At 65.7% G+C, this 41,298-nt stretch carries 44 protein-coding genes, 1 pseudogene and 1 riboswitch (1 of these 46 cut by a window edge); of the genes and pseudogenes, 23 read left to right on the top strand and 22 right to left on the bottom strand.

The window, feature by feature from the left end:
- Positions 1-188 (bottom strand): annotated as a pseudogene (locus tag K414_RS29720) (HNH endonuclease signature motif containing protein); the annotation flags it as partial.
- A 384-nt stretch (positions 189-572) separates the two neighbouring features.
- Between K414_RS29720 and K414_RS0125475 the strand changes: the two are divergent.
- From K414_RS0125475 to fgd, 3 genes are all read left to right on the top strand, one after another.
- Complete coding sequence (locus tag K414_RS0125475) at positions 573-911, top strand: hypothetical protein (RefSeq protein ID WP_027498498.1); 339 nt, start codon at positions 573-575, stop codon at positions 909-911.
- Positions 908-1,240, top strand: coding sequence for a DUF202 domain-containing protein (locus K414_RS0125470; RefSeq protein ID WP_027498497.1), 333 nt, complete (start codon positions 908-910; stop codon positions 1,238-1,240). The genes K414_RS0125475 and K414_RS0125470 overlap by 4 nt, the downstream gene beginning before the upstream one ends.
- Before the next feature lie 63 nt (positions 1,241-1,303).
- Entirely contained in the window at positions 1,304-2,317 is a 1,014-nt protein-coding gene (gene fgd / locus K414_RS0125465; RefSeq protein ID WP_027498496.1) for a glucose-6-phosphate dehydrogenase (coenzyme-F420), read from the top strand.
- On the opposite strand, the gene K414_RS0125460 is transcribed toward fgd, so the two are convergent.
- On the bottom strand, positions 2,318-2,842 hold the full coding sequence (locus K414_RS0125460) for a nitroreductase/quinone reductase family protein (protein ID WP_027498495.1): 525 nt from the start codon (positions 2,840-2,842) through the stop codon (positions 2,318-2,320).
- A gap of 60 nt (positions 2,843-2,902) precedes the next feature.
- On the opposite strand from K414_RS0125460, the gene pta reads away from it, so the two are divergent.
- Both pta and K414_RS0125450 read left to right on the top strand, forming a co-directional pair.
- Complete coding sequence (gene pta / locus K414_RS0125455; protein ID WP_202595086.1) at positions 2,903-5,020, top strand: phosphate acetyltransferase; 2,118 nt, start codon at positions 2,903-2,905, stop codon at positions 5,018-5,020.
- A complete protein-coding gene (locus tag K414_RS0125450; protein WP_027498493.1) occupies positions 5,017-6,201 on the top strand; it encodes an acetate kinase in 1,185 nt (394 codons plus the stop codon). Before pta ends, K414_RS0125450 begins: the two co-directional genes overlap by 4 nt.
- A gap of 7 nt (positions 6,202-6,208) precedes the next feature.
- Here K414_RS0125450 and K414_RS0125445 read toward each other — a convergent pair whose 3' ends face one another.
- Genes K414_RS0125445 through K414_RS0125435 form a run of 3 tightly spaced genes read right to left on the bottom strand, consistent with a single transcriptional unit; the run spans position 6,209 to position 10,976 of the window.
- Entirely contained in the window at positions 6,209-8,692 is a 2,484-nt protein-coding gene (locus K414_RS0125445) for a serine/threonine-protein kinase (RefSeq protein ID WP_152530474.1), read from the bottom strand.
- A gap of 11 nt (positions 8,693-8,703) precedes the next feature.
- Positions 8,704-9,675, bottom strand: a complete 972-nt coding sequence (locus K414_RS0125440; RefSeq protein ID WP_027498491.1) for a glutamate ABC transporter substrate-binding protein — start codon at positions 9,673-9,675, stop codon at positions 8,704-8,706.
- The gene (locus tag K414_RS0125435; RefSeq protein ID WP_027498490.1) at positions 9,672-10,976 is read right to left on the bottom strand and encodes a hypothetical protein; all 1,305 of its coding nucleotides are present in this window, start codon (positions 10,974-10,976) and stop codon (positions 9,672-9,674) included. The genes K414_RS0125440 and K414_RS0125435 overlap by 4 nt, the downstream gene beginning before the upstream one ends.
- 85 nt (positions 10,977-11,061) lie before the next feature.
- On the opposite strand from K414_RS0125435, the gene K414_RS0125430 reads away from it, so the two are divergent.
- The gene (locus K414_RS0125430; protein WP_027498489.1) at positions 11,062-11,898 is read left to right on the top strand and encodes an NUDIX hydrolase; all 837 of its coding nucleotides are present in this window, start codon (positions 11,062-11,064) and stop codon (positions 11,896-11,898) included.
- 2 nt (positions 11,899-11,900) lie between these two features.
- On the opposite strand, the gene thiE is transcribed toward K414_RS0125430, so the two are convergent.
- The gene (thiE, locus tag K414_RS0125425) at positions 11,901-12,593 is read right to left on the bottom strand and encodes a thiamine phosphate synthase (protein WP_027498488.1); all 693 of its coding nucleotides are present in this window, start codon (positions 12,591-12,593) and stop codon (positions 11,901-11,903) included.
- 46 nt (positions 12,594-12,639) lie between these two features.
- Positions 12,640-12,751: riboswitch (TPP riboswitch) on the top strand.
- On the opposite strand from thiE, the gene thiO reads away from it, so the two are divergent.
- From thiO to K414_RS0125390, 7 genes are all read left to right on the top strand, one after another.
- Positions 12,752-13,804 carry a glycine oxidase ThiO gene (gene thiO, locus K414_RS0125420; protein WP_081701728.1) on the top strand — a complete coding sequence of 351 codons (1,053 nt, stop codon included), beginning with the start codon at positions 12,752-12,754 and terminating at the stop codon, positions 13,802-13,804.
- Positions 13,801-14,016 carry a sulfur carrier protein ThiS gene (gene thiS, locus K414_RS0125415; protein ID WP_027498486.1) on the top strand — a complete coding sequence of 72 codons (216 nt, stop codon included), beginning with the start codon at positions 13,801-13,803 and terminating at the stop codon, positions 14,014-14,016. Before thiO ends, thiS begins: the two co-directional genes overlap by 4 nt.
- On the top strand, positions 14,009-14,761 hold the full coding sequence (locus K414_RS0125410; RefSeq protein WP_027498485.1) for a thiazole synthase: 753 nt from the start codon (positions 14,009-14,011) through the stop codon (positions 14,759-14,761). Before thiS ends, K414_RS0125410 begins: the two co-directional genes overlap by 8 nt.
- A 266-nt stretch (positions 14,762-15,027) precedes the next feature.
- A complete protein-coding gene (locus tag K414_RS0125405) occupies positions 15,028-15,990 on the top strand; it encodes an ABC transporter ATP-binding protein (RefSeq protein ID WP_027498484.1) in 963 nt (320 codons plus the stop codon).
- Positions 15,990-16,760 carry an ABC transporter permease gene (locus tag K414_RS0125400; RefSeq protein ID WP_027498483.1) on the top strand — a complete coding sequence of 257 codons (771 nt, stop codon included), beginning with the start codon at positions 15,990-15,992 and terminating at the stop codon, positions 16,758-16,760. The genes K414_RS0125405 and K414_RS0125400 overlap by 1 nt, the downstream gene beginning before the upstream one ends.
- A gap of 25 nt (positions 16,761-16,785) precedes the next feature.
- Positions 16,786-18,252 (top strand): M28 family peptidase, encoded by a 1,467-nt coding sequence (locus K414_RS0125395; protein ID WP_027498482.1) that lies wholly within the window; start codon positions 16,786-16,788, stop codon positions 18,250-18,252.
- A 36-nt stretch (positions 18,253-18,288) separates the two neighbouring features.
- Positions 18,289-19,110, top strand: coding sequence for an adenylate/guanylate cyclase domain-containing protein (locus tag K414_RS0125390; RefSeq protein ID WP_027498481.1), 822 nt, complete (start codon positions 18,289-18,291; stop codon positions 19,108-19,110).
- Here K414_RS0125390 and thiD read toward each other — a convergent pair.
- Complete coding sequence (thiD, locus tag K414_RS0125385) at positions 19,072-19,926, bottom strand: bifunctional hydroxymethylpyrimidine kinase/phosphomethylpyrimidine kinase (RefSeq protein ID WP_027498480.1); 855 nt, start codon at positions 19,924-19,926, stop codon at positions 19,072-19,074. The genes K414_RS0125390 and thiD overlap by 39 nt on opposite strands.
- Positions 19,927-20,227: 301 nt before the next feature.
- On the opposite strand from thiD, the gene K414_RS0125380 reads away from it, so the two are divergent.
- Entirely contained in the window at positions 20,228-20,554 is a 327-nt protein-coding gene (locus K414_RS0125380; RefSeq protein WP_027498479.1) for a GNAT family N-acetyltransferase, read from the top strand.
- A 114-nt stretch (positions 20,555-20,668) separates the two neighbouring features.
- Positions 20,669-21,025: a GNAT family N-acetyltransferase gene (locus tag K414_RS0125375; protein ID WP_027498478.1), complete on the top strand. Its 357-nt coding sequence runs from the start codon at positions 20,669-20,671 to the stop codon at positions 21,023-21,025.
- Positions 21,026-21,041: 16 nt separating this feature from the next.
- Here K414_RS0125375 and K414_RS0125370 read toward each other — a convergent pair whose 3' ends face one another.
- Genes K414_RS0125370 through K414_RS0125360 form a run of 3 tightly spaced genes read right to left on the bottom strand, consistent with a single transcriptional unit; the run spans position 21,042 to position 23,436 of the window.
- Positions 21,042-21,842: an exodeoxyribonuclease III gene (locus K414_RS0125370; protein WP_027498477.1), complete on the bottom strand. Its 801-nt coding sequence runs from the start codon at positions 21,840-21,842 to the stop codon at positions 21,042-21,044.
- Positions 21,843-21,853: 11 nt separating this feature from the next.
- Positions 21,854-22,798, bottom strand: coding sequence for a GNAT family N-acetyltransferase (locus K414_RS28000; RefSeq protein WP_051365424.1), 945 nt, complete (start codon positions 22,796-22,798; stop codon positions 21,854-21,856).
- A 35-nt stretch (positions 22,799-22,833) separates the two neighbouring features.
- Positions 22,834-23,436 (bottom strand): peptide deformylase, encoded by a 603-nt coding sequence (locus K414_RS0125360; protein WP_027498476.1) that lies wholly within the window; start codon positions 23,434-23,436, stop codon positions 22,834-22,836.
- A gap of 18 nt (positions 23,437-23,454) precedes the next feature.
- Here K414_RS0125360 and K414_RS29235 point away from each other — a divergent pair, with 18 nt between their 5' ends.
- The 6 genes from K414_RS29235 (at position 23,455) to K414_RS27995 (ending at position 27,983) form a co-directional block, all read left to right on the top strand.
- Entirely contained in the window at positions 23,455-23,595 is a 141-nt protein-coding gene (locus K414_RS29235) for a hypothetical protein (protein WP_161631826.1), read from the top strand.
- Positions 23,596-23,731: 136 nt separating this feature from the next.
- The gene (locus tag K414_RS0125350; protein ID WP_027498475.1) at positions 23,732-24,067 is read left to right on the top strand and encodes a DUF3263 domain-containing protein; all 336 of its coding nucleotides are present in this window, start codon (positions 23,732-23,734) and stop codon (positions 24,065-24,067) included.
- Between the two features lie 103 nt (positions 24,068-24,170).
- Positions 24,171-24,704: a LytR C-terminal domain-containing protein gene (locus K414_RS0125345; protein WP_027498474.1), complete on the top strand. Its 534-nt coding sequence runs from the start codon at positions 24,171-24,173 to the stop codon at positions 24,702-24,704.
- A 96-nt stretch (positions 24,705-24,800) separates the two neighbouring features.
- A complete protein-coding gene (locus tag K414_RS0125340) occupies positions 24,801-25,523 on the top strand; it encodes a superoxide dismutase family protein (protein WP_032365131.1) in 723 nt (240 codons plus the stop codon).
- Position 25,524: 1 nt separating this feature from the next.
- Positions 25,525-26,655, top strand: coding sequence for a glutamate--cysteine ligase (locus tag K414_RS0125335; protein ID WP_027498472.1), 1,131 nt, complete (start codon positions 25,525-25,527; stop codon positions 26,653-26,655).
- A gap of 110 nt (positions 26,656-26,765) precedes the next feature.
- On the top strand, positions 26,766-27,983 hold the full coding sequence (locus K414_RS27995; protein WP_237606605.1) for a phosphatase PAP2 family protein: 1,218 nt from the start codon (positions 26,766-26,768) through the stop codon (positions 27,981-27,983).
- Here K414_RS27995 and mnhG read toward each other — a convergent pair.
- Genes mnhG through K414_RS0125290 form a run of 6 tightly spaced genes read right to left on the bottom strand, consistent with a single transcriptional unit; the run spans position 27,949 to position 34,380 of the window.
- On the bottom strand, positions 27,949-28,287 hold the full coding sequence (gene mnhG, locus K414_RS0125315) for a monovalent cation/H(+) antiporter subunit G (RefSeq protein ID WP_027498469.1): 339 nt from the start codon (positions 28,285-28,287) through the stop codon (positions 27,949-27,951). The two genes, K414_RS27995 and mnhG, sit on opposite strands and share 35 nt — an antisense overlap.
- Positions 28,288-28,309: 22 nt before the next feature.
- Positions 28,310-28,567, bottom strand: coding sequence for a monovalent cation/H+ antiporter complex subunit F (locus K414_RS0125310; protein ID WP_027498468.1), 258 nt, complete (start codon positions 28,565-28,567; stop codon positions 28,310-28,312).
- On the bottom strand, positions 28,564-29,205 hold the full coding sequence (locus tag K414_RS0125305; protein ID WP_228139369.1) for a Na+/H+ antiporter subunit E: 642 nt from the start codon (positions 29,203-29,205) through the stop codon (positions 28,564-28,566). Before K414_RS0125305 ends, K414_RS0125310 begins: the two co-directional genes overlap by 4 nt.
- A gap of 2 nt (positions 29,206-29,207) precedes the next feature.
- On the bottom strand, positions 29,208-30,851 hold the full coding sequence (locus K414_RS0125300; protein ID WP_027498466.1) for a Na+/H+ antiporter subunit D: 1,644 nt from the start codon (positions 30,849-30,851) through the stop codon (positions 29,208-29,210).
- Positions 30,848-31,534 (bottom strand): Na(+)/H(+) antiporter subunit C, encoded by a 687-nt coding sequence (locus tag K414_RS27990; protein WP_080729161.1) that lies wholly within the window; start codon positions 31,532-31,534, stop codon positions 30,848-30,850. The genes K414_RS0125300 and K414_RS27990 overlap by 4 nt, the downstream gene beginning before the upstream one ends.
- Positions 31,531-34,380 (bottom strand): Na+/H+ antiporter subunit A, encoded by a 2,850-nt coding sequence (locus K414_RS0125290; RefSeq protein ID WP_027498465.1) that lies wholly within the window; start codon positions 34,378-34,380, stop codon positions 31,531-31,533. Before K414_RS0125290 ends, K414_RS27990 begins: the two co-directional genes overlap by 4 nt.
- 248 nt (positions 34,381-34,628) lie before the next feature.
- Here K414_RS0125290 and K414_RS0125285 point away from each other — a divergent pair, with 248 nt between their 5' ends.
- The gene (locus K414_RS0125285) at positions 34,629-35,039 is read left to right on the top strand and encodes an NUDIX domain-containing protein (RefSeq protein WP_027498464.1); all 411 of its coding nucleotides are present in this window, start codon (positions 34,629-34,631) and stop codon (positions 35,037-35,039) included.
- 60 nt (positions 35,040-35,099) lie between these two features.
- Positions 35,100-35,852 carry an isocitrate lyase/phosphoenolpyruvate mutase family protein gene (locus K414_RS0125280; RefSeq protein ID WP_027498463.1) on the top strand — a complete coding sequence of 251 codons (753 nt, stop codon included), beginning with the start codon at positions 35,100-35,102 and terminating at the stop codon, positions 35,850-35,852.
- A gap of 53 nt (positions 35,853-35,905) precedes the next feature.
- Here the strand turns inward: K414_RS0125280 and K414_RS0125275 are convergent, their stop codons facing one another.
- From K414_RS0125275 to K414_RS0125250, 6 genes are all read right to left on the bottom strand, one after another.
- Positions 35,906-38,089 (bottom strand): AAA family ATPase, encoded by a 2,184-nt coding sequence (locus K414_RS0125275; protein ID WP_027498462.1) that lies wholly within the window; start codon positions 38,087-38,089, stop codon positions 35,906-35,908.
- A 21-nt stretch (positions 38,090-38,110) separates the two neighbouring features.
- A complete protein-coding gene (locus tag K414_RS0125270; RefSeq protein ID WP_027498461.1) occupies positions 38,111-38,965 on the bottom strand; it encodes a phosphatidylcholine/phosphatidylserine synthase in 855 nt (284 codons plus the stop codon).
- 7 nt (positions 38,966-38,972) lie between these two features.
- The gene (locus tag K414_RS0125265; RefSeq protein ID WP_027498460.1) at positions 38,973-39,689 is read right to left on the bottom strand and encodes a phosphatidylserine decarboxylase; all 717 of its coding nucleotides are present in this window, start codon (positions 39,687-39,689) and stop codon (positions 38,973-38,975) included.
- Positions 39,690-39,828: 139 nt separating this feature from the next.
- Complete coding sequence (locus tag K414_RS0125260; RefSeq protein WP_027498459.1) at positions 39,829-40,098, bottom strand: GlsB/YeaQ/YmgE family stress response membrane protein; 270 nt, start codon at positions 40,096-40,098, stop codon at positions 39,829-39,831.
- Between the two features lie 88 nt (positions 40,099-40,186).
- Positions 40,187-40,651 carry an SRPBCC family protein gene (locus K414_RS0125255; protein ID WP_027498458.1) on the bottom strand — a complete coding sequence of 155 codons (465 nt, stop codon included), beginning with the start codon at positions 40,649-40,651 and terminating at the stop codon, positions 40,187-40,189.
- A gap of 126 nt (positions 40,652-40,777) precedes the next feature.
- Positions 40,778-41,298: the 3' portion of a DUF1206 domain-containing protein gene (locus K414_RS0125250; protein WP_027498457.1), read on the bottom strand. The gene runs 256 nt beyond the window's last position; only the last 521 of its 777 coding nucleotides appear in the window; its start codon lies off the right edge, out of view; the stop codon is at positions 40,778-40,780.

Genomic DNA, 41,298 nt, shown 5'->3' with positions numbered 1-41,298 from the left:
GCGGTCCAGTAGCCTGCGGTTTTGACGCTGTGGTGGTATTCGCAGAGGCATTGGAGGTTGTTGACGGTGGTCCAGCCGCCGCCGAGGGGATTGGCGTGGTCGAACGGGATCGCGTGGTCGAGCTGGCAGCGTGCCGCGGGTCGGTGGCAGCCGGGGAAGCGGCAGTGGCGATCGCGTAGTCGGGCCGCTGCGGAGGCAAGGGAATTCCGACGCCGTTGCCGGGTGTCGGGATCGACAGTCGGGTCGGGTGGGACGTCTGTGGTGGTCGAATGAGGTTGTAGTGCAACCGAACCCGTATCCGAACGCAGCTGCGGGCTCGGACCTGCATCCTCCGCGATGCAGGTGAGGTGGAAGTCGTAGCAGGCAGCGATCTTTCGGGCCGCATGCCGATTCTCTTCCCGCGCGGCAGTGATCAACGCATCCAACGACACCACTGGTGCAGCCATTTTTTTCACCCCCCGGTGACCCCAGTTTAGAACATGCGTTCGAACTGAAGAAAGGGTATCTCGACCCACCGACAGGTTTTGGAGATGATGGTTGCGAGAGCGTGCAGAGCAGGCATACCGTTAACTATGCGAACAACATCCACGGTCCACTACGACGACGGTCTCGTGCGCGTGGACGACAGCGGGGTCACGTTGCGGCACTACTACTTTCCGTTCGCGATCGAGAAGTTCGTCCCCTACTGCGACATTCGCGCCGTCGACACCGCCGTTCTCGGTAACTGGAACGGTCGGTGGCGATTGTGGGGCGCGTCGACAACCGACCAGTGGCTCCCGCTGGACGTCATGCGTCCGAAGAAGGACACTGCAGTGGTGCTCACCATCCGCCGCATCTCGCCGGTCTTCACCCCCGACGATCCTGAACTCGTTTCCCGACTCATTCGCGAACGCATCACCGCTCCAGCGTGACGCGTCCCGACGAGCGGTTCACCCTCGCCAGTGAACGCACCTTTCTTGCCTGGCTGAGAACCTCGCTCGGGTTGCTCGCCGGCGGGATCGCAATCGTTCACCTGGTTCCCGGATTCAGCACCGGCTGGGTTCGGACTGCACTCGGCCTGATTCTCATCGGCCTCGCGGCCGCCGCACCCGTCATCGGACTGCGGCGATGGATGCGTGTACGTGCCGCCCTCGAGAGCGGAGCGCCCATGCCCGAGTCCCGGGACCTGTGGATCTTCGCGGTCGGCATCGGCGCAGTAGCAGTATTGGCTGCGGTGGTCACTGTTCTGGGGATCCAGTAGCACACCGCCAATCGCCACAGGTGCACAATCGAAGTACTAGACGACCAACGACAGGAGTTCGGCGTGGCGCAGGGTCTCAAGCTCGGGTACAAGGCATCGGCGGAGCAGTTCGGGCCGCGGGAGCTCGTCGAACTCGGTGTTCTCGCCGAGCAACACGGTATGGACTCCGCGACTGTCAGTGACCACTTTCAACCGTGGCGTCACGAGGGCGGTCACGCCCCGTTCTCGCTGGCCTGGATGACGGCCGTCGGCGAGCGCACGAAGACGATCCAGCTCGGGACGTCCGTTCTGACGCCGACGTTCCGCTACAACCCGTCGGTCATCGCGCAGGCGTTCGCCACGATGGGCTGCCTGTATCCCGGGCGCATCATGCTCGGAGTGGGAACCGGTGAGGCGCTCAACGAGATCGCCACCGGGTTCACCGGCGAATGGCCGGAGTTCAAGGAACGATTCGCACGACTGCGTGAGTCGGTTCGCTTGATGCGCGAGCTGTGGCTCGGCGATCGCGTCGACTTCGAGGGCGAGTACTACACGACCAAGGGCGCGTCGATCTACGACGTCCCCGAGGGCGGCATCCCCGTCTACATCGCGGCCGGCGGACCCGTCGTCGCGCGATATGCGGGACGCGCGGGCGACGGCTTCATCTGCACGTCGGGCAAGGGCATGGAGCTCTACACCGACAAGCTCCTCCCGGCCGTCGAAGAGGGTGCAGGCAAGGCAGAGCGTGACGCCGGCGAGATCGACAAGATGATCGAGATCAAGATCAGCTACGACACCGATCCCGAACTGGCACTGGAGAATTGCCGTTTCTGGGCTCCGCTGTCTCTGACGCCGGAGCAGAAGCACTCCATCGACGACCCGATGGAAATGGAGAAGGCCGCCGACGAGCTGCCGATCGAGCAGGTCGCCAAGCGTTGGATCGTGGCTTCGGACCCGGACGAGGCCGTCGAGAAGGTCAAGCAGTACACCGACGCCGGCCTGAACCACCTGGTGTTCCACGCGCCCGGACACGACCAGAAGCGCTTCCTCGAGCTGTTCGAGAAGGATCTGGCACCGCGCCTGCGCAAGCTCGGCTAGTTACGTCGAAGTGCGGGGATCGGCCGAGAGTGCGAACAATCGCATGTCTCGGTCGGTCCTTGTTTCGTACTCGCCGTAGACCTCCACCATCGCGTCGAACTGTCGGTAGATACGCGCCTTCTCGTCGCCGGTGATTCGGGTGGCCGTCACCGGTATCTTCCTGCCCCCGATCGTGACGACGGCCTTCGGATCGGCCAGAAGATTCGACGTCCATGCCGGATGGTGTTGTTGGCCGAAATTGGATCCGACGACGAAGATCCGATCACCCTCCCGGTAGTACAACAGCGGACTCGTCCTCGGCTTACCGGATTTGCGTCCGGTGGTGGTCAACAACACCACCGGAGCAGCGATCGGTCCGAGGACGGTGAATCGGCCGTTCGACTTGGTCAACAACCAGCGGTCGACGCCTGCGAGGTTCCTGATCACCCACGAACCGGGCTTGGTCGACGCGAACTTGACGGCGGGCTTGCGGATGAACGATGTCTCGCTGCCCCAACGAACATCCGGAAACGGTGATTCGGCCATGGCTCATGGGACAACCCGACTGTGCTCGGTGTCAACACCCCAACCATTAAGCTGGCGGGCATGGCTGAGTCCACCGGTGCCGAGACGGCTGACATGTATCCCTCGAGTATTTATGTCGCGTCACCGGAAGGCGACTCCGGCAAGTCCACGATTGCATTGGGTGTGCTGCAGATGCTCGCCGCGACGACGGCCCGGGTCGGTGTGTTTCGGCCTATCGCTCGCTCGACGGAGGAGCCGGATTACATTCTCGAACTTCTCGTCGAGCACACGACCGCCGATCTGAGTTACGAGCAGTCTCTCGGGGTCACTTACGAGCAGGTGCATTCCGATCAGGATGCGGCGCTGAGCGAGATCGTCAGTCGGTATCACGAGGTGGCTGCGCAGTGCGACGCCGTGGTGATCGTGGGTAGCGATTACACCGACGTCGGCAGCCCGAGTGAACTCGGCTTCAATGCGCGCATCGCGGTCAATCTTGGTGCCCCCGTGCTCCTCGCGCTGCGTGGCTCCGATCGAACCCCCGACGAGATCGCCCAGTTGGCGGCGCTGTGCCAGGCCGAACTGCGGCAGCACCACGCCCATCTCGCCGCGATCGTGGCGAACCGGTGCGATCCGGATCAGTTGGACGCTGTCACCGACGCATTGGCGTCGGTGGACGTTCCGGCGTGGAGCCTTCCCGAGATCCCGTTGCTCGTCGCTCCGACCATGGCGGAGTTGCTCGACGCGGTGGACGGAACGCTCTACAGCGGCGACTCGTCGTTGCTGCAGCGAGAAGCGATGCGGGTGATGGTCGGCGGTATGACGGCCGAGCACATTCTGGAGCGGCTCACCGAAGGTGTCGTCGTCATCGCGCCGGCAGACCGGTCCGACGTACTTCTCGCACTCGTCAATGCCCATGAGGCGGACGGCTTTCCGTCCCTCGCCGGCATCATCATGAACGGCGGCATCGAACCGCACCCGGCGATAGCACGACTGGTCGCCGGTCTCGGACCGAGACTGCCGATTCTGACCACCGAGCTCGGGACCTTCGACACCGCATCCGCTGCGGCGCAGACCCGCGGCCGTGTTGCCGTCGGTTCTCAGCGCAAGGTCGACACCGCGCTGGGCCTGATGGAGCAGCGGGTGGACGCCAAAACCCTTCTGGGACGGCTCGATATCGCCATCCCGACCATCACGACGCCGCAGATGTTCGAATACCAGCTCATTCATCGAGCGCGTGCCGATCGCAAGCACATCGTGCTCCCCGAGGGCGGCGACGACCGGATCCTGCGGGCCGCCGGAAGGCTGCTGCAACGCCAGGTCGCGGACCTCACGATCCTCGGCGAAGAAGGCCCGATTCGGCGTCGTGCATCGGAACTGGGAGTGGATCTGGACTCGGCGACCATCCTCGACCCTAAGAACTGCGACTACACCGAGGAATTCGCGCAGGAGTACACAGAATTGCGCAAGCACAAGGGGATGACGATCGAGCGTGCCCGCGAGACCATGGCCGACATCTCCTACTTCGGAACCATGATGGTGCACAAGGGCATTGCCGACGGCATGGTGTCGGGAGCGGCGCACACGACTGCGCACACCATCAAGCCGTCGTTCGAGATCATCAAGACCACCGAGGGCGTGTCGACGGTGTCGTCGATCTTCCTGATGTGTCTGTCCGATCGCGTACTGGCCTACGGCGACTGCGCCGTCGTGCCGGACCCGACGGCCGAGCAATTGGCCGACATCGCCATCTCCTCGGCGCAGACCTCGGCCCAGTTCGGTATCGAACCGCGAGTGGCGATGCTGTCGTACTCCACCGGCGAATCCGGCTCGGGAGCCGACGTCGACAAGGTGCGGCAAGCGACGGCCATCGTGCGCGAACGTAACCCGGAACTGTTGGTGGAGGGCCCCATTCAGTACGACGCGGCCATCGAACCGTCGGTCGCGAAATCGAAGCTGCCGGATTCCGACGTGGCAGGCCGCGCAACGGTGTTCATCTTCCCCGACCTCAACACCGGCAACAACACCTACAAGGCCGTTCAGCGCAGCGCCGGTGCCGTCGCTGTCGGGCCGGTACTGCAGGGCCTGCGCAAGCCCGTCAACGACCTCTCGCGTGGGGCGCTGGTCGAGGACATCGTCAACACTGTCGCCATCACCGCCATTCAGGCGCAGGGTATCTCCCAGCAGGAGGCACAGGCGTGAGCATCCTCGTCGTCAACTCGGGTTCCTCCTCGGTCAAATTTCAACTGGTCGATCCCGATTCGGGCGAATCGTTGGCCAGTGGTCTCGTCGAGCGTATCGGCGAATCCGACGGGCGCGTCGAACTGGACTACCGCGGCGAGAGCGTCGAGCGAATCCAGCACATCGAGGACCACGGGGACGGGTTGGCTCTGGCATTCGAGATGCTGTCCGACGCCGGCATCGAACTGGGGTCCGACGTCACCGCTGTCGGGCATCGCGTCGTGCACGGCGGCACGGTCTTCTATCGCCCCACGATCATCGACGACACTGTCGTGCAGCAGATTTCGGACCTGAGCAGTCTTGCTCCGCTGCACAATCCGCCCAACGTCCTCGGTATCGAGGTGGCGCGCAAGCAACTGCCGAACGTGCCGCATGTGGCCGTGTTCGACACGGCGTTCTTCCATTCTCTGCCCGACGCTGCTGCGACGTACGCGATCGACGCCGCCGTCGCAGCCGAACACGACATCAGGCGCTACGGCTTTCACGGCACCTCGCACCGCTACGTGTCCGAGCAGGTTGCCCGGTTCTTGGAACGCGATCTCGAGGACCTGAAGCAGATCGTGCTGCATCTGGGCAACGGTGCGTCGGCATCGGCGGTCGACGGGGGCCGGGCGGTCGATACGTCGATGGGTCTGACCCCACTCGAGGGACTGGTGATGGGCACCCGCAGTGGGGATATCGACCCCGGTGTGATCATGCATCTGCGTCGTAGCGCGGGGATGAGTGTCGACGACATCGACACTCTCCTCAACCGCCGGTCGGGTCTGATCGGACTGTCCGGGGTCAACGACTTCCGGGAACTGCAGCAACGCATCGACGACGGCGACGCGTCGGCCCGGTTGGCCTACGACGTGTACATCCACCGGCTGCGTAGGTACATCGGCGCGTACATGATCGGGCTCGGGCGGCTCGACGTCATCACGTTCACCGCGGGAGTCGGCGAGAACGCTGCTGCCGTGCGCGCCGACGCGCTGGCGAACCTGGAACACTTCGGAATTCGGATCGACTCTGAACGTAATGCCGTGCGCAGCAAGTCGGCTCGCGTGATCTCCGCCGAATCCTCGGCCGTCACGGTGCTGGTGGTGCCGACGAACGAGGAGCTGGCGATCGCCCGGGCGACGGACGATCTGGTTCGCTCCTGACGTACCGCTAGAACAGCGAACGCGGACGGATCGCATTCGCCAGGTCCACCAACGAGAACCGGTGCGCGCGATCGGTCGCGCTGCGGGCCAGTGCCCGCAGACCCTTCTCGGTGCCGCGCCGCAAACCGTCCTCGGTGAACGGCACGCTGAGTATCGGTTCGCGTTCTGCGGTGGACGCGTGACCGGAGACGATCCAGTCCAGGGCCATCGCCAGGACCAACGTGCGCATCTGCAGTGCTCGGCTTTCCGCCTTGGGGAGCAGCGCCACTCGCCGTGCGGCAGAGCGGAAGTCGGCCTCGGACAGCTCGGCGCGCGAGCGATCCATCAGCAAGGTCAGCACACTGGTCATGCGTGCCATCGAGTAGTGCCGCGAGCTGATCGGCACCTGGTCCAGTGCCGCGATGGCACCGGTCTGATCACCGCGGCGCTGCAGCTGCCGGGCCAGACCGAACGCCGAGCTGACGATGCCCCTGTTGGTGCGCCACACGGCGCGGTACAGGCCCTCGGCTCTGGCCCGCCATTTCTCGGCGTCCTCGTCGTTGCCGAGCGCGACGTGCCCCAACAATTCCGACGTGGCACCGAGCGCGAGTTTGGGCGCGAGCTCGCCGGGCATCGCTCCGAGCACGTTGTCGAAACTCGTGAACGCAGAATCGTATTCGTGGTGCAGCAAGGCGATCAATCCGGCGTACCACTGCACCCGCCACGGGTCGGCGGCATGATCCTCGGATTGCACCTTCGACAGGATGTCGGTGGCCTCCACGACGTGCCCCAGATCGAGGTGCGCCTTGACCTCGGCGAGGGTGATCTCCAGGCTCGCTCCCGCGGGCGCGGAACCGGTGGCACCTGTCGTACCGGCCGACACTCGCTCGATGCCGTTCCGCTTGGCGTGCTGCAGTGAGTCCAGAGTCTGCTGAGCTTCGACGTGCACGGCGGCGGCCAGCAGGGGAGCGCTCGGATCGTTGGGATCGACCAGGGGAACCGGCAGTGCGGCAACCACTTCGGCTGCCGTCATGCGCTCGTGGCGTACTTTGCCGTCGACGTAGGTATCGGTACGACCCACCGACTGCTCCGTACCGAACGTCGTACGCGGCGGGCTGAAGACTGCGGACAGGCCGGGCCGCTCGACGCCCGTCCGGATCGCCAGGATCTCGCGCAGTACGCCGGTCGCCTGCCCCGCGAACTCGTCCGCGGACCGGAACCGCCGCGTCGGGTCTGCGTTGGTGGCTCGAAGCAGCAGGCGATGCAGCGACGGGAACTGCTGCAGCACGTCCGATTCTGCGACGGAGGGCAGGCCGTCGAGGTACTTGCCGTTCTTCGACGGCATGTCCAGCGTCAGCACCGCGAGGGTGCGGCCGACGGTGTAGATGTCCGACGCCACCGTCGGCCCGGTCTTCACGATCTCCGGTGCCTGGTACCCCACCGTGCCGTACAGGTAGCCGTAATCCTCGATGCCCGCGACCGCGCCGAGGTCGATCAACTTGATCTGGTCCTCGGAGACCATGATGTTCTCGGGCTTGAGATCGTTGTAGACGAGCCCGATCGAATGCAGATAACCCAGTGCCGGAAGCACTTCGAGAACATAGGCGAGCGCCTGCTCGACCGGCATGCGGGCGTCGTCACCGCATGCGGTCAGGATGTCGCGCAGCGAACGACCACCCACGTACTCCATGACGATGAAGCCGACGGAAGTGCCGTCGCCGCGGGGTTGTTCGACGAAGTTGTAGATCTTGACGACGCCGGGATGCGCTACCTCGGCCAGGAATTGACGCTCCGCAACCGCGACCGCATGGGCTTCCTCGTCGCCGAAATGCAGTAGGCCTTTGAGAACTACCCAGCGGTCGCTGACGTTGCGGTCGATGGCGAGGTAGATCCACCCCAGACCGCCGTGCGCGATGCAGCCCTGAACGTCGTACTGGCCCACCACCCGATCACCCGGCTCGAGCAGTGGCGTGAAATCGAAGGTGGTGCCGCAGTGCGGGCACACGCCCACCGAGATGTCGGGCTCTCCCGGTTCGCTGCGCCCCACTTTGGCGTTGCACTTCCAACAGAACCGTTTGTGCTGCGGCACCGTGGGATCCGACATCACCGCGGTCGCCGGATCGATCGGCTCCACCCGGGGGACCTCCACGAGGCCCCCGCCGAGACGACGCCGAATACCGGTGCTGCGGGAACGACCGGACCGAGATCGACCGGTTCTGGCCCGAGTGGATGCACTCTGCGACATGCTGGATCTGGCGGCTGCGGATTTGGCGACCGCCGACTTCGAGTTGCCGTCACCTACCGGCGAATTCGGCCCCGGAGTCGGTGCGGTCCGGTCGTCGATCGGCGATCGCGAGACCGCTTGCGTGCGTTCGACGCCGTCTGTCGGCGTGGCTTCCGGCCGCGAGACCGCCTGCGTGCGTTCGACGCCGTCCGTCGATGTGAGCTGATCCCGTGACACCGCCTGCGTGCGTTGCGCGGGAGCGGTGGGTTGCTGTTCGTCCTCGTCCATGACGTGCGCCTCTAATCGCTGTACGACGCGGTGGGTGGACCGGGGGAGGGGCCGAGCACCGTCAGCCATTTGTTGTAGATGCGGTTCCAGGTGCCGTCGGACCTGATGCGTGCCAACGTTCCGTTGACGAAGCGCACGAGGTCCTCGTTCTTCTTGTTGATGCCCACGCCGTACGGTTCCGGGCTCAGACTGTCGCCGACGATCTCGAGGTACGGGTCCTGTGCGGCCAGTCCGGCCAGGATGGCGTCGTCGGTGCTGATGGCGTCGACCTGTCGTTGTTGCAGTACCACCAGGCAATCCGACCACATGGGCACCGTCACCACGGTCGCGGCCGGCTGCACCCGCTGCAGGCGACGCAGCGACGTGGTGCCCTCCACCGCGCACACCCGCTTGCCCGCCAGATCCCCGACCCCACGTATACCCGAGCCCTGTACCACCAGAACTCGGTGCTGCGCTTGGAAGTACACGGTGGAGAACTGGACGTCCTTACGCCGGGCGCACGTGATCGTCATCGTTTTCACCACGATGTCGACGGTCGAGTCCTGCAGGGCTTCGAGGCGCTGTGCGGACGTGAGAATTCGGAAGTCCAACCGGTTCGGGTCTCCGAACAGGTCGCGTGAGATCTCCCGAGCGATGTCGACGTCGAAACCGACCAGCTGCCCGGTCATGGGGTCGCGAAAGCTGAAAAGGTTGCTGCCCGTGTCGAGGCCGACGACGAGGCGACCCTTGGCGCGGAGTGCATCGATGGTCGGCTGCGGAGGCAGTGGTGCGTCGGTGCCGGTCGGTAGCGGCCGCAGACTGGCCGTGGGGCGGGCGCACTCGTCGTCCGCCGGTGTTTCGGTGGGCCGAGCCGCGACGGCGGCACCGTCGGGCAGAGGAGGTTCGGTGAACGTCGTATCGGTCTGTGCTGCAATCCTTTCCGGCGGCGAGCACCCGACGAGCAGGGCGGTCGCGACGAGGCCGGCAGCGAGCAGACGTTTCACAGGTACTCACGCAACCTCGGGAACAGGCCGACGCCGAACGTCACCGACGCCACTACTGTCAGCACGTACGCACCGTTCGACAAACCCGACAGGACCCAGACCGATCGGTCGATGTTGGAGCGCAGTTCGCTTCGCGCACTGTCGATCCCGTCGACCAGCACACTGTCGAGTGCATTGAACGCGGCCGCCGAATCCGAATCACCCGATCCGGTCGCTATCGACACCGCGCCGTTGAAGTCGCCGACCTCGAGCGCCGAATCGATCCGCGCATGCGAGGCCGACCAGTTGTTCAGGGCCTCGGTCACCTCGGGGTCGCCCTCGAACATGTCTGCGAGCCGAGAGACGTTGCCGGCGAACGACTGTCCGTAATCCTGGCTGCCACCGCGGCGGGCCAGGTCGAGTGTCTCGTCCGCCCTGGCCTGCTGGGCCAGAATGAAACCCGTCGTGTAGGACTTCAGCGGCGCCACCCCGCGGTCGATAGCGCGGTCGGTGGCGATCGACGAGATCAACCCCACCACCAACATCCACCCGAGCAAGCCGGCCAGCGCGGCCGTGGCACCGAGAAAACCGACATTCAGTGTCCGACGCGTCGTCCGGGACAGATACCACTGGGCGAGACCCGTCATCAGCAACAGGAACACCACCGACCCGATCGCGAAGTACGGGGGACTGGTGAACCTCTCCTGATCCGCCGAGACGCGGGAGGCCTGCTCGGTGTACAACTTCTCGGCCAGCGGCAACAGGCTGGACTGCATCATCGTCGACGCCTCGCCGAGATATGCCGCACCCACCGGGTTGCCGCTGCGATTGTTCGCTCGCGCCGTCTCGACCAGCCCGCTGTACACCGGCAACCCGGTAGCGATCTGCGTCAGCACCGCGCTGGTGGCCTCGTCCTTGTCGGTGACCCCGGCGGACGCGGCGATCAATTCCGACGACGCCTCACCCAATGCCTGCGAGTACCGGTCACGTACTTCGGGTTGCTCGAGCCCACCGGCGATGAATGCCGACGCGGCCGCCGCGTCGGCCACCGACAGGGCACCGTAGAGATTCTGAGCCGAGTTGGCGAACGGCTCGGTGCGCACCAGCAGTGTCCCGAGAGTGTCGACTCGATCGGTCACCGCCGTGGACGCGAGATTTCCGACCGTCAGCGCCAGGACGACCAGCGCGGTACCCATCGCGACCAACCGCGCAGGCGTCGAACGCATCGTGTATCGAACCGGTGGCTTGCCTGCAGCGGCACCGACGTGGGGTGCCGTTGTCGGGGGGACGGCAGCAGAGGGAGTAATGCCGGCCGCGATCACGCATCGAGCATATAAGCAGGCGGACCGCACTGCAGCCACTACAGCACAGACACTGCGGCGAGGCGGTTCACCTAGGGTGGGGAGCATGCGCGGTGACGGGGACGGTTGGGTGATCGGTGAGAACGGTTCTCGGCACTGGGGCAAGCACGGTGCCGCCGGTCTGCTGCTCCGTGCGCCTTCCGATGCGGGCGAACCGATGGTGTTGCTGCAGCACCGCGCCTTGTGGAGTCATCAGGGCGGAACGTGGGCCCTGCCGGGCGGGGCTCGCGATTCGCACGAGAGCACCGAGCACGCCGCGGTCCGCGAGGCGCACGAGGAAGCCGGTATCTCGGCCGAGCAGTTGAGCGTGCGCAGCGAGCGTGTCACCGCCGCAGTCCCGAGCGGTTGGTCGTACACCACGGTCATCGCCGACACCGATCACCCGCTGGCCACCGTCCCGAACGGCGAGAGCACGGAACTGCGGTGGGTGCCGGAGTCCATCGTCGGCGAGCTGCCACTGCACCCGGGTTTCGCGTCGAGCTGGCCGTCGCTGCGTACCGAGCCGCTGCGCGTACTGCTCGACACCGCCAACGTTCTCGGCTCCCGGCCCGACGGCTGGTGGAAGGACCGCGCCGGCTCGACCGGCGCACTGTTGACGTCGCTGGCCGCGACACTGCCGCGCACGGTGGAACTACCCAGCGGCCAGTACGGCTGGCTCACCCGCATCGAGGCCGTGCTCGAGGGGCAAGCGCGCGACGCCGTTGTCGACGATCCGCGCATCCCGGTGATCCTCGCGGACGGCACCGGCGACGACACCCTCACCGATCAGGCCCACCGATCGACAGACCTGACCGCACTGGTCACCGCCGACCGCGGACTCCAGAATCGACTGCCCGGCGCGGTGCACGTGCTCTCGCCGTCTGCCGTGCTCGCCTGGCTGTGACGTCAGTTCTGTAGAGCTTGTACCAGCGCGCGCGCAGCTGCCTGCGGATCACGTGCCTCCGTGATCGCCCGAACGACCACGATGCGCTCGGCTCCCGCCGCTCGAACCTGATCCACATTGGTCGCGTCGACGCCGCCGATGGCGAACCACGGCCGCTCCGGCAACGCATCCGCGGTAGCCCGCAGAGTTTCCAGGCCGGCGGCCGAGCGGTTGGGCTTGGTGGGCGTCGGCCACACCGGACCGACGGCGAAGTAGTCGACGCCGTCCTCGATCGCGGCGAGCGAGGACTGCGCGCGGTTCTGCGTCGAGCGTCCGATCACCACATCCGGGCCGAGGATCTGGCGCGCGTAGTGCACGGGCAGGTCGCCCTGGCCCAGATGCAGGACATCGGCACCGGACGCCAGCGCCAGATCCGCGCGGTCGTTGACGGCCAGCAAGGCGCCGTGGCGCTTGGTGGCCGCGAGCAGAATCGCCAGCGCAGCGAGCTCGTCCTTGGCCTCGAGCGGCCCGAACTGGCGCTCGCCGGCGGAGTTCTTGTCGCGCAGCTGGATGATGTCGACGCCACCGGACAACGCGGCCTCGGCGAACTGCGCGAGATCGCCCTTGTCGCGTCTGGCATCGGTACACAGGTAGAGGCGAGCGGACGCAAGACGCTCGCGAGGAGTCTGGTTGCGGACGGTCTGAGTTGGGTGCACGAAACGAACTGTATTCTCATGGCAGCCGCGACCGACGACGGAGTGGCCGACATATCGCGGGAGTCCCGAGGATCGTGGGGCTGAGAGTGGGTTCGCCGCCCTTACCGTCAATACCTGAACCCGATCATGCGGGCGCAGGGAGTGAGGACGTGAATCGCGTGCATATCGTCGTTATCGGCGGAGGCGTCATCGGGCTGTCGACGGCGCTACGACTGGCGGAGGACGGCCACCGGGTGGTGATGCACGATCCTGCGCTGGGTCGAGGCGCGTCGTGGGTCGCGGGCGGCATGCTGGCCCCACTGTCCGAGGGGTGGCCCGGTGAACACGAACTTCTACGGCTCGGTGCCGCGTCGCTGGCGCGGTGGCCGGACTTCGCCGGACGCCTCCCCGGCCCGTCGGTGTTCTCGGCCACCGGATCCATGACCGTCGCCCTCGACTCCGCCGACGCCACCGACCTGCGCACGATCGCCGAATGGGTGGGCGAGCAGGGACACGAGCTCGAGATTCTCGGCCGCGCGCAGGTGCGTGAACTCGAACCTGCATTGGCGCAGAACATTCGGCTCGGGTTGTTGGCACCGACCGAGCTGTCCGTCGACAATCGGGCCCTGGTTACCGCGCTCGAGCAGGGATGTCTCGACGCCGGAGTGGAGTTCGTGGCAACCTCGGTCGACGCAATTCCCGACGCCGATCAGGTGGTCCTGGCCGCCGGTTCACGCTGCGCCGCACTGTGGCCGACACTGCCGGTCAGGCCGGTGAAAGGCGAAATCCTGCGGCTGCGTCGTCGGCCCAGCGCCGCACCGCCACCGCACCGCACGATCCGCGGAACCGTACACGGCCGACCCGTGTACCTGGTGCCACGCGGCGACGGATTGGTCGTCGGCGCAACACAATACGAATCGGGTGAGGACACCCAGGTCACCGTGGCGGGGGTGCGAGACCTGATCGCCGACGCCGAACGGCTCATGCCGAGCATCGGCGAGTACGAACTGTACGAAACCGCTGCAGGATTACGACCGATGAGCCCCGACGGACTGCCGTTGATCGGCAGACTCGCCGACGACGTGATCGTCGCTACCGGCCACGGCCGCAACGGCATTCTGCTCGCGCCGATCACCGCCGACGCCGTCGCCGCGCTGATATCGGGCGAGACGCTGCCCGAGGCGAAAGCCGCCACACCCGAACGCTTCTCACAGATCGAAAGGACACCATGACCCAGGTTGCCATCGGGATCACCGTCAACGGCGAGGATCACCTGCTCACCGAGGACATGACCATGCGTCGGCTGCTCGAATTCCTCGGCCTGCCCGAAAAAGGGATTGCCGTCGCCGTCGACGGTGCCGTGCTGCCCAAGAGTCGATGGGACACCACCGACGTCCAAAAGGGTTGGACCATCGACGTTCTCACGGCGGTGCAGGGTGGCTAGCGCACTCACCATCGCCGATCGCACCTTCACGTCCCGGCTCATCACCGGCACCGGGGGAGCGGCCAACCTCGCCGTCCTCGAGGAAGCCCTCGTCGCATCGGGAACCGAACTGACCACCGTCGCGATGCGCCGCGTCGACGCCGCGGGTGGAACGGGAGTGCTCGATCTGCTGCGGCGGTTGAACATCGCTCCGCTGCCGAACACCGCAGGCTGCCGCGGCGCGGCCGAGGCCGTGCTCACCGCGCAGCTGGGCCGCGAGGCGCTCGAGACCGACTGGGTGAAGCTCGAAGTGATCGCCGACGAGCGCACGCTGCTGCCCGACGCCATCGAATTGGTGAAGGCCGCAGAACAACTCGTGGACGACGGCTTCCAGGTGCTGCCGTACACCACCGACGACCCGGTGCTGGCCAAGCGTCTCGAAGACATCGGCTGCGTTGCCGTCATGCCGCTCGGCTCACCCATCGGTACCGGCCTCGGCATCGCCAACCCACACAACATCGAGATGATCGTCGAGGCCGCAGGGGTGCCGGTGATCCTCGACGCGGGCATCGGCACCGCCAGCGACGCAACCCTCGCGATGGAACTCGGCTGCGACGCAGTGCTGCTCGCGACCGCAGTGACACGCGCCAAGGATCCGGCGCTGATGGCGTCGGCGATGCGCCATGCGGTGGCCGCGGGTTACCAGGCCCGACATGCAGGCCGCATCCCGAAACGATTCTGGGCGCAAGCCAGCTCGCCGATGTAGCGGCTGCGTCGGCGGCGCAGCGCCTTCTGTGGTGCTGCGTATTTCGCAAACGCGAGCGCGTTTGCGAAACGCGCGCAGAATAGTGGCGAAAACAAGGGCGAATCCCCGCGCATCTGGCAAACGCGCGCGCATTTGCGGCCGCGCTTCTGCGACCGCGTGACCCAGTCAGGCCTCGGCTGTCTCAGGGTCTGTGTCATCCAAAAGGATGATGCAAGTCGCGACTGTGGGGCGATGTGGACACGTCGTCGATCGGGGACAGTTGTCCCATGATCGAAGTGACAGGACTGACCAAGCAGTACGGAGCGGTGACGGCGGTCGACAACCTCACCTTCACCATCAAACCCGGCATCGTGACCGGCTTTCTCGGACCGAACGGTGCGGGCAAGTCCACCACGATGCGGATGATTCTCGGGCTCGACCGCCCCACCTCGGGGACGGCGACCATCGAGGGCAAGAGCTACAGCCACCTGAAGCAGCCACTGCGTACCGTCGGCGCTCTGCTCGACGCCAAATGGGTGCACCCCAACCGGTCTGCGCGTGCGCATCTGGAATGGATGGCTGCGTCCAACGGCATCCCCAAGTCCCGCGTCGACGAGGTGCTGCGGCTGGTGGGCCTGTCCGAGGTCGCGAAGAAGAATGCGGGCGGATTCTCGCTCGGCATGTCGCAGCGGCTCGGTCTCGCCGGCGCTCTTCTCGGTGACCCCAAGGTGTTGCTGTTCGACGAGCCGGTCAACGGACTCGATCCCGAGGGCATCGTCTGGATCCGAAAGTTCATGCAGCGCTTGGCAGCCGAGGGCCGCACGGTCCTGGTGTCGAGCCACCTGCTCTCGGAGATGGCGCAGACGGCCGAACATCTCATCGTCATCGGACGCGGCAAGCTGATCTCGGATTCCTCGGTGCAGGAATTCATCGACCATGCCTCCGAGGCCTCGGTACGCGTCCGCAGCCCACAACTCGACGGCCTGCGTCAGGTGCTGACCACCGCCGGCCTCACGGTGCGTGAGCCGGACAAGTCCGACGAACTGCAGCCCTCGCTCGTCGTGCTGAACTCCACCACCGACGCGATCGGCGACCTCGCCGGCCGGGCCGGAATCACATTGCACGAGTTGGCCTCTCAGCGCGGCTCGCTCGAGGAAGCATTCATGAAACTCACCGGAGACACAGTGCAATATCACGGCTCGGGAGCCGAAGACCAGAACACTCAGCAAGCAATGGGCGGTGCACTCTGATGGGCGTCTTGGCAGCAGAAAGAATCAAGTTCACCTCGACCAAGTCGCCGTGGTGGTGCAGCGCGATCGTGGTGGTCTTCGGCCTCGGGTTCGGAGCCATCCTGGGTTGGGCCGCAAAGACCGCCGTCGGCCCGGATGCGCCGGAAGGTCTGCCACCGACCACCGCATACGACGTCGTCGGCAGCGGCGTCGGCGGACTCGGCATCATGGTGCTGATGATCCTCGGTGCACTCACCGTCACCAGCGAATACCGCTTCGGCCTGATCCGAACCACGTTCCAGGCGATCACCAACCGGGCCTCGGTGCTCGGTGCGAAGGCACTGATCGTCGGCGTGTACGGGGCAGTGCTGTCGTTGGTTCTCGCCTTCGGCGCGTTGTTCCTGGCCAAATCCATCGCCGGTGAGGAAGCCGGCGCATTGCTGAGCTTCGACGTCGACGGCACCTGGCGCGTCGTCTACGGCACCGCAATTCTGGCGTTCGTGCAGATCGTTCTGGCCGTTGCCGTGGGTGCGCTGATTCGCCAGTCCGCCGGTGCCATCGCCGTGTTGTTGTTGTGGCCGTTGCTCATCGAGAACCTCGTCGGGATCATCCCGAAGGTCGGCGAGAAGATTCAGCCGTTCCTGCCGTTCAAGAACGCCGACCATTTCCTCGGCGGATCCGCGGGAACGGACTTCCACTGGGGACCCGTCGGCAGCCTGATCTACTTCGTCGTCTTCACCGCGGTGATCTTTGGAGTGGCAGTGTTCGTCGTCAATCGCCGGGACGCCTGACACCTGCCTGGGTAGGGTGTCCGCTATGCGGATTTCCTTGCTTGCAGGTAGCGCCGTCACTGTCCTGATTCTGGCCGGTTGCTCGTCCTCCTCCGGTACGGGGGACGAGGAACCGGCCAGAGTTTTCGCGACACCCGACGGGGCCGGACTGTCGGAAGCGGTCACCGAGGATGCCCTCGTCGGGCACCTGCAGGAATTAGAGGACATCGCCGCCGCGCACGACGGTAACCGCGCGGCCGGGACTGCCGGATACGACGCGAGTGTCGATTACGTTGTCTCCCAACTGGAATCGGCCGGATTCGACGTCACCACTCCCGAATTCGATTTCGACACCTTCGAGGCGCAGACGCAAACCCTCTCGCTCGCGGGCACCGAGATTCCGGTGTTCGCGCTCAGCTACTCGCCCACCACGTCCGCCGAGGGGATCACCGCACGCGTCGTCGGCGCTCCCGCCGGGGCAGACGGGTGCGAGGCAACCGATTACGCCGGTCTCGACCTGACGGGAGCGGTGGCAGTCGTGCCGCGAGGGGTGTGCCCGTTCGGTGCGAAGCAGACCGTCGCCGCCGAATTGGGTGCGGCAGCAGCGATCATCGTCAACAACGAACCCGGACCACTGGATTCGGGAACGCTCGGTGATTCCGAGACCGCGAAGATTCCGACCGGCGGTGTCAGCCAGGAGGACGGGGCAGCGGTCCTCGCGGCCCCCGATGTCACGTTGACGCTCGTCACGACGACCGAGTCGACCACGAGCCGCAACATCATCGCGCAGACCACCACCGGCTCGACCGAGAACGTGGTGGTCGCGGGCGCCCACCTCGACAGCGTCCCCGAGGGCCCAGGCATCAACGACAACGGCACCGGCACCTCCGCCGTGCTCGAGACTGCTCTGCAGATGGGCAGTGCACCCGAGGTGACCAACGCGGTCCGGTTCGCATTCTGGGGTGCCGAGGAGAACGGGCTCGTCGGTTCGACCAAATACGTCGAGGGCCTGTCCGACGAGGACAAGCGAAACATCGCGCTGTACTTGAACTTCGACATGATCGGCTCGCACAACCCCGGCTACCTCGCCTACGACGGCGACGACTCCGACCAGGTCGGTGAGCCCGCGGGACCGGCCGGATCCGACGCCATCGAGCGCACGTTCGTCGAGCATCTGGCGGCCGACGGTATCGCCGTCGACGGCACGGATTTCGACGGTCGATCCGACTACGGGCCGTTCATCGAGGTCGGCATCCCCGCAGGCGGCGTCTTCAGCGGCGCGGACGAGAACAAGACCGCCGAGCAGGCCGCGAAGTGGGGTGGCACGGCCGATCAGACGTTCGACGAGAATTACCACACCGATCAGGACACCCTGGCGAACGTCGACCGCGCGGCGCTGGCGAAGAACGGTGCCGCCGTGGCGTACGGCATCGGTGTCTACGCGCAGTCGGTGGAAGGCCCCAACGGAGTACCGGTCGGGGCTGCGCGCGAGGCCGCACGCGCCGAAGGGTAAGGGAAGTATGTGTAACCGTGAGTTACGCTCGATGCTGTGAACGCAGTCGTCTCCTCGGTGGTGGAGTGGGTCCGCACCACCAACCGAGCGCCCACCGTCGTCGGGGCGGTTCGGCGTGTGCGTCGCGCATTACCCGGTGACCCCACGTTCGGTGATCCGCTGTCGATCGACGGCCCGGGACGCGCACTGGCCGTCGCGCGGGTGGCGGATCGGTTCCTGGCAGCGAACGGACTCGACGACGAACCGGGTGCCTCCCGCGAACTCGGCCTCGGTGCCCTCCAGGTGTGGCAGGCCATCCTCGAGCGAGCCGGTCGGGGCCGCGGCGACGAGGACGTCACGATCGTCTTCACCGATCTCGTCGGATTCTCGTCGTGGTCACTGCGCGCCGGCGATACCGCCACATTGACGTTGCTCCGTAAAGTCTCCAAAGCCGTCGAACCCGAGGTCGTGTTCCGCGGCGGGCACGTCGTGAAACGGCTGGGCGACGGCATCATGGCCGTGTTCGCCGATGCGGGCAAAGCCGTGGACGCCGTGTTCGCGGCGCGCGAGGCCCTCACCAGCGTGAACGTCGACGGCTACACCCCGACGATGCGTGTCGGGATCCACACCGGAAGCCCGCGTCAGGTCGGTTCCGACTGGCTCGGTGTCGACGTCACCGTCGCAGCGCGGGTCATGCAGACCGGCGGAAACGGCAACATCATGATCTCGGCCGCCGCACTCGATGCCGTGTCACCGGAGGTGCTCGACGCGTTGCACGTGGTCGCCAAGCCTTATCGGCGCAGCTTCTTCGCTCCGAAGATCAAGGGCGCACCCGACGACCTACGCATTCTCCGACTCGTGCAGTCGCCACAGCGGTGACACCGGGCCGTGGCCCGCACCGAGGTCGTAGGACGCGGCCAGGCAACGGGTGACCCATTCCTTGCCGAACGCTACCGCGTCGGGCATCGAGTATCCGTGGGCCAGCGCCGACGCGATCGAGGCCGCGAGGGTGTCGCCGCCGCCGTGATCGTTGCCGGTGTCGATGCGTTCGCTGGTGAATTCGAGGAAGGTGTCGCCGTCGAACAGTAGATCGGTGCTGTGGGTCGAGGTGCGGAGGTGACCGCCCTTGACCAGGGCCCATTGCGCGCCCAATCCGTGCAGCGCCTCGGCGGCGCGACGCGCGCCGGCGTCGTCGACGACATCGATGCCGGTGATCAACCGAACCTCGTCGAGGTTGGGAGTCACCAGCGAGGCGATGGGAAACAGCGTGTGCCGGATGGCGTCGAGCGCCTCGGCGTGCAGTAGGGGGTCACCGTGCATGGACGCGCACACCGGGTCGACGACGAGCGGAACCGGTTGGTCGCGGCCGATACCCACCTCGGTGCACACGGCCGTGACCGCCTCGATGATCGCGGTGGACGCCAGCATCCCGGTCTTCGCTGCGCCGACGCCGATGTCCGATACCACCGAGCGAACCTGAGCCGCGACGATCTCCGGCGGGATCTCGTGGAAGCCCGTCACGCCGACGGTGTTCTGGACCGTCACCGCCGCGACGGCAACACATGCGTGCACGCCCAACATGGCCATCGTGCGACTGTCCGCCTGGATTCCGGCACCGCCGCCGGAGTCGGTTCCGGCGATCGTCAGCGCGCGGACGGGAGTCTCGCCGTTGGGCGTGAGCGGTAGGAACTTCACGAGAGACGACAGTACCGGCGGGCCGCGATCGGCAGGGTCTCGGCAGGCGAGACGCCGGAGGTGAATGTTGGTGAAAACATGGTGACACTTTGAATGTTGTTGTATCACAACGCCGCACGGGGACACTTATGAGCTGTACCAGCATCCGGTTCGGGATCGATGGACAAACCTACGCATCCGAAGGTTTGTTGGTAGAAAAGGTGACAGACCCACCTCGCGCATGTTTAATAGTGGTGCACGTCACATACCGTCTCGGTTCCGAAGTTCCTCCACCACTCCACACCCAGCAAAGGAGGCGTCCATGCTTGCGAGTTCTCCCAGTGCTGATGTCTCGATCAACAAAGACCAGAATCGCTTCGAGCTTCGACTGAACGGCGACCTCGTCGGCATCGTCGGATTCTTCGAAGTCGAAGGAAACGGAGCCCGTGCGACACGCACGCATGTCGTCTCCTTCATGCACACCGTCGTCACCGAGGACTTCGGTCATCAAGGCTTGGCCGGCATTCTGGTTCGCCGCGCCCTCGACAGCGCGCGGTCCTACGGCTGGAAGGTCAAGCCGGTCTGCACCTACGTCCAGCGCTTCGCGGCGGCCAACCCCGAGTACAACGACATGCTCGTCGCTCTCTGAGTGCTTGCGCTGCCCGGCCGGTCACGCCACGGCTGGTTACGTAAAGGACTCGACTCGGCGTCGATCGGTGCACTTTCCCCGCGACACTCGAGCAACTCTGGTCTCATAAGTGACATGAGTCACATCTCTCACCGCCGCTCCGACGCGGCGATTCCGGTCGAGCGCCCCTCGGTCCGCATCGAGGACAACGCCGATCACAACAGATTCGATCTGTTCGTCGACGACGATCTCGTCGGCATCCTCGGCTATCGGTTCGGCGATGGCGACGACGCAGCCGGCGACGAATCGGTCGTCGCGCTGATGCACACGGTCGTCAAAGAGGAATACGGCGACCGCGGCTGGGCAGGAGTGCTCGTGCGCGCATCGCTGAACACCGCGCGCGACCGCGACTGGCGCATCGTGCCGATCTGCACCTACGTCCGTCGCTACCTGGCGCAGCACCCGGAGTTCTTGGACCTGGTCGTCGAATAGCAGAGACGGCCGCGGCTCAGCCGATCTCCACGATCACCGGAGCATGATCGCTGGCACCCTTGCCCTTACGCTCCTCGCGATCGATCGATGCGCCGGTCACGCGAGCCGTCAGGGCAGGTGAGGTCAACGCCATGTCGATACGCAGACCTTGTTTCTTCGGAAATCTGAGCTGGGTGTAGTCCCAGTACGTGAACGTCCTGGGCTCGGGAGTGAACTGCCGCGTCACTTCGGTGAAACCGGCCTCGGAGAATGCCGCGAAGGCATCACGCTCCGGCTGCGAGGTGTGAGTCTTGCCCTCGAACAGGGCGGGATCCCACACGTCGTCGTCGGTGGGAGCGATGTTCCAGTCGCCGACGAGCGCGATCTGCGCCTGTGGGTCCGCCGCCACCCACGCCTGCGCGTCGGCCTTCAGTGCCGCGAGCCACTCGAGCTTGTAGGTGTAGTGCGGATCGGCGAGCTCGCGGCCGTTCGGCACGTACAGGCTCCAGATGCGCACCCCGTTGCAGGTCGCTCCGATGGCTCGGGCCTCGTCTGCGGCCTCGACCTCGGGATCCTTGCTGAACCCGGGCTGGTCCTCGAAGCCGGCCTGCACGTCGTCCAAGCCGACGCGCGACGCGATCGCCACGCCGTTCCACTGACTGAGCCCGACGTGGGCAACCTCGTAGCCGATCTCGGTGAACCGCTCGTACGGAAACTGTGCGTCCTTGCACTTGGTTTCCTGCATCGCCAGCACGTCGACGTCGGATCGCTGCAACCAATCGACGATTCGATCCTGCCGAGAGCGGACGGAGTTCACATTCCAGGTAGCAAAGCGCACGGGAAGGAACCCTATAGAACGCGTCCGACAGGCTCGCGGCCGATCGTGTCGTCCGGGCGCGCGTAGCGATAGCGGTGATGCTCGCCGAATCCCAGATCGCGGTAGAGCGCCTGGGCATCGGTGTTGTCGACGGCCACCTGAAGGTATGCGTGCGTGGTGCCGTTCTCGCATCCCCACCGCACCAGCTCGCCGCACATCAGCGTGCCGAGACCGTTGCGGCGATGCTCGGGGGACACCCAGAGCGCGGTCAAGCCCACCCACGACCGACCGTCCGGGGCCGCGGTGACGGCCGCTCGGCCCACTGCGATCGATCCGACTCCTGCGTTCCCGATCGCGCCGAAACCGAGGGTTCCGTTGCGCACCGCCGAGACCACCTCGGCAGCACCCGTCGTCGCCTCTCGGCCTTGGTAGCGCAGAGAACTCAACCAGTCGGCGGTCGGTTCGGGAGTGACGGTGACAGGCGAGTCGCCCTCGCGTAGAACCAGATTCGAGATATCCGCCGCCATGACGACGGTCTCGTTGAACGTCGACCAACCGGCCGGTGCGGTCGCGAGACGGTCGGGGAGGGCGAGGATCGGCGTCAGTCCTCGTGCGTCGTATCGGGCGGAGATCGCGGCCACCGTCTCGGAATCTGCTGCTGCGCCGGGCTCGAGAGGCACCGCCGAATTGGCGCGCCCGGTGAAGCCGTGCCCGAAACGCAACTGCCAGCCGGTGATCCACTCCTGTTCGACACCCGGCCACCCGTCGGCCGCGGCCGCCTCGAGAGCCCGAATCTCCGAGGTGCGAACAGGTTTGGGGCCCAACGGCTTCAAGGCCACTATGCGATCGGCGGCCACCTGCACCAGAGCGCCGTCCTTGGCGCGGACCGACACCGCGACCGCGTCGGCCGACACCAATTCCCCGATGACGTCCGTCATCGGATGGGTGTGGCCGGGTGGCAGTCGGTACCGCAGCATCACCCGCGTCCCCGGCGGAACGGTCACGGCAGCGATCAGTCCTCGTCCTCGTCGTCGTGGCCGAAGGGGTCGTCGACGGTGCCCGGCACCCAGCTGAGGCCGGGGACGCCCCACCCGGAGCGCTTGATCGCCTTCTTCGCCGCTCGCGCGTGGCGACCGATGAGCACATCGGTGTAGAGGAAGCCGTCGAGGTGACCCACCTCGTGCTGCAACATCCGGGCGAAGAACCCGCGGCCCTCGATGTCCACCGGATCGCCGTTGGCGTCGGTACCGGTCACTCGCGCCCAGTCGGCCCGACCGGTGGGGTACTGCTCACCGGGGACCGAGAGGCACCCCTCGTCGTCATCGTCGGGGTCGGGCATCGTCTCGGGAATTTCGGACGTCTCGAGCACCGGGTTGACGACCTCTCCGCGGCGGCGGAAAACCTTGCCGTCCGCGCCCTGGTCGGGGCAGTCGTAGATGAACAGACGCTTACCGACGCCCACCTGGTTCGCCGCCAGTCCGACGCCGTTGGCAGCCGCCAACGTCTCGTACATGTCGGCGATCAGCTCGGCGAGCTCGGCCGGCGACTCGGTGACGGGATCGGTCGCAGTGTGGAGCACCGGATCGCCGACGATCCGGATGGGAAGAATTGCCATGGTCGACAAGGATAGTGGGTGACGCCCGGCCCACCCACCGGCCCGTCGGGAGCGGAGCCGGTGGACGAGTGTCGCACCGACGGTTCGGTCGTCGACGAACACGCCACGCGCGAGTACCTCGCGGGAGCCGGGTCCGGGCGGTCGAACGTGGTTGAATGATCCCCGAAGTACAACTGTGTAATTCGCTCGAAGTTCGGTCGGTACTCGTACGGGTGCCGGCAGCACTGGGGGAAGCAGATTTCCTCGGGGTCGGTTGTCGCACGGGCCCAGGGGAGTCGAGAAGTCGAGGAGTGGGATGGACGGCGCAGCAGCGCGTGACTCGAACCAGTCTCAGCAACCGGGATCGGACGGCTCTCACGATCCGAACGAAGTCGGTGCGGACGGCTTGAGCCGACGAGAGCACGACATCCTGTCCTTCGAGCGCCAGTGGTGGAAGTACGCCGGGGCCAAGGAAGAGGCGATCAAGGAACTCTTCTCCATGTCGGGAACCCGCTACTACCAGATCCTCAACGCGTTGGTGGATCGTCCCGAAGCCCTTGCCGCAGACCCGATGCTGGTCAAGCGACTGCGCCGTTTGCGTGCGAGCAGGCAGAAGGCCCGCGCCGCACGTCGGCTCGGTTTCGACGTCTGATCCCCCGCGCCGGGTTTCGACTCTGCCGAGAGATGTTGCTCCCTGGGGAAGGTGCAAGCTCCGTTGAAAAGGTCTCGATCGACGGTCGGCTAGGGTCGAGTACGTGAGCAGCCCCAACCCGGAACAGACCGGGCCACCCCTCCGTGCCCTGGCCATGGTGCTGATCTCGCTCGCGATCCTGTTCGCAGCGGTCGGTGCACTGTCTCTGACCGGCTCCGATTCCGAGGATGCCGCCGCAGAGGCGCCCGCTGCCGCGACGACGGCTGCCGCTCCGGTGGCGCAAGCTCCCGGTACCCAAGCTCCCGCCGCGCAGGCTCCTGCCGCGTCGTCGACCACGTCCTCCGCAGCAACCACCTCTCGCGCCGCCGCCGATGTCGAGGTGCGCGTGCTCAACAACTCCAACGTCTCCGGGCTCGCCGCCGGCACTGCGAGCACACTCACCGCCGAGGGCTGGACGGTCGCCGAGACCGGCAACTTCAGCGAAGCCCAGTTCGCCCAGACCGCGGTGTACTACGGCACCGACACCGGTGAGCAGCAGGCAGCGCAGACGATCGCCACCCAACTCGGCATTCCGGCCGAGCCCAAACCAAGTTCACTCGAATCCACCGCGGGTGTCGTCGTCATCGTGACGCAGTAACTCGCCGGCATGACAACCTGTCCGGTTCGGCCGAATCGGTCGGCACGTTATGATTTTGCAAGCCCTTCACCCTGCCCGAAAGAGGAGCACTCTTCGATGGACCTGTTCAAGCGACGCACTGCTGCGACCCGCTCTTTGCGTTACGTGGCCCCGGTCCTCGCGATCGCCGCTCTCGGGCTCTCCGCCTGCAGCAACGGCGAGGTCGCGTCCGACACACCCGGCACGGTGCCGCCGGTGTGGACCGGTGAAGCAGACCCGTCCGCGGCCGCAGTCGCCGGTGACGGTCGGGCAGAGAGTGGCTCGGAAGGCAGCTCCGAGAACATGATCGAGGGCGTGCTCCGCAACGCGTCCGGTGCCGAGGTGGGCACCGTGTCGTTCGCGTCGGAGGGCGAGAAGCTCACCGTCACGGCCGAGGTCGAGAACATGACGCCGGGCTTCCACGGCTTCCACGTCCACACCGTCGGGGCCTGCGAGCCCAACTCGGTGGCACCTACCGGCGGTGAGCCGGGCAACTTCCTCTCTGCGGGTGGTCACCTGCAGGTCGACGGACGCACCGAACACCCCTCCAGCGGCGACCTGTCGTCGATCCAGGTGGGCGAGGACGGCACGGGCCGCCTGGTCACCACCACCGATGCGATCACGCTGGACGACCTGCGCGCCGGTGGTGCCGGAACGTCGGTCATCGTGCACGAGGGCGCAGACAACTTCGCCAACATCCCGCCGCGGTACACGTTGCCCGACGGTGCTGCGGTACCCGACATGGCGACCCTGATGACCGGTGATGCCGGTGCTCGGGCGGCGTGCGCGGTACTGAAGTAGTTTGAACGCTCCCCGGATCGACTTCGCGAGTTCTCCGCGACCCACGCTCGGCGTGGAGTGGGAAATTGCGCTGGTCGACAAGAGCACGCGGGATCTCGTCAACTCCGCCGAGGCAGTCATGGACGGCGTTCGTGACCTCGCCGGAGACACGCCTCGGGTGACGAAGGAACTGCTGCGCAACACCGTCGAACTCGTCACTGGAGTGTGCGAGAACGTCGGGGAGGCCATGGAGGACCTCGGCGGCTCGTTGGACCTGGTGCGCCGAGCCGCGGATCCTCTGGGGATCGATCTGTTCTCGGCCGGGACGCACCCGTTCGCGGAATGGTCGACGCAGCAGCTGACCAGCTCCCCGAGCTACGACGAGCTCATCGCGCGTACCCAGTGGTGGGGCCGACAGATGCTCATCTGGGGCGTGCACGTCCACGTCGGGGTGTCCTCTCCCGACAAGGTCTTTCCCATCCTCAACTCGTTGCTGCTGCAATACCCGCATCTGTTGGCACTGTCGGCGTCGTCGCCGATCTGGGCGGGCAACGACACCGGATACGCCAGCAACCGAGCACTGATGTTTCAACAGTTGCCGACGGCCGGTCTGCCGTTTCAGTTCGACGACTGGTCGCAGTTCGAGGGATTCGTTCGTGATCAGCTCAAGACCGGCGTCATCGAGCAGCTCGGGGGCATGCACTGGGACATCCGCCCGGCTCCGAAGTGGGGAACCATCGAGGTTCGGGTGTGCGACGGCGCATCGACCAAGCGTGAACTCGCGGCCCTCGTCGCGTTGACGCACTGCCTGATCGTGCATCTCGACGAACGACTCGAAGCAGGCGAGACCCTGCCGACGATCCCGCCGTGGCACGTCCAGGAGAACAAGTGGCGAGCTGCCCGGTACGGCCTCGACGCCGAGATCATTCTCGACGCCGACAGCAACGAGCGGCTGGTCACCGATGATCTGCACGACTTACTGGAGAAGTTGACTCCGACGGCGGTCCGGTTGAATTGCGTCGACGAGCTTGCCGCGGTGGCCGACATTCCCCGCCTCGGTGCCTCGTATCAACGCCAGCGTGCAGTGGCCGCGAAATCCGGCGGCGATCTACGTGCCGTCGTGGAGTCGTTGGTCACCGATCTCCAATCGTGACCCTCTGTATTTAATTTTGTGTTCACTCAGCGTTTACGATCAACGGCGTGCTGCAGGGGGACGTCGAGAGCGTCGAGGTCGATGCGACACGTGAGGACTCTGTTCGTCCTCTGATCGTCGGTGCGGTCCTTGTCGCAGCGTTTCTGCTGACGCTGCAGGTCGTCGCGTGGAAATGGAACTTCCCCGGCCCGTTGCCGAGCATGTGGAACGACATGTTCGGAACACCGAAGTCGATGTCGCTGCCGTGGGCGGCGCTCGTCCTGGCCACGGTAGGTCTGAACAGCTCGTCCCGCCTGCGCGTACTGGCCGTCGCTGCCGCGCTCGATGCCGTCGTACTGGGCGGCCGGTATCTGTTCGATGTGCCACCGACCGTCGGGAACGGGCCGTCGCTGGTGCTGGTCGCGCTCGCGTTCCATGTCGTCCGGCGCCATGACGCTCGGGCGATGCGCGGCGTCGCCCTCGGCGCACTGTTGCTGCTCGCGACCAAGGCCGGCGATGCCTGGTTGCACATCACGACCTTGGTCCGGCCCTACGTTCTCGACGAATACGCATACGCCGCCGATCATGCGCTGGGAAATCCGTCCTGGGTGCTCGGCAGCATTCTGGACCGACTCGGCCCGGTCGCCGAGGGAACGCTGCACTGGATCTACATTCAGCTCCCCGTCGCGGCGATCATTGTTGCGCTGTACCAACTGCGTGGGGTCGCCGCGGGCTCAGCGTGGCCGAGACACTTCCTGTTCCGCACGTTCCTGCTCATCGGACTCGTCGGACCGGTGTTCTACCTGCTGTTCCCGGTGGTGGGCCCGATGTTCGCGTTCGAGTCGTGGCCGACGCAGTCGGTTCCGCTCTCGGGCAGCCTCGGCGAGATCCCGTTCGACTCGCAGACGCCGCGCAACTGCATGCCGAGCCTGCACACCGCGTGGGCTCTGAGCATCTTCATCCATTCCCGACGCGGCCCCTGGTGGCTGCGCACCGGCGGCACACTGTGGCTGTTGGGAACACTGGCTGCGACGCTCGGATTCGGTTACCACTACGGCGTCGACCTGGTGGCGGGCGCGGTCCTGTGCCTCACCATCGAATCTTTGCTGCGCGACCCGGAACGGGGATGGGACCGCGACCGGATCACGCTGGTGACCTACGGTTGCGTCGCGATGGCCGCCCTACTGCTGAGCTACCGCTACCTCGCCGAGGAATTCGCCGCGAACCCACTGGTGTTCGGTCCGCTCGTGCTCGGAATTCTGATCGGCATGGCGTTCGGATTCCATACCGCGTTCTTCGCCGATCGCTCGCGCTTCACTGATCGGGTTCGTTCGGTTCCATCTCGTTGACGATGAGCAGGCCGTCGCGCCCGCGCTGTTCCCGGTAGGCGACGCGTCCCACAGTGTGCGCAATCACCGGAGCAGTGACGAGAGTGAAGATGCCGACCAGCACCAGCATCCAGATGTCGACATTGCCGCGCAGGCTGATGATCGCGCCGACCAGCACCATGATCAACCCGACCACCTGCGGCTTGGTGGCCGCGTGCATGCGCGAGAGCGTGTCGGGGAAACGCACGATGCCCACGGCGGCCGTGAAGGCGAACAGCGCTCCCAACAGGATGAAGACAGAAGCTATCCACTGGGCTGCGGTCATCGTTCGCCCCTCACTGTGTCGTTCATTCGTCCCTCACTCTGAACCGTGCGATGCTGACCGACCCGACGAAGCTGACCAGGGACAGCGCAACGATGGCAGGCACCAGCGTGGTGTCGCGGCTGTAGACCGCCCACACGCCGAGCCCACACATCGACACGGCAAGGATGGTGTCCATCGCGACCAAGCGGTCCAACGTGCTCGGGCCGTCGAGCAACCGGAATGCGGTGAGGATCGCGGCGGCGATCAGCAGCGCGCCTGCGATCGCCAGTACTACGGTCACGACCAGTCCCCCTTCCTCTTGTCGTCGGTCATCTTGTCGTCGCGCGGGGTATCGAGATCGCCCGATTCGGGATCGTCGCCCAGAACCCCGTGGTACTGCTCGTACTCCTGGTAGTGCAGGGGGCTCGGCTTCCAGTCGGAGTCGCGCTCGAATCCCGCGATGAACAGTTTCTCGAGGTTCCGAACGTACGTGTAGAACCCGTCGACTGCCTTCTGCGTGCCCATGTCCAGCACATGCACGTACAGCAGGCGTCGGGTGCGATCGATCTCGAGGACCATCGTGCCCGGGACGAGATTCATCGCGTCGACGAAGAGGGTGAGCACCAGATCGGACTTGATGGCGATGCGGCAGCGCAGCACACCGGTGACCGGCGGTGCCTTCGGGCGGATCGCCAACCACGCCACACTGACACTGGATTCGGCTGCGTAATAGAGGAATACGACTGCGAGCTTGACGAGCGAGAACACGTGGATGCGTCCCTCGACCGGCACCCGCGGCAACGGCAACAGCACCATGATGAGCAGGCCGACCGCGAGTCCGCCGAGGATGTTGGCCGCAGAGACGTTGCCCCACAACAGAACCCAGATGGCCGTCAACCATCCCAGTGTCCAGATCCGCAGCAGGAAGGAACGGTTCATCTTCATCGGGTGCCCTCCTCGTCTGCGCGTGCCTGTTCGTAGGCCTGATCGCCGACGAACTCGGCTCCCCGCACGGCGTCGATGTACACCGAGCGATCCCGCAGATCCGCCGCCGCCCGATCGCTGATGTCGATGATGCGCCCGGCGAACACCGTCATCGCCAAACCGACGACGACGAGGCCGATCGTCGGGATCAACATGAAGGCGGGCATCCGGCCCACATCCTCGCGGTCACCGAACTGGATGTCCGAGGAATCGTCGAGCAGAGCAGAGGGGCTGTTGTCCGCGAGGTCACCTTCCGGTGCGTCGGCGCGGGCTCGCCAGAACGCCTTGGTCCAGACACGAGCAACCACGTAGAGGGTCAGCAGGCTGGTTACGGTGCCGCCGGCCACGAGCAACCAGGCCAGTACGCTGCCCTGATCGCTGCCGGCCTGCAGCAGGGCGACCTTGCCGATGAACCCCGAGAACGGCGGAATACCACCGAGATTGAGGGCCGGCACCAGGAAGACGATGGCCAGCACCGGGCTGGCCGCGGCCAATCCTCCGAGCCGTCGCAGTGACGACGAACCGGCCTGACGTTCGATCAGGCCGACGACGAGGAACAGGGTCGTCTGCACCAGAATGTGGTGGGCCACATAGTAGATCGAGCCGGACAGTCCCGATTGAGTCGACAGCGCGACGCCGAAGATCATGTAACCGATGTGGCTCACCAGAGTGAACGAGAGCAGTCGTTTGATGTCGCTCTGTGCGATGGAGCCGAGGATGCCGACGAGCATCGTCAGCAGGCCACAGACCATCAGCACGTTGTCGAGCGAGCCGTCCGGGAACAGCAGCGTGTGCGCGCGAATGATCGCGTAGACACCGACTTTCGTCAGCAAGCCGGCGAACACCGCGGTGACCGGAGCCGGGGCCGTGGGGTACGAGTCGGGCAGCCACGTGGACAGTGGGAACACCGCGGCCTTGATGCCGAACGCAACGAGCAGCACCGCGAAGATGGCCGTACGAGTGCCGGACGGGATGTCGTCCATCCGCACGGCGATGTGGGCCAAGTTCAGTGTTCCGGTGGCGCCGTAGACCAGTGCGATGCCGATCAGGAAGATCAGCGAGGAGACCATCGAGACCATCACGTAGGACACGCCGGCGCGGACCCGGTCGGCACTCGCACCGAGCGTCAGCAACACGAACGAGGCGGCGAGCAGTACCTCGAAGCCGACGAACAGATTGAACAGGTCGCCGGCGAGAAACGCGTTGCAGACGCCTGCGGTCAAGGCCAGATAGGTGGGTAGGAAGATCGAGACCGGCTGATTCTCGCTGCCGTCGCGAATACCCTGGCCGATCGAGTACACCATGACGGCCAGCAACACGATCGACGAGACGACGAGCATCATCGCCGACAGCCGGTCCACCACCAGCGAAATGCCCAGTGGTGAATCCCAGCCGCCGACCTGCAGTGCGCTGGTCCCATCGCGATCGGCGAGGTAGAGCATCATCGACGAAATCGCGACCACCGCGGTCAGTGCGGCGAGAGTGATGAAACGCTGCGCGCGGGGCCGACGTCCCAGCACCAGCGTCAAGGCCGCGGCGAGCATCGGGATGAGCACGGGCAGCGGGGTCAGGGCATCGATCACGCCCGGGGAGATCGTCACTTGTCGTCTCCCTTCGTGTCGTCGGAGCTGGTGTCGTCGGCGCTGGAGTCGTCGGTGCTGGTGTCGTCAGCGCTGGGGTGCTCCGGTCGGCTGTCGTCTTTCTCGGCCGTGTCGAGTCCGTCGAGACCGCGGAGCTGGGGGTTGTCGTCGTCGTTGTCGAAGTCGCCGTCGTGCAGATCCTCGTAGCACTCCAGGTCTTCGAGGTTCCTGATCTGCTCGAGCGGAATCGGATTGCCCTTCGAGTCGAAAGCGTCGCCGCCGAAGCTCGGCTCACCGGTGACCGGGTCGTCGGAACGGTCGCGGTCCGGTGCTTCGGCCATCGAACGGCGCTGGGAGACCTTGGTGTCCTCGGGGTCGTTCTCGAGGTCGTCCTTGGTGTTGAGCGTGAACGATCGATACGCCAGCGCGAGCACGAAGGCGGCGATACCCATGGTGATGACGATCGCCGTCAGGATCATGGCCTGAGCCAGCGGATCGGCCATGTTCTGGTGCAGCGAGTTGTCTCGACCGACGATAGGCGGGGTACCTGCCGGGCCACCGACGGTGAGCAGCAACAGATTGACTCCGTTGCCGAACAGCAGCAGACCGAGCAGCATCTTGGTGATGCTGCGTTCGAGCAGCAGGTACACACCCGATGCGACGAGAACGCCGACGATGACGAGCATTCCGACATCTGCGGTCATCGGGCACTCACTCGGCCTTGGCTCTGCATTTCCACCTGTGCGTCGAGACGCGCGCCGAGACTGCGGAGCACGTCGAGTACCAACCCGACCACGATGAGATAGACACCGAGGTCGAAGAACAATGCGGTGACCAGCTTGATGTCACCGAGAATCGGCAGTGTCACTTCCAACGTCGCCGACGACAGTGCCGGAGCGCCGAGGAACATCGACGCCACCGCCGTGCCGGCCGCGAAGATCAACCCGAGACCCAGGATCTTGCCTGCGTCGATCGGGACCGCTTCGCCGAGCTCGTACCGGCCACCGGCGAGATACCGCAGCACCAGCGCGAGGCCCGCCGTCAGACCACCGGCGAAACCGCCGCCGGGGGCATTGTGTCCGGAGAAGAAGAAGTAGATCGACAGCACCATGATCGTCGGGAAGATCAACCGCGTCGTGACTTCGAGAATCAACGAACGATGCCGCGGATCGATCAGATCGCCGCCGAGCAGCCACGTCGTCTCCGCCGCGTCGTTCGTGTCCGACGACGATGCGGGGGCGTCGGACACCCGCGGAGCGCTGCCGAACCGCCGGTTGCGGAACACCAGGCTGGCCACGCCCGTCGCGGCGACGAGGAGTACGCAGATTTCGCCGAGCGTGTCCCAGGCGCGGATGTCGACGAGGATCACGTTGACGATGTTCTTGCCGTCGCCGAGCTCGTACGCGGCCTCGGGGAACTGCAGTGAGACCGGCGCGGCACTGCGGGCGTTCATCGCGAACGCGCCGAGCACGCTGACGGTCGCTCCGACGGCGACGGCGAGTGCGGCGCGGGGGCCACGCGAACCCGCCGAGCCCCGGTCGTCGACCTCGGCGGGCAGTTTGCGCAGTACCAGGACGAAAACCACGAGGGTCAGCGTCTCGACGAGGAACTGAGTCAGGGCGAGGTCGGGAGCGCCATGGATGGCGAAGATGACGCCGCAGCCGTAGCCGGTGAGTCCGACGAGGATGACGCTGGCCAGACGGTTGCGCATCACTGTTGCGCCGAGGCCACCCGCGATCATGATGACTCCGATGACCAACTGGAGCGGGGTGTTCCAGAGGGTGTACTCCAGGCCTGGCTTCTGCCCGACGAGCAACACGATGATCGGCAGCAGCACCAGCGTCAGCAGGATCGTGCCCTGAGTGAGGGGGAGCGAACCACGCTGCGTGGTGCCGGTCAAGCGAATGGATAGGGTGTCCATGGACTTGAGCACGTTGTCGTAGATGCGGTCTGCGTTACCGAGCGGCGGATGCTCGAATTTGAGTCGGTTGACCACCCGGTGTGCGATGAACAGCCCGACGCCGCCGGTGACGACGACGACGGTCAGCGCCAGCGGCAGGTTGAACCCGTGCCACAACGCCAGGTGGTAAGGCTCCTGCCCGTACGACGGCAGGGTTCGGGCGTAGGGACTGACGATGTGGTCGACGACCGAGGACGTGAATCCGGCGATCAGACCCAGAACGGCGAGGAACGCGGGCGCGGCGAGGAACAATGCGGAGGGTGCATGCATGGCCCTGACGGACGGGCTCGGACGCTTGAGCTGTTTGCGGGCGAACGCGCCCCAGACGAACCGAATGCTGTAGGTGACCGTCAGAATCGAGCCGATCACCAGGCCCGCGACGACGACAGCCGCGACCGTGGGGTCGAGCGTCGGCGTGCTGATCACGGCCGACAGGGCTGTTTCCTTGCCGACGAAGCCGATCATCGGTGGTAGTCCGGCCATGCTCGCCGCCGCGAGCGCTGCAATGGCGGCGAGCCACGGGGCCTTCTTGCCCAGGTGGGCGAGCTTACGAATGTCTCGGGTGCCGGTGGTGTGGTCGATGATGCCGACCACCATGAACAGCGTGGCCTTGAACATCGCGTGCGCGATCACCATCGTCAGACCGGCCAACATGGCCTTCTCGGATCCGATGCCGACCAGGACCATCAGGAAGCCCAGCTGGCTGACCGTGCCGAACGCCAGAATCAGTTTCAGGTCGAATGCACGCAGTGCTCGCCACCCGGCCAGAATCATCGAGAGCAAGCCGAGGCTGATGACCGTGGCGCGCCACGGACCGGAGTCCGCGAAACCCGGAGCGAGGCGCGCGACCAGGTAGATACCGGCCTTGACCATCGCGGCGGCGTGCAGGTAACCACTGACCGGCGTCGGCGCGGCCATGGCACCGGGCAGCCAGAAGTGCATCGGCACGATGGCCGATTTGCTCAGTGCGCCGATGAGGATCAACACGATCGCCACTCCGGGCAGCCAGCCGCCCGGGGCGTTCGCGACGACGTCGGACAGGTTGTACGACCCAGCGGCCTGGCCGAGGACGATGATGCCCACCAGCATCGCCAGACCACCTGCGGTGGTGACGAGCAGAGCCTGCGTCGCGGCGCGCCGACTCGACGCGCGTTCTGCGTAGTGACCGACGAGCAGGAACGACAACACCGTCGTGATTTCCCAGAAGATGTAGAGCACGAGCATGTTGTCGCTGGTGATCAGACCGAACATGGCTCCGGAGAACGCGACCATCTCGGCGGCGAACAGGCCCAGCCTGGGCTCGTCGTCCTCGAAGTAGCGCGCGCAGTACAGCAGGATCAGCGAACCGATGCCCAGAACGAGCAACGACATGATGGCGGCGAGCGAATCGAAGCGCATGTCGATGTCCATCGACAGGCCGGGAACCCATTCGATGTGCAGCTTCTGGTCGGTGTTCCAGTTGCCGAACACCCAGATCAGGCTGAGCAGTGGCACCAGGGCCAAAGGGAAGAATGCAGTACGTCCCCACCACCGGACGAGAAGCGGCGCGAGCAGCGCGGCGGCGGCATGCGCAAGAAGAATAGCGAGCAAAAATCACTCCGTCGTCTCGGTCGCCTCGGCTTTCGGGCCGGGGCGGTGGTCGTAGGGCGGCGATGAGTAGGGTCTTGAAATTGTGTGTGAAATCGACCTGGGTCTCCGAAGACTCGGTCTGTGAGAAATAGCGGACCGACCACCGAACGGTGGCGGGCACGTTTGTCGGTTTCCATCCTACTTTGCGTGGTCGACGGCGTGCCATGCGGTACAAACCGGACGTTTCCGATAGAGAGAGTCGATCGTCGATGAGTGAACCGAGACCCATTCGCACCGCCGGTCTTGCGTACGTTCGCCACCGCCGCATGCTTCAGACGCGGTCGACGGGCAAATCTGCCTTCTACATGGCCGGCGGCAAGATCGATCCCGGCGAGTCGCCCGAGCAGGCGCTGCACCGCGAGATCAGGGAAGAACTCGACGCCGCGGTCATCGACGTTCGGCTGCTCGGAGTGTTCGAGTGCCAGGCCTGGGGCCATCCGATGGGCACCCCGCTCGAGATCACGTGTTTTCTCGCCGATCTTGCCGACGAGCCGACGCCGACCAGCGAGATCGCCGAGATTCGGTACTTCACTCGCGACGAGTACGCCGCCATGCCCGATGTCGCCCCGGGGTCGTTGATGGTGTTCGACCGAATGAAGGCCCTCGATTTGATCGACTGAAGCGCGTATGTTGGATGTGGGAGAACGTACGTTCTCCACAACCGCCGCGAAGGAGTCTCCATGACCGACCTGTCCCAGAAGGCAACCACCCTGCTCGAGCTGCACCAGCCGGGCAACCCGGTCGTCCTGCCGACCGTATGGGACGCCTGGTCCGCCAACCTCGCCGTGTCCGCCGGCTTCACCGCACTGACCGTCGGCAGCCACCCCGTCTCCGACTCGATCGGCAAGCCGGACAACGAGGGCATCACCTTCGACGAACTGCTCACCCGCATCTCCCAGATCTCCGCCGCCGTGGACGCACCGCTCTCGGTCGACATCGAGTCCGGCTACGGCGAGGACCCCAAGCGCCTGATCGACGGACTGATCTCCGCCGGAGCCGTCGGCCTCAACATCGAGGACACCGTCCACAGCGAGGGCGGTCGACTTCGTGAAGCACAGGAACACGCCGACTTCGTCGGAGCCCTCCGCGCGGCATCCGACGCCACCGACGTCCACGTCGTCATCAACGCCCGCACCGACCTGTTCGTCAAGCAGATCGGTGACGAGAACGATCGCGTCGACCGCGCCATCGCACGCCTGAAACTGGCCGCCGCTGCCGGTGCCGACTCGCTCTACCCCGTCGGCTTCCACAACGACGCCGACTACAAGCGTCTCGCCGAAGAACTCCCGCTGCCCATCAACGCCATCGCCAACCCCGCCGAGGGCGACCTCTCGCACTTCGCTTCCCTCGGCGTCGGTCGCATCAGCTTCGGCCCGATCTTCCAGATGGTGCTCGCCAAGCGCGCCGAAGAAGTTCTGGCCCGCTGGAAGTGAGAGCGGCTGCGCCGCATGTGAGTGAAACTTCGTAGCCTGCTACGAGTTTCCGCTCACGACCCGTAAGCCCGCAGATGCGCCACCTGCTCGGGATCGAGTGACGGCTTGACCGTCGCCCGAGCGGTGGCGACATCCTCGGCGGTGACGTCCGCTGCGTCCATCGACCGACGCATCGCCGTCAGTGCGGCCTCGCGCAGCAGGGCCGCGCAGTCCGCGGCGGAGTAGCCGTCCAGATCGCGTGCGAGGGATTCGAGATCGACATCCTCGGCGAGCGGGATCGACTTGCCCGACGCCTTCAGGATGTCCACTCGCGCATCGGCATCCGGCGGCGGGACGAAGACCAGGCGCTCGAGCCTGCCGGGCCGCAGTAGAGCCGGGTCGATCAGATCGGGCCGGTTCGTTGCGCCGAGAACGACGACGTCGCGCAGTGGTTCGACGCCGTCGAGCTCGGTCAGCAGTGCCGCGACCACTCGGTCGCCGACACCGGAATCCGAACTCTGCCCGCGACGCGGTACGAGGGCGTCGACCTCGTCGAGAAAGATGAGCGAGGGGGCGGAGTCTCGGGCGCGCTGAAACAGTTCGCGCACAGCCTTTTCCGAGGACCCGACCCATTTGTCCATCAGTTCCGCGCCCTTGACCGAGTGCACGCTGAGCTGGCCCGAACTGGCCAGGGCGCGCACCAGAAACGTCTTGCCGCATCCGGGTGGGCCGTACAGCAGAACCCCTCGCGGTGGCTCGATGCCCAAGCGCGCGAACGAATCCGGATGACGCAGCGGCCACAGTACGGCCTCGGTCAGGGCCTGCTTCGTCTCGACCATGTCTCCCACGTCCTCGAGGGAGAGGCTGCCGATCGCCAATTCCTCGGCACCCGAGCGCGACAACGGCCGAATCACCTGCAACGCGCCGATCAGGTCGTCGTGCATCAGTGAGGCGGCCGTGGCATCGTTCGACGCTCGCGCAGCCGCTCGTAGCGCCGCTTCGCGCACCAGGGCAGCGAGATCGGCGACAACGAAACCTGGTGTCCGTGAGGCTATTTCGACAAGGTCGACATCACCCTGAGGGACCTTCTTCAGTAGATGCTCCAGTAACGCTCTGCGACCGGCGGCATCGGGGAGAGTGAGGGTCAGTTCGCGATCGCACAGATCCTGCCCACGCACTCTGGCGTCGGTGGCCTCGGGATGTGCAGTCGTGACGATCAGTGCGAAGCCGGGAGTGTCGACGGCACGGCGCAGCACATCGAGGACGAACGTCGACGCAGGCTCCGGATCGGACGGCAGCAACGCGTCGACATCGGTGATCAGCAGCACCCCCGCGCCGGTCAGTTCGTCCACCGCAGCAGTGACGCGTTCGACGCGAGCCGACGCCTCCAATGCGCCGATCGACGGCCCGTCCAGCACGACGCATCGCCGTTCGCCGATGACGGCGCGTGCCAACGTCGTCTTGCCCACTCCGCCGGGGCCGGTGATCAGCACACCCAGATGCGGAGATGCGCCGAGGGTGGCGAGCAGTTCCGACTCGTCGAGCGCCAGTCGTAGCCACTCGGTGAGTTTGGCCTGTGCAGTGCTCATACCCACCAGGTCGGCTGCGCTGACGCGTGGCGGGGCCGCAGCTCCGGGCGTCGGAACCGATGTGGCCGAGGCCGATTCGGGTGATCCCGAGGCGACCGTGCCGCGTCCCCAGCTCACCGCAGAATTGGGTTGCACGCTCACGGGACCGCCGGAGGGTTCGACGGCCGAGACCGTCAACAGTTCGGTCGTCCACGCCACCCCGAACGTTCGCGACAGTGCCTGCGTGGCCGTCGACGTCGATGTGCCGGGCCCCAGATCGCGGGGGAGGAGCGACACGGTGTCGCCCACGGTGAGGACCTTGCCGAGGAGCGCTTGGCGCAGGGTGGCGTCGGAAATGGAACCGGTGGCCAGGGCGGACCCGGTGACCGTGACGGTTCTCGCCCCGTAGACCGTCACGGGAGCGACTGACACAGAGGCATTTTCGCGTAGTCCGGCGTTGGAGAGCGTGACGTCGTCGAGCAGCGCGGTACCCTGCGGGATTCCGCTGGGAGCCTCGGCAACCACCGCAGCCGTACGCCGAGAACCGATGAGCGAGACGGCATCCCATTCCCGCAGACCGAGCGCCGCCAAGACCTCGGGATGGAGTCGGACGACGCCTCGCCTGGCGTCGGCAGCCGAGGTGTTCAATCGGGTGGTGAGAACGAGCTCGGGGGTTCGGGATTCGGTCACACGTCCAACCTAATGGGGTCGTCAGCTGCGCGGTCGGCGAAGTCCCAGACGCGCCTGCGACCGGCGCGCGTTGCCGGGCGACCGTCGAATGGCGCGGCGTTCCGCGCGACGCTCGGCCGGCTTCGCATCCCACGTGTACGGGCGTGCAGCCGTCCAGCGCTGCGAGCGCACCGCGAACGGAATGTGCACGAGGTAGGCGAACACCAATCCCATCAGCAGGACCAGCGGGAACGTGATGAGCGCGGCAGCGAGCAGCGCGACCAACACCAGCAAACCGGCGGCCAAGCGCGGTGGCACCGAGACCGTCTTGAGCGCGAGAGTGGGGATGGTGCTGACGATCAGACCAGCGGTGAGGATCGACCAGCCGGCGACGACGTAGAACGAGGCCCACCAGCCGTCGCCGAATTCCTCGAATGCAGCGATCGGGGCGAGCGCGATGAGTGCACCTGCGGGTGCGGGCACCCCGGTGAAGAACTCGCGGGCGTACGCCGGGGTGTCGTCCTCGTCGAGCAGGGTGTTGAACCGGGCGAGTCGGAGCACGATGCTCACGGCGTACACCAGTGCGACGATCCAACCGCCACTACTGCCCTCGAGCAGAGTCACGTAGAGCACCAGGGCGGGCGCGACGCCGAACGAGATTGCATCGGACAGAGAATCCAGCTCGGCACCGATCTTGCTGGTGGCGTCGAGCAGTCGAGCGATGCGGCCGTCCAGTGCATCGAGGATCGCCGCGGCACCGATCATCGCGAGTGCGGTTCCGAGTTGACCGTCGAGAGCGAACTTGACCGCCGACAGCCCGGAGCACAACGCGAGAATGGTGACGACCGACGGAAGCAGACGGATAGCAGCAGGCGGCTTGGCGCGTCTGGTGATCATGTCGTTTCTACTGGGGGAGCTCGGCGAGTACCGTCTCGGCACCGACCGCTCGTTGGCCGCGTTCGACGAGGAGCGTCGTCCCGGCCGGGAAGTAGGTGTCGACGCGGGAGCCGAATCGGATCAGGCCGTACGTGTCGCCGATGGAGAGCACGTCTCCGACCTTCGCGTTGTTGACGATGCGTCGAGCGATGAGACCGGCGATCTGCACCACGCCGACGTGGTGACCGGAATCGGTCTCGATGTGCATGCTGTTGCGCTCGTTGACCTCACTGGCCTCGGCCAGGTCTGCGGACTTGAACTGACCGCGGCGATGTACGACCTCGACCACGCGTCCGCCGACGGGAACGCGCTGCACGTGCACGTCCAGAACGGACAGGAAGATGCTCACTCGTGGCACGGGCTGTGCACCGAGATCGAGCTCGGCGGGCGGGACGGCAGTGTCGACGAGGGTGACCAGGCCGTCGGCGGGAGCGACGACGACGCCGGGACGGTTCGGCGGCACCCGCGACGGGTGGCGGAAGAAGGTGGCGCAGGCTCCTGCGGCGACGAGCCCGGCATTGCGGACCCACTTCGACCGACGGCCGAGCACTGCGACGGCCAGGGGACCACCGACGAAGGGCAGTCCGGCGGGGTGTAGCGGTGGAACCGTTTCGCGAACCAGGTCGACGATGTGAGCCACTCCCGTGCGGGGTGGTTGATCAATCGGGGCGGGACGGCGTGCCACGGTCTCCTCTTACTGTCGGGCGAGCTCGGATGCGGGCAGGGATTGGACGCCGGGGACTGATCGGACGGCGAACAAAACGACTGCCGGGGCCCTCACAGAGTACGTGAGCGGCCCCGGCAGTCGGGAAGTGCGAGTGAAATCAGACGCGGCTGCGACCGGTCACGAGCTTGACCAGGAACAGCAGGATGCATGCACCGAGGATGCAGGTGATGAAGCTGAAGATCAGGCCGCCACCTTCGACGTCGACGCCGAAGACCTTGAGCAGGTATCCACCGATGAGGCCGCCGATGATGCCGACGACGATGTTCAGGATGATGCCCATCTGAGCATCGGTCTTCATGATCTTGCTGCCGATCCAGCCGGCGAGACCGCCGATGATGATCCAGCCGATGATTCCGAGACCCAACATGTGTTGCCCCCACTTTCCGTGTGTATCGATTGCTTGTCGAAACCATGGATGCCCAGGGGTAACAAACCTGAAACCTTCCTGAGAAAAGTTATTTTCGGCTCGACTTTTCGCTTTCGGTCTTGATGCGTCGGAGCGTGCTGTTCATGCCTTCGACCAGCTCGACATCGAACTCGTCGATCCCGCCGAGGATCCGCTTGACCAGCAACGACGACACGGCCGAGGTGCCGCTGGGGGCTTCCCGCTTCTCGACGACGGTGGTTCCGGTTGCGGTCGGAGTGAGCGTGTACGACCAGATCGTCTTGTTCTCGACGATGCGGAACGCCAGTGCCTTGTTCGGCTCGAAGGTGACGACCTTGGCGCTGGTCGGCCACACGAGCAGGCCCTTGCGGTTGATGTTGAGCGTTCGGGTGCCCTTGCCGACGGGTCCGCCGAAGACCTTCATCTTCTTGCACTGCGGACTCCACTCGCCCATGCGCTGTAGGTCCGAGACGACCGACCACACGGCCTGCGGACTGGCATCGATGTCGATCGTGGCTTCGAGGGTCTTGCTCAACGTGGGCCTCCGGGTTGTAGGAATAGCTGCAACTGATCGTCACACCAATCGTGTGCATCCTATGTGGCCGTGACCACACTCGGCCACCATGTGAGTGAAACCTCGTAGCCCACTACGAACTTCCACTCACATGCGAGCGAAGCGAGCCAAGACGAACGCATACAGGCCGTACAACGCGATTCCCACGCCGGCGAGGATCAACAGAACCTGCCCGTACGGCTGGGCTCCCAGGGTCTTGACGGCACCATCGATTCCGGTGGCCTTGGATGGATCGGACTGCAGTACCGCCACGACGACGAGGATTCCCGCGCCCACGAGCGCCGTGCCCTTGGCTGCGTATCCGGCGATACCGAGTTTGACGACTGCTCCACTCTGGCTGCCTTCGAGGTCGTCGAGGAAATTCTTCGAGACGCCCTTGTAGACGTGGTATCCGCCGACGCCGATGACGATCAAGGCGATGACGATCAGTACGAGCTTGCCGCCACCGGATTCCATCAGTCGCGCCGAGTAGCCGGCGTTCTGTTGTCCGCTGGACTTACCGGACCCGGTCGCGAAACCGTAGGTGGAGAACGCGAAGGCAATGTAGACGACGGCCAGCGCTGCCGCCTTGAGTCGATCCATCGCGCTGCCCTCGTCGGAATCGGACT

It is taken from the genome of Rhodococcus sp. JG-3 (genome assembly GCF_000482405.1).
In the GTDB taxonomy this organism is placed as follows: domain Bacteria; phylum Actinomycetota; class Actinomycetes; order Mycobacteriales; family Mycobacteriaceae; genus Rhodococcoides; species Rhodococcoides fascians.
This window is presented reverse-complemented; position numbering and strand designations above follow the sequence as displayed.

What these genes read in the sequence shown, in the direction of transcription:
- K414_RS0125475 (WP_027498498.1), top strand. Translation starts at nt 573, where the DNA reads ATGCGAACAACATCCACGGTCCACTACGACGACGGTCTCGTGCGCGTG.
- K414_RS0125460 (WP_027498495.1), bottom strand. Translation starts at nt 2,842, where the DNA reads ATGGCCGAATCACCGTTTCCGGATGTTCGTTGGGGCAGCGAGACATCG.
- pta (WP_202595086.1), top strand. Translation starts at nt 2,903, where the DNA reads ATGGCTGAGTCCACCGGTGCCGAGACGGCTGACATGTATCCCTCGAGT.
- K414_RS0125445 (WP_152530474.1), bottom strand. Translation starts at nt 8,692, where the DNA reads ATGGACGAGGACGAACAGCAACCCACCGCTCCCGCGCAACGCACGCAG.
- K414_RS0125430 (WP_027498489.1), top strand. Translation starts at nt 11,062, where the DNA reads ATGCGCGGTGACGGGGACGGTTGGGTGATCGGTGAGAACGGTTCTCGG.
- thiS (WP_027498486.1), top strand. Translation starts at nt 13,801, where the DNA reads ATGACCCAGGTTGCCATCGGGATCACCGTCAACGGCGAGGATCACCTG.
- K414_RS0125405 (WP_027498484.1), top strand. Translation starts at nt 15,028, where the DNA reads ATGATCGAAGTGACAGGACTGACCAAGCAGTACGGAGCGGTGACGGCG.
- K414_RS0125400 (WP_027498483.1), top strand. Translation starts at nt 15,990, where the DNA reads ATGGGCGTCTTGGCAGCAGAAAGAATCAAGTTCACCTCGACCAAGTCG.
- K414_RS0125395 (WP_027498482.1), top strand. Translation starts at nt 16,786, where the DNA reads ATGCGGATTTCCTTGCTTGCAGGTAGCGCCGTCACTGTCCTGATTCTG.
- K414_RS0125380 (WP_027498479.1), top strand. Translation starts at nt 20,228, where the DNA reads ATGCTTGCGAGTTCTCCCAGTGCTGATGTCTCGATCAACAAAGACCAG.
- K414_RS0125375 (WP_027498478.1), top strand. Translation starts at nt 20,669, where the DNA reads ATGAGTCACATCTCTCACCGCCGCTCCGACGCGGCGATTCCGGTCGAG.
- K414_RS28000 (WP_051365424.1), bottom strand. Translation starts at nt 22,798, where the DNA reads ATGCTGCGGTACCGACTGCCACCCGGCCACACCCATCCGATGACGGAC.
- K414_RS0125360 (WP_027498476.1), bottom strand. Translation starts at nt 23,436, where the DNA reads ATGGCAATTCTTCCCATCCGGATCGTCGGCGATCCGGTGCTCCACACT.
- K414_RS0125350 (WP_027498475.1), top strand. Translation starts at nt 23,732, where the DNA reads ATGGACGGCGCAGCAGCGCGTGACTCGAACCAGTCTCAGCAACCGGGA.
- K414_RS0125340 (WP_032365131.1), top strand. Translation starts at nt 24,801, where the DNA reads ATGGACCTGTTCAAGCGACGCACTGCTGCGACCCGCTCTTTGCGTTAC.
- mnhG (WP_027498469.1), bottom strand. Translation starts at nt 28,287, where the DNA reads ATGACCGCAGCCCAGTGGATAGCTTCTGTCTTCATCCTGTTGGGAGCG.
- K414_RS0125305 (WP_228139369.1), bottom strand. Translation starts at nt 29,205, where the DNA reads ATGAACCGTTCCTTCCTGCTGCGGATCTGGACACTGGGATGGTTGACG.
- K414_RS27990 (WP_080729161.1), bottom strand. Translation starts at nt 31,534, where the DNA reads ATGACCGCAGATGTCGGAATGCTCGTCATCGTCGGCGTTCTCGTCGCA.
- K414_RS0125285 (WP_027498464.1), top strand. Translation starts at nt 34,629, where the DNA reads ATGAGTGAACCGAGACCCATTCGCACCGCCGGTCTTGCGTACGTTCGC.
- K414_RS0125280 (WP_027498463.1), top strand. Translation starts at nt 35,100, where the DNA reads ATGACCGACCTGTCCCAGAAGGCAACCACCCTGCTCGAGCTGCACCAG.
- K414_RS0125270 (WP_027498461.1), bottom strand. Translation starts at nt 38,965, where the DNA reads ATGATCACCAGACGCGCCAAGCCGCCTGCTGCTATCCGTCTGCTTCCG.
- K414_RS0125260 (WP_027498459.1), bottom strand. Translation starts at nt 40,098, where the DNA reads ATGTTGGGTCTCGGAATCATCGGCTGGATCATCATCGGCGGTCTCGCC.